Origin of the sequence: Pandoraea morbifera (genome assembly GCF_902459575.1) — a bacterium.
GTDB lineage: Bacteria > Pseudomonadota > Gammaproteobacteria > Burkholderiales > Burkholderiaceae > Pandoraea > Pandoraea morbifera.
Genome location: NZ_CABPSD010000001.1, coordinates 745,314 through 801,628, shown reverse-complemented (window position 1 = coordinate 801,628; position 56,315 = coordinate 745,314). Strand labels below are relative to the sequence as shown.

General features: G+C 63.9%; 52 protein-coding genes, 1 tRNA gene and 1 pseudogene (1 of these 54 only partly in view). 28 read left to right on the top strand and 26 right to left on the bottom strand.

Features of this window, described 5'->3' with window-relative positions; all coding sequences use genetic code 11:
* Positions 1-120: 120 nt before the first annotated feature.
* The 9 genes from gudD to wrbA form a co-directional block, all read right to left on the bottom strand.
* Positions 121-1,449 (bottom strand): glucarate dehydratase, encoded by a 1,329-nt coding sequence (gene gudD, locus PMO31116_RS03455; RefSeq protein WP_150565452.1) that lies wholly within the window; start codon positions 1,447-1,449, stop codon positions 121-123.
* A gap of 278 nt (positions 1,450-1,727) precedes the next feature.
* Positions 1,728-3,077 (bottom strand): MATE family efflux transporter, encoded by a 1,350-nt coding sequence (locus PMO31116_RS03450; protein WP_150565451.1) that lies wholly within the window; start codon positions 3,075-3,077, stop codon positions 1,728-1,730.
* Between the two features lie 21 nt (positions 3,078-3,098).
* Positions 3,099-4,829 carry an ArnT family glycosyltransferase gene (locus PMO31116_RS03445; protein ID WP_150565450.1) on the bottom strand — a complete coding sequence of 577 codons (1,731 nt, stop codon included), beginning with the start codon at positions 4,827-4,829 and terminating at the stop codon, positions 3,099-3,101.
* A 307-nt stretch (positions 4,830-5,136) separates the two neighbouring features.
* Positions 5,137-5,403 (bottom strand): type B 50S ribosomal protein L31, encoded by a 267-nt coding sequence (locus PMO31116_RS03440; protein WP_023595484.1) that lies wholly within the window; start codon positions 5,401-5,403, stop codon positions 5,137-5,139.
* A gap of 158 nt (positions 5,404-5,561) precedes the next feature.
* Complete coding sequence (locus tag PMO31116_RS03435) at positions 5,562-6,413, bottom strand: M90 family metallopeptidase (RefSeq protein ID WP_150565449.1); 852 nt, start codon at positions 6,411-6,413, stop codon at positions 5,562-5,564.
* Positions 6,414-6,604: 191 nt separating this feature from the next.
* Entirely contained in the window at positions 6,605-6,982 is a 378-nt protein-coding gene (locus PMO31116_RS03430) for a hypothetical protein (RefSeq protein ID WP_150565448.1), read from the bottom strand.
* Between the two features lie 647 nt (positions 6,983-7,629).
* On the bottom strand, positions 7,630-9,051 hold the full coding sequence (locus PMO31116_RS03425; RefSeq protein ID WP_150565447.1) for an FAD-binding oxidoreductase: 1,422 nt from the start codon (positions 9,049-9,051) through the stop codon (positions 7,630-7,632).
* A gap of 69 nt (positions 9,052-9,120) precedes the next feature.
* Positions 9,121-9,537, bottom strand: coding sequence for a DUF2069 domain-containing protein (locus PMO31116_RS03420; protein ID WP_150565518.1), 417 nt, complete (start codon positions 9,535-9,537; stop codon positions 9,121-9,123).
* 138 nt (positions 9,538-9,675) lie between these two features.
* Positions 9,676-10,263 (bottom strand): NAD(P)H:quinone oxidoreductase, encoded by a 588-nt coding sequence (gene wrbA, locus PMO31116_RS03415; RefSeq protein WP_150565446.1) that lies wholly within the window; start codon positions 10,261-10,263, stop codon positions 9,676-9,678.
* A 275-nt stretch (positions 10,264-10,538) separates the two neighbouring features.
* On the opposite strand from wrbA, the gene PMO31116_RS03410 reads away from it, so the two are divergent.
* The gene (locus PMO31116_RS03410) at positions 10,539-11,858 is read left to right on the top strand and encodes a YihY family inner membrane protein (protein WP_150565445.1); all 1,320 of its coding nucleotides are present in this window, start codon (positions 10,539-10,541) and stop codon (positions 11,856-11,858) included.
* On the opposite strand, the gene PMO31116_RS03405 is transcribed toward PMO31116_RS03410, so the two are convergent.
* From PMO31116_RS03405 to PMO31116_RS03395, 3 genes are read right to left on the bottom strand one after another with little or no spacing between them, the layout of a single operon-like run.
* Positions 11,855-12,178 carry an Mpo1-like protein gene (locus PMO31116_RS03405; RefSeq protein WP_150565444.1) on the bottom strand — a complete coding sequence of 108 codons (324 nt, stop codon included), beginning with the start codon at positions 12,176-12,178 and terminating at the stop codon, positions 11,855-11,857. The two genes, PMO31116_RS03410 and PMO31116_RS03405, sit on opposite strands and share 4 nt — an antisense overlap.
* A 36-nt stretch (positions 12,179-12,214) precedes the next feature.
* Complete coding sequence (locus tag PMO31116_RS03400; protein WP_150565443.1) at positions 12,215-13,030, bottom strand: alpha/beta fold hydrolase; 816 nt, start codon at positions 13,028-13,030, stop codon at positions 12,215-12,217.
* Positions 13,027-14,334, bottom strand: coding sequence for an O-acetylhomoserine aminocarboxypropyltransferase (locus PMO31116_RS03395; RefSeq protein WP_150565442.1), 1,308 nt, complete (start codon positions 14,332-14,334; stop codon positions 13,027-13,029). Before PMO31116_RS03395 ends, PMO31116_RS03400 begins: the two co-directional genes overlap by 4 nt.
* A 412-nt stretch (positions 14,335-14,746) precedes the next feature.
* Here PMO31116_RS03395 and PMO31116_RS03390 point away from each other — a divergent pair, with 412 nt between their 5' ends.
* From PMO31116_RS03390 to aroC, 3 genes are all read left to right on the top strand, one after another.
* A complete protein-coding gene (locus PMO31116_RS03390; RefSeq protein ID WP_023595494.1) occupies positions 14,747-15,202 on the top strand; it encodes a CBS domain-containing protein in 456 nt (151 codons plus the stop codon).
* On the top strand, positions 15,199-17,118 hold the full coding sequence (locus PMO31116_RS03385; protein WP_150565441.1) for an MFS transporter: 1,920 nt from the start codon (positions 15,199-15,201) through the stop codon (positions 17,116-17,118). The genes PMO31116_RS03390 and PMO31116_RS03385 overlap by 4 nt, the downstream gene beginning before the upstream one ends.
* Before the next feature lie 165 nt (positions 17,119-17,283).
* Positions 17,284-18,387 (top strand): chorismate synthase, encoded by a 1,104-nt coding sequence (aroC, locus tag PMO31116_RS03380; RefSeq protein WP_150565440.1) that lies wholly within the window; start codon positions 17,284-17,286, stop codon positions 18,385-18,387.
* A gap of 117 nt (positions 18,388-18,504) precedes the next feature.
* Here aroC and PMO31116_RS03375 read toward each other — a convergent pair whose 3' ends face one another.
* Complete coding sequence (locus PMO31116_RS03375) at positions 18,505-18,822, bottom strand: MliC family protein (RefSeq protein ID WP_150565439.1); 318 nt, start codon at positions 18,820-18,822, stop codon at positions 18,505-18,507.
* Between the two features lie 164 nt (positions 18,823-18,986).
* Positions 18,987-20,657, bottom strand: a complete 1,671-nt coding sequence (locus PMO31116_RS03370; protein ID WP_150565438.1) for an electron transfer flavoprotein-ubiquinone oxidoreductase — start codon at positions 20,655-20,657, stop codon at positions 18,987-18,989.
* Positions 20,658-20,835: 178 nt separating this feature from the next.
* Between PMO31116_RS03370 and PMO31116_RS03365 the strand changes: the two genes are divergently transcribed.
* The 3 genes from PMO31116_RS03365 (at position 20,836) to PMO31116_RS03355 (ending at position 23,434) form a co-directional block, all read left to right on the top strand.
* Positions 20,836-21,612, top strand: coding sequence for an SDR family oxidoreductase (locus PMO31116_RS03365; RefSeq protein ID WP_150565437.1), 777 nt, complete (start codon positions 20,836-20,838; stop codon positions 21,610-21,612).
* Between the two features lie 178 nt (positions 21,613-21,790).
* A complete protein-coding gene (dctP, locus tag PMO31116_RS03360) occupies positions 21,791-22,840 on the top strand; it encodes a TRAP transporter substrate-binding protein DctP (protein ID WP_150565436.1) in 1,050 nt (349 codons plus the stop codon).
* A 180-nt stretch (positions 22,841-23,020) separates the two neighbouring features.
* Entirely contained in the window at positions 23,021-23,434 is a 414-nt protein-coding gene (locus PMO31116_RS03355; RefSeq protein ID WP_281350082.1) for an acyl-CoA thioesterase, read from the top strand.
* 44 nt (positions 23,435-23,478) lie between these two features.
* On the opposite strand, the gene PMO31116_RS03350 is transcribed toward PMO31116_RS03355, so the two are convergent.
* Entirely contained in the window at positions 23,479-24,024 is a 546-nt protein-coding gene (locus PMO31116_RS03350) for a PAS and helix-turn-helix domain-containing protein (protein ID WP_023595502.1), read from the bottom strand.
* A 212-nt stretch (positions 24,025-24,236) separates the two neighbouring features.
* On the opposite strand from PMO31116_RS03350, the gene PMO31116_RS03345 reads away from it, so the two are divergent.
* Together PMO31116_RS03345 and PMO31116_RS03340 are read left to right on the top strand one after the other, a co-directional pair.
* A complete protein-coding gene (locus PMO31116_RS03345) occupies positions 24,237-24,935 on the top strand; it encodes a CoA transferase subunit A (RefSeq protein ID WP_023595503.1) in 699 nt (232 codons plus the stop codon).
* A gap of 23 nt (positions 24,936-24,958) precedes the next feature.
* Positions 24,959-25,597, top strand: a complete 639-nt coding sequence (locus PMO31116_RS03340) for a CoA transferase subunit B (protein ID WP_023595504.1) — start codon at positions 24,959-24,961, stop codon at positions 25,595-25,597.
* Between the two features lie 185 nt (positions 25,598-25,782).
* On the opposite strand, the gene PMO31116_RS03335 is transcribed toward PMO31116_RS03340, so the two are convergent.
* The gene (locus PMO31116_RS03335) at positions 25,783-26,574 is read right to left on the bottom strand and encodes a 3-hydroxybutyrate dehydrogenase (RefSeq protein WP_150565434.1); all 792 of its coding nucleotides are present in this window, start codon (positions 26,572-26,574) and stop codon (positions 25,783-25,785) included.
* Between the two features lie 160 nt (positions 26,575-26,734).
* Here PMO31116_RS03335 and PMO31116_RS03330 point away from each other — a divergent pair, with 160 nt between their 5' ends.
* From PMO31116_RS03330 to PMO31116_RS03260, 15 genes are all read left to right on the top strand, one after another.
* Positions 26,735-27,613: an alpha/beta fold hydrolase gene (locus tag PMO31116_RS03330; RefSeq protein ID WP_150565433.1), complete on the top strand. Its 879-nt coding sequence runs from the start codon at positions 26,735-26,737 to the stop codon at positions 27,611-27,613.
* Between the two features lie 64 nt (positions 27,614-27,677).
* A complete protein-coding gene (locus tag PMO31116_RS03325; protein ID WP_023595507.1) occupies positions 27,678-28,034 on the top strand; it encodes a RidA family protein in 357 nt (118 codons plus the stop codon).
* Between the two features lie 46 nt (positions 28,035-28,080).
* On the top strand, positions 28,081-30,384 hold the full coding sequence (locus PMO31116_RS03320; protein WP_246185113.1) for a RelA/SpoT family protein: 2,304 nt from the start codon (positions 28,081-28,083) through the stop codon (positions 30,382-30,384).
* A 108-nt stretch (positions 30,385-30,492) separates the two neighbouring features.
* Positions 30,493-30,569, top strand: a tRNA-Val gene (locus tag PMO31116_RS03315).
* 240 nt (positions 30,570-30,809) lie between these two features.
* Positions 30,810-32,717, top strand: coding sequence for a threonine--tRNA ligase (gene thrS / locus PMO31116_RS03310; protein WP_150565432.1), 1,908 nt, complete (start codon positions 30,810-30,812; stop codon positions 32,715-32,717).
* Between the two features lie 52 nt (positions 32,718-32,769).
* Positions 32,770-33,288: a translation initiation factor IF-3 gene (infC, locus tag PMO31116_RS03305; protein WP_072619107.1), complete on the top strand. Its 519-nt coding sequence runs from the start codon at positions 32,770-32,772 to the stop codon at positions 33,286-33,288.
* Between the two features lie 177 nt (positions 33,289-33,465).
* Entirely contained in the window at positions 33,466-33,663 is a 198-nt protein-coding gene (gene rpmI / locus PMO31116_RS03300) for a 50S ribosomal protein L35 (protein WP_010806049.1), read from the top strand.
* A gap of 25 nt (positions 33,664-33,688) precedes the next feature.
* A complete protein-coding gene (gene rplT, locus PMO31116_RS03295; protein ID WP_010806048.1) occupies positions 33,689-34,048 on the top strand; it encodes a 50S ribosomal protein L20 in 360 nt (119 codons plus the stop codon).
* A 158-nt stretch (positions 34,049-34,206) separates the two neighbouring features.
* Positions 34,207-35,220, top strand: a complete 1,014-nt coding sequence (gene pheS, locus PMO31116_RS03290; RefSeq protein ID WP_023595511.1) for a phenylalanine--tRNA ligase subunit alpha — start codon at positions 34,207-34,209, stop codon at positions 35,218-35,220.
* Positions 35,221-35,305: 85 nt separating this feature from the next.
* Positions 35,306-37,744, top strand: a complete 2,439-nt coding sequence (gene pheT, locus PMO31116_RS03285) for a phenylalanine--tRNA ligase subunit beta (RefSeq protein ID WP_150565431.1) — start codon at positions 35,306-35,308, stop codon at positions 37,742-37,744.
* Positions 37,745-37,806: 62 nt separating this feature from the next.
* Entirely contained in the window at positions 37,807-38,199 is a 393-nt protein-coding gene (locus PMO31116_RS03280) for an integration host factor subunit alpha (RefSeq protein ID WP_150565430.1), read from the top strand.
* A gap of 79 nt (positions 38,200-38,278) precedes the next feature.
* On the top strand, positions 38,279-38,680 hold the full coding sequence (locus tag PMO31116_RS03275; RefSeq protein ID WP_150565429.1) for a MerR family transcriptional regulator: 402 nt from the start codon (positions 38,279-38,281) through the stop codon (positions 38,678-38,680).
* Positions 38,681-38,990: 310 nt separating this feature from the next.
* Entirely contained in the window at positions 38,991-41,261 is a 2,271-nt protein-coding gene (locus tag PMO31116_RS03270) for a putative bifunctional diguanylate cyclase/phosphodiesterase (protein WP_246185112.1), read from the top strand.
* A gap of 471 nt (positions 41,262-41,732) precedes the next feature.
* Entirely contained in the window at positions 41,733-43,316 is a 1,584-nt protein-coding gene (locus tag PMO31116_RS03265; protein ID WP_150565428.1) for a sensor domain-containing diguanylate cyclase, read from the top strand.
* Positions 43,317-43,567: 251 nt separating this feature from the next.
* Entirely contained in the window at positions 43,568-43,813 is a 246-nt protein-coding gene (locus PMO31116_RS03260; protein ID WP_150565427.1) for a hypothetical protein, read from the top strand.
* Between the two features lie 82 nt (positions 43,814-43,895).
* Here PMO31116_RS03260 and PMO31116_RS03255 read toward each other — a convergent pair whose 3' ends face one another.
* The 3 genes from PMO31116_RS03255 to PMO31116_RS03245 all read right to left on the bottom strand — a co-directional run bounded on the left by PMO31116_RS03255 (position 43,896) and on the right by PMO31116_RS03245 (position 45,467).
* Complete coding sequence (locus PMO31116_RS03255) at positions 43,896-44,090, bottom strand: rubredoxin (protein ID WP_246185111.1); 195 nt, start codon at positions 44,088-44,090, stop codon at positions 43,896-43,898.
* A 294-nt stretch (positions 44,091-44,384) separates the two neighbouring features.
* Positions 44,385-44,702: a hypothetical protein gene (locus PMO31116_RS03250; protein ID WP_150565426.1), complete on the bottom strand. Its 318-nt coding sequence runs from the start codon at positions 44,700-44,702 to the stop codon at positions 44,385-44,387.
* A 441-nt stretch (positions 44,703-45,143) separates the two neighbouring features.
* Positions 45,144-45,467, bottom strand: a complete 324-nt coding sequence (locus PMO31116_RS03245) for a hypothetical protein (RefSeq protein WP_150565425.1) — start codon at positions 45,465-45,467, stop codon at positions 45,144-45,146.
* Positions 45,468-46,315: 848 nt separating this feature from the next.
* Between PMO31116_RS03245 and PMO31116_RS03240 the strand changes: the two genes are divergently transcribed.
* Complete coding sequence (locus tag PMO31116_RS03240; protein WP_150565424.1) at positions 46,316-46,549, top strand: DUF3717 domain-containing protein; 234 nt, start codon at positions 46,316-46,318, stop codon at positions 46,547-46,549.
* Positions 46,550-46,607: 58 nt separating this feature from the next.
* Here the strand turns inward: PMO31116_RS03240 and PMO31116_RS03235 are convergent, their stop codons facing one another.
* The 5 genes and pseudogenes from PMO31116_RS03235 to PMO31116_RS03215 form a co-directional block, all read right to left on the bottom strand.
* Entirely contained in the window at positions 46,608-49,241 is a 2,634-nt protein-coding gene (locus PMO31116_RS03235; RefSeq protein ID WP_150565423.1) for a sensor domain-containing protein, read from the bottom strand.
* Between the two features lie 278 nt (positions 49,242-49,519).
* Positions 49,520-49,738: an RNA-binding S4 domain-containing protein gene (locus PMO31116_RS03230; protein WP_150565422.1), complete on the bottom strand. Its 219-nt coding sequence runs from the start codon at positions 49,736-49,738 to the stop codon at positions 49,520-49,522.
* Positions 49,739-49,828: 90 nt separating this feature from the next.
* Positions 49,829-50,410 (bottom strand): annotated as a pseudogene (locus PMO31116_RS03225) (TMEM175 family protein).
* Between the two features lie 56 nt (positions 50,411-50,466).
* On the bottom strand, positions 50,467-51,672 hold the full coding sequence (locus PMO31116_RS03220; RefSeq protein ID WP_150565421.1) for a GGDEF domain-containing protein: 1,206 nt from the start codon (positions 51,670-51,672) through the stop codon (positions 50,467-50,469).
* Positions 51,669-52,262 carry a flavin reductase family protein gene (locus PMO31116_RS03215; RefSeq protein WP_150565420.1) on the bottom strand — a complete coding sequence of 198 codons (594 nt, stop codon included), beginning with the start codon at positions 52,260-52,262 and terminating at the stop codon, positions 51,669-51,671. The genes PMO31116_RS03220 and PMO31116_RS03215 overlap by 4 nt, the downstream gene beginning before the upstream one ends.
* Before the next feature lie 350 nt (positions 52,263-52,612).
* Between PMO31116_RS03215 and PMO31116_RS03210 the strand changes: the two genes are divergently transcribed.
* Both PMO31116_RS03210 and PMO31116_RS03205 read left to right on the top strand, forming a co-directional pair.
* Entirely contained in the window at positions 52,613-53,635 is a 1,023-nt protein-coding gene (locus PMO31116_RS03210; RefSeq protein ID WP_425494755.1) for a DUF72 domain-containing protein, read from the top strand.
* A gap of 63 nt (positions 53,636-53,698) precedes the next feature.
* Complete coding sequence (locus PMO31116_RS03205; protein WP_150565419.1) at positions 53,699-54,337, top strand: glutathione S-transferase family protein; 639 nt, start codon at positions 53,699-53,701, stop codon at positions 54,335-54,337.
* Between the two features lie 42 nt (positions 54,338-54,379).
* Here the strand turns inward: PMO31116_RS03205 and PMO31116_RS03200 are convergent, their stop codons facing one another.
* Entirely contained in the window at positions 54,380-54,856 is a 477-nt protein-coding gene (locus tag PMO31116_RS03200) for an OsmC family protein (RefSeq protein ID WP_150565418.1), read from the bottom strand.
* A gap of 219 nt (positions 54,857-55,075) precedes the next feature.
* Entirely contained in the window at positions 55,076-55,936 is an 861-nt protein-coding gene (locus tag PMO31116_RS03195; protein ID WP_150565417.1) for an IclR family transcriptional regulator, read from the bottom strand.
* Between the two features lie 296 nt (positions 55,937-56,232).
* Between PMO31116_RS03195 and PMO31116_RS03190 the strand changes: the two genes are divergently transcribed.
* Positions 56,233-56,315 carry the 5' portion of an ABC transporter ATP-binding protein gene (locus tag PMO31116_RS03190; protein ID WP_150565416.1) on the top strand. It continues 1,027 nt past the right edge of the window, so only the first 83 of its 1,110 coding nucleotides appear in the window; its start codon is at positions 56,233-56,235; the stop codon falls past the right edge of the window.

The following is a 56,315-nucleotide window of genomic DNA, read 5'->3' as shown; positions in this document are numbered from 1 at the left end:
CCAGAGCCTTCGCGGAATTTTCGCGTCAATCTCGCTGAACTCGCAAAACTTGCGCATCGAGGTGCCGCAAGGGGCCTGAGCGGCGAACCCTCGCGTCGCGATCTTTCCCGGCCGCGCGTTTCAGCGGACCAGACACGGTCGTTTCGGGTCGAATTTCCAGTTCGGAATGATCGATTGCATGGCGATGCTGTCGTCCCGAGCCCCCAGCCCGTACTCGAGGTACAGCGCATGCGCCGCCTGCACGGCTTCCATGTCGAGACTGACGCCGAGTCCCGGTGCGGTCGGCACCTTGACGGTGCCGTCGACGATTTGCAGCGGATGCGTGGTGAGGCACTGCCCATCCTGCCAGATCCAGTGCGTGTCGATCGCGGTAATCTTTCCGGGCGCTGCTGCGGCGACGTGCGTGAACATCGCGAGCGAGACGTCGAAGTGGTTGTTCGAGTGCGATCCCCAGGTCAGGCCCCAGTCGTGGCACATTTGCGCGACTCTCACCGAGCCCTGCATCGTCCAGAAATGCGGATCGGCCAACGGGATGTCGACGGATTGCAGCTGAATCGCATGCCCCATCTGACGCCAATCCGTTGCGATCATATTGGTCGCCGTCGGCAGCCCGGTGATGCGACGGAATTCCGCCATCACTTCGCGGCCTGAATAGCCATTCTCCGCACCACACGGATCTTCGGCATAAGCCAGCACGTCGTGCTTGTCGCGACACAGACGCACCGCCTCGGCTAGCGACCATGCGCCATTCGGATCGAGTGTCACGCGCGCCTTCGGGAAGCGTTTGGCAAGCGCGGTCACGGCTTCGATTTCGGCATCTCCTTCGAGTACGCCACCCTTGAGCTTGAAGTCCTGGAACCCGTAACGCGCGTGTGCAGCCTCCGCCAGCCGCACGACGGCATCGGGCGTCATCGCGACTTCCGTGCGGACTCGCTCCCACTCATCGCGCGCGGCGCGATTGTCGGCATAGGGGAGATCGCTGGCATGGCGATCGCCGATGAAGAACAGATAGCCGAGCATCGCGACTTCACTTCGCTGTTGCCCGTCACCCAGCAGCGCGGCGACCGGCACTTCGAGATGTTGTCCAAGCAGGTCGAGAAGGGCGGCTTCCAGCGCCGTGACGGCATGAATCGTCGTGCGCAAGTCAAAGGTCTGCAAGCCTCGGCCTGCGGCGTCGCGGTCGGCGAAAATACGCCGCGTCTGGCCGAGAATGGCCTGAATATTGGCAATCGACTGGCCCACGACATAGGGGCGCGAATCCTCGAGTGTCTGTCGTATCGCTTCGCCGCCAGGGACTTCGCCAACCCCCATATGCCCAGCGCTGTCTTGCAGGATGACGAGATTGCGAGTGAAGAACGGTCCATGGGCGCCGCTCAGGTTCAGCAACATGCTGTCGCGGCCGGCAACGGGAATGACGCGAAGGTCGGTAACGATCGGGGTTCGGCTCATGGTGGGTGTGCGGGTAGGCAGGAAGGTCGATAACGGTGCGAGGCTTGTTGTATGTCGTCAGACAACATTCTAGGGAAAGCCCATTGAAATGCCTTTGGGGGTATACCCCATTTGCCAGGGGTTTTACAAGGCGATGGGATGGTGAGATCGTAACGGCGTACCATCCCGGCATCGGTACGCGTATTCCTGTGTTGTCGTACAACGCGGGAATCGCCGAGATGCGAGCGCGGCGGGGCTGCCGTCCGGCGTGCGAGGCAACGGCGCTGGCGCCTGGGTCGTCAGCCTTTGATGCGTACGACCCAGCGCAGGTAAAGGAGCAGACCGAGGGCGGCGACGCCCAGGCTTGCACTGTTCGCGAACCAGAACCCGGCGGCGCCGTGAAGCCATGCCGGCGACATTCCTCCGACGTCGAAACCCAATGCATAACCGCCCCCCAGGCCAACGCCCCAGAGCGACAGGGCGTAAATGACCGTGGGTACCACGGCGACCTTCCAGGCGCGGAGCACGAAGACTGCTGTCACTTGCAGTGCATCGAACACGTGGTAGAGGGCTACGATCGCGAGCAGCGGGGTCGTGACCGCCGCCACGAGCGGGTCGGCGGTGTAGGCCGCGAGGATCAATGGCCGGCCGATCCACATGAGCGTTGCGAGCAGTACGCCCAACATGCCGGCAAACTCTACGCCACGGCGTCCGACCCGGCGAGCCAGCGTGAAGTCGCGCGAGCCGATCGCCTGCGCGGTGAGCGTCGAGGTCGCGATGCCGATCGACATCGGCAGCATGTACATGAGGGCGCCGAGGTTGGCGGCAATCTGATGTCCGGCGAGCGTAACGTCGCCCAGGCGCGCAATGAAGATCGCCATGAAGGAGAACGCCGTGACCTCGATCAGGTAGCTCAGGCCCATCGGCACACCGAGTTTGAGCAGAGCGCGAATGGCGTGCCAGTTCGGCCAGCAGAATCGCGCGAAGATGCCGAACTCGCGTAACTTGGCGTGACGCGCCATGAGCGTGAGTCCCAGTGCGCATGACACCCAATTGATGGCGGTCGTGGCAATGGCGCAACCGGTACTGCCGAGCGCCGGGATGCCCAGACGCTCGACGCCGTAGATCAGTGCGAGATTCAGCGGGACTTTCAGTGCAAGTCCCGTCACCTGAATTGCCATGACGATGCGCGGCAGACCGACCGCCGTCGACAGGGACGAGTACAGGCGAAAGAGCAGTGCGGCGGGCAGGCCGAAGGCGAGCGTCTGCAGATAGGCGCTCGCTCTCGCCTCGAGTTCGGGGGTAGCTTCGGAGAGCTGCAGGATGAACTGCGGATGCGACAGGACAAGTACGCCCGGCACCGCGAGGAACAGGGCCAGCCAGAAACCCTGACGCACTTCCTCGCCGATGGCGTCGCGCGCGCCGCCGCCGAACAACTGCGCGACGATCGGCGAGAGCGCCACCAGGATGCCCATCAGCCCAACGTACACGGAAATGTAAATGGAGCCGCCGAGTGCCAGCGATGCGAGATCGAATGCAGAGGCGCGGCCGACCATCGCGGTGTCGATCACGCCAAAGGCGATGACCGCCAATTGGCCGATCAGCACCGGCCAGGCCAGCCCGGCAATGCGTTTGATGTCATGCCACATGCTGTTGCGCATCGGCCCCGGTCAGCGTGGCCGCGCGGCACGACGCCACGGACGCTCCTGCAGCACGTAGAGACGGAAGCGCTCGTCGCGGTCGGCCGCGCGACGGCCTTCCCACAACTGGCGCCACTCGTAAGGCGCGAGCGAGAGCGGTTCGCTGTAATCTTGCGAGTCCTGGCGCAGCAGCACGTCGCAGTCGTCTTCGGCCGAGCCGAAGCGCATCTTGCCGAAGTAGGCGAACGACGCCAACTGCGCATCACCCACGCGCGCGGTGCGAATGCAGGTGTAATCGGCGGGAAGATGCGCGGCGATCTGTGCGGCGACGTCGCGATACGTCCGGCCGTAGTTCACGACCGGCAGCCACAGCGTCATGAGCAGCACCCACATGAGCGTGGTGCCTCCCGAGGACAGCACGACGCTGCGCCACAGCACCTTGGGGCTGCGCGACACGCGCCAGGCCACCAGTGCGACCCAGGCGCCAGTCACGATCAGCGCACTTATCAGCGTGATCCAGCTGAACTCGGGCTGAAAGCCCGGCACCAGACGGCGCAGGTTGCGTGCCGTGGACGCCGGAAATCCGGTAATGCCGGCGAGCCACACGATCCAGACGAAGCCGGCCAGCACGGTAAAGGACAACACGGCGAACCAGTCGATGGCGTTGACCGTGCCGCGTTTGAGCGTGGGCAGGCCGAAGGCGGCGATGATCGACAGTGCCGGCAGCGTGAGCATGAAGAGCTGGTTGCCCTGATGCGCCTGAAGCACGATCAGCACCAGGATCACGATGGCGAAGGCCAGCGCGATTGCGATATGCGGTGCGCGTCGCATGCCGCGCCATGAGTACAGGGACCAGGCGGCGAGCGGCCACGCCGGCCAGGCGAATAGTGCGAGGTTTTTTGCGATGTAGCTCAGCGACACGAGCGAAGGGCCACTGAAGGTATCGACGCCGATGTCAGCCCACTCGCCGAGCCATTGGCGCGCGCCATCGGCCAGTTTCAACGCGGCGAGCGGCCATGTGCAGGCGATGAGCAGGGCGATGGGGGTGGACACCAGCAGGAGCATGCGCAGCGGCAGAGGGCGACACACGATCGCGGCTGCGATGCCGGCGATCCACAGCGAGAGCACCATCATCGGCGACGAGGCGAGCGCCATGCCGCCGAGTGCAAGACCGAACCACATGGCGCCCTGGCGCGGCTTGTCGAGACTGCGCACCAGACCGTAGATGGCCATGGAAATCAGCGTGAGCTGGCCGACGGTAGACGTCGTTTCGTGGCCGCGTTCGGCCAGACCGAAACAGGCGAGCAGAATCAGCAGGGCACCGTCGGCGAGGGTGCGTCCGTAGTCGCGCGGCTCGGGTTCTCCGCCGAAGGCATACTTGAACGGCTGGACTTCGGGGCGACGGCCCAGCAAGTAGGTGCCGTACCAGATGAAGGTGCAGGTCGCGTAAAAGCAAAGGCCGGTGACGACGCGGGCGGCGTCGGGCGCGTCGAGCCACGAGAAGGCGCGAATGGCGAGCGCACCGAGCCATGAGACCAGCGGCCCGCTGTCATAAATGGGTTTGCCGGCGATGTTGGGCAACAGCCAGTCCGACAAGTGGCCGTGCGCCATCGTCCACATCACGCCGAAGCCCGCCGCATCCTCGTTCTTCCACGGGTCGCGACCGAACAACCCCGCCAGCACATAGATGACGCAAATGGCAATGAGCAGCGAGCGGGGTAGCGCGCTGGTGGCGGAGGCAGTGATGCGAACTCGTTTCATAGGCGATACGGCAAGCCCGGCGCACCGGCCGGATGGGAAAACTCAGGAGATGAGCCGGAACCGGCCCGGGGGTGAAACCTGGGTGATGCTCAGGGTGCGACCAAGGGAAAACTCGGGTGTATTGCGAAAGCCGACAGTATGACAGTAACCGGCATTTCGGCGCAGGCCAGAACCAAGAAAAAAGGGCAGCCTGAGCTGCCCCTTTCCAGTGCCTTTCATAACGCTGCGGAGGTGTCCCGCAAGCCTCGGCCCGCTGACTGCTGTCGGGCCACAGGCACTACGTCGTCTGGCGCGTCGCCGATGAAACTCAGGCGATCTTGCCGCCGGCGCGATTGCCGAACTTCTGACGGAACTTGTCGACGCGGCCGGCCGTGTCCATGATGCGCTGTTCGCCCGTGTAGAAGTTGTGCGAAGCCGACGACGTATCCATCTTCACGAGCGGATAGGTCTTGCCATCCTTCTCAGCCGTTTCCTTGGTCTGGATCGTCGAGCGGGTGATGAACTCGAAGTCGACGCCGGGCGTCATGTCGCGGAACAGGACTTCGCGGTAAACCGGGTGGATGCCTTCTTTCATGATGTACCTTGGGTTAGATCGGTAGCCAGTCTGCGCGAGCCCCTTGGCCCGCTAACGCCATCACGCCATCGCTGTCCTGCGACTGGGAGGGCGCCAACCACTTTCCGGGTGAGTAAAACGCGCATTATGCCATGAAAACAACGACTTTCGCAAAGTTTTCATGGGGTTGCGCCGGGCCGTGGCGACGGCGTGCCATGCGCCTCGCCGCCATCGTCGGCCGGGGCGGCGGGATCTTGCAGGAAGTAGCGCGAAAACAAGATGTACAGGGCCGGGTATTCGTCGCGAAACGCTTCCGGGGCCACAAAAAACGCCTCGGCGCACACGGCAAAAAACTCCGACTCATGCTCCGTGGCATAGGGGTCGAGGAGCGACGCGGCGCAAAACGCCTCCCAGCGATCGTCCGGCACGTTCGCCACATGGTGGCAAAACGCTTCGTAGGCCGGGTCGAACACGTCGCACCATGCCTGCGTCGTCAGGTCGCCGTGCAAACGGCGCAACATCGGCGGCACACCGTCCGCTTCGCCGCCTTCCATGTCGATCTTGTGGACAAATTCGTGAATCACCACGTTGTACGCGAGCACGTCGCTCGCTTGCACGTCTTGCCATGAGAGCAGCACGGGGCCGCCCTCCCAGGCTTCGCCGCTCGCCTCCTGTTCGATGTCGTGAACCACGCCAGCGTCGTCCTGTACCGTTTTGCGAATCAGGAATTCGCCCGGATAGAGCACGATGCCGGTCCACCCGCGATAAAGCGCGCTTGGCAGATGAAGAATCGGCAGACAGGCCTGGGCGGCTACCGAAACGCACATGGCTTCGGTCAGCACCAGGTCGTGCGCGGTCGAGAAATGCTTGCTGGCGAGGAAGTCGGTCGCCAGATGACGCAACTTGTCGAGGTCGGTGGCGCTGCGGCGCGCCAGGAACGGCAGGGCGGCCACCACTTCCTGCCACACGGCATCGTCGATTTCGGGGCGGCGGGGCGAGCGCCTCAGGCGAGCAAGCAGGGTCTTGAGCATGGCGGGTGGAGCCGAAGTTGCGTTATGACGTTGCGTCGTGCGGAGGGCCGCGAGCCGATGTCACGCCGATGGCGCCTCGATTCTAATTTAGCCGCTTGCGGTTTGCCGCATGGATCGCGTGGCCTCGCGCTGCATCGGCGCGTTTCGTCACGGCGCCGACGTGGGGTCCGAGCGCATGCCACAGTGTGCGCTCAGCGCTGTGCAAGCTCTGGCGCCGTTTCCCAGCGAACCGCGCGAACGCCCGGCGTGTCGCCGAGTCTGGAGACGAGGTGCACGAGTGCCGCGCGACGGCTGCGTTCGCAGCGCAACACGTATTCGAGTTCGAGCAGGTAGCCCCCCGAACGCTCGGTGCGGCTGGCGTGCCCCGGGGGGAGTCTCTCGGCGCGGAGCGCGTGTCGCACCTGGGCATCGATGGCGTGGGCTTTCGTGGCGAGCGCGAGCACCACGACGCGGTATTGCGGCGACGCGTTGCTCGCAGGGCGGGTGGCCGCGGAAGGGGTGGCGCAAGGGGGCGCGAGCCGGGCACGTGCGCGATCGAGCAGCGTGGGGATGAGCATTTGCAGCGTCATGGTGTCCTCCTGATTCAAGGGCCTGAGACGGCGGATGCCGGGGCATGGTGGGGCATGGCGATGCGTGTCGCGCCAACGGTGTCACGGTGCGGCGTGACGAGCCGGCGCGTCGCGCTGTGCGATGCGTGAATTCTGCGCAAGCGTTGGCAAGCTTCGTGCGCTTGCAGACCGGGCCGACAGTGCGATGTCGGGCCGCCGCAGGCGCGCCAAGCGTGTGTCGTGCCGGACATGCGGACATGTCCGTCAAACGCTGAATTGCGGTCAGGGGTGCGGGAAATACGGGATCGCCGGTGCGGCTGCGGCCGACCTCCCGGTCGGTCCATCCATGCGATCGATGCACTACCGCTGCGGCGTCGGGCCCGGCAGCGGCAGTCGGAGACGACTGCGGGTTACCGGGCCAACGCCTCGCCGGTCATTGCCGACGCTTGCGTGCTACTGGAGCAACTGCCCACGGAAAACTCCGTCATGATGAGAAAGATGCAATTTTAGAGGGGTGTCACGCATCTGTAAAGCAATTGAGGGGGTTTTGCGGTCATTTGCCGCAATTTTGATGGTATTTCGGCGAATTTTGAATCGGCGCTTTGGTTTTTCCCTGATAGGCAAGGGGGTACCCGCGACGCGATCGCCCGCTCGGCCCCTGCACGGACTCAATCCGGCAGCACCTTGCCGGGATTCATGAGCCCGTCCGGATCGAAGGCGGCTTTCAGCCGGCGCATCAATGCCATTTCGACGGCAGACTTGTATTGCGCCGATGCGTCGCGCTTGTACTGTCCGAGGCCGTGTTCGGCGCTGATCGTGCCGCGATGCGCGTGCACGCTGTCATGGACGGCGGCGCTCACCGATGCCTGATACTGAGCCAGAAAGCGTGCGGGATCGACCCCGGGAGGTGCCATCACGTTGTAATGCAGATTGCCGTCGCCCAGATGGCCGAAGGTGACCATGCGCGCGCCGGGCGCAATGCGTTGCACGATCGGGTCGGTCGCGTCGAGAAACGCCGGGACCTGAGACACGGGCACGGCGATGTCGTGCTTGATATTGAGCCCGGAGGCGGACTGCGCGAGGGGAATGCTCTCCCGCAGGTGCCAGAGCGCATTCGATTGGGCGAGGTTGTTCGCGACGATGGCGTCGCGCACGATGCCGTCGTCCGAGGCGGCGTTCAGCAAGCGCTCCAACAGGTCACGGGCATGGGCCTCGCTCTCGATGTCGGAGAGTTCGAGCAACACGGCCTGGGGGTGCGATTGCGTGAAAGGATAACGCTGCTGAGGGAAGACCTGCGTCACGAGTCGCAGGCAGAAGTCGGACATCAGCTCGAAGCCGGTGAGCAGTGGGCCGGCCATGCGCTGCGCCAGATCGAGCAAGGCCAGCGCCTGCGCCGGGCTATCGAGCGCGGCGAGCGCCGTCATGCGGGCGGCGGGTTGCGCAAAGAGTTTGAGCGTCGCGGCGGTGATCAGCCCGAGCGTGCCCTCGGCGCCAACGAACAGGTCGCGCAGATCGTAACCGGTATTGTCCTTGCGCAGCCCGCGCAGGCCATCCCACAGTTCGCCTTGCGGCGTGACGACCTCCAGACCGAGACACAGTTCGCGGGCGTTGCCGTAACGCAGTACGGCGGTGCCGCCCGCGTTCGTGGCGAGGTTGCCGCCGATCGTGCAACTGCCTTCGGCGGCCAGGCTCAACGGGAAAAGCCGCTGCACGTCGGCCGCCGCAGCCTGGACGTTGGCGAGCAGACAACCGGCTTCGGCGATCAGTGTCATGTTCGCAGCGTCGACCTCGCGAATGCGGTCGAGGCGGCGCAAGCTGATCACGACCTGGTGGCCACTGCCATCGGGGGTCGCGCCGCCGGCGAGGCCGGTATTGCCCCCCTGCGGCACCATGGGCACGCGATGTGCGTGACACAACCGGACAATGGCGGCGACTTGTTCGGCGTTTGCGGGGCGAACGACTGCCAGTGCACGTCCCGTGTAGCGTTTGCGTTGATCGGTCAGGTAGGCGCTGGTGTCCGTGGCGTCGGTCAGCACGTGGTCGTGGCCGAGCAGGTCTCGACAGGCGATGAGGAAGCGAGCGTGGTTCATGACAGGCGAGGCGCTGCGCAAACGTCACGCGGGGGCGCGGGTGGGCGTGCGGTGAACATCTCGCGACGGCTATCGAGTAACGGCGGCACGCGCCTTTGCCGCGCGCTTGAAGGGGCGCAGGTAGAAGACGGTCGCGAAAAAGAAAATCACGCACAGCGCCGTTTCGATCCACGCGAGCGTGGCGGACGCTCCGGTGTCGGACATGCCGCGCACCACGCCTTCGGCGAGGAAAAGCAGAATGAACATGCTCGACCACTGGAGCGTATACAGGTTGCCTCGCAGCACGCCGCGCAGCGGCAGCAGCAAGAGCAGGGCCTTGAGCACCAGCCACGATCCCCCCGGGCGCAGCGGTGCAAGCCACAGCTCCCATGCGACAGACAATGCGATCAATGCCAGCAGGCTCGCGATGCTGACCCGGCGCAGCAAGGGCGAGGCGCCCGATGACGCGCTCGTCGCTGAGGGGTTTGTGGTCGGGTCGGGCGGCATGACAGTCATCGATGGGTCCCTTGGGCCGGCGCTGCGGTGCGAATGGCGCGTGTTGCGACGGGGCGGCATGTCGGCAATGCCTGGCGCTTGATCGGAAATGCGGCTGCGCGCCTCGACGCAAGCGTCAGGCGCACTGCCTCATTCTGCCAGCTTGCGGGCGGCGCGTGCGAGTCGTGCACCCAACGCCGACGCCAGTTGACGCTCGTCCGCGGACAGCGGGTTGCCATCGTGCGCGAAGTGCGTGGCTCCATAGGGGGACCCGCCGGTGCGCGTGCTCGAGAGCGCCGGTTCGGTGTACGGCAATCCCAGGAGCAGCATGCCGTGATGCAGCAGCGGAATCATCATCGAGAGCAAGGTGCTCTCCTGGCCGCCGTGCAAACTTGCGCTGGAGGTGAACACGCAGGCCGGTTTGCCGGAAAGTGCGCCGGAAAGCCATTGGGGCGTGGTGCCATCGAGGAAATACTTCAGCGCGGCGGCCATGTTGCCGAAGCGCGTGGGCGAGCCGAGGGCGAGCCCGGCGCATTCTTCAAGATCACGCAATTCGACATAGGGCGGACCGCTGTCGGGAATGTCCGGCGCGGTGGCTTCGCAGACGGTCGACACGGCGGGAACGGTACGCACCCGCGCCTGAGCGCCGGGCACGCTGTCGATGCCGGCGGCGATACACTGCGCGAGTTGTGCCGTGGTGCCGTGGCGGCTGTAGTACAGGACGAGGATTTCGGTCATGAAGTCGATTGGGGCTCGCGCAATGGGCAACGCCGTGGCACGCCGCGCGCGCGCGCTCGACGGCGTGCCGGTAAACCGCCCGTAAACCTGGGGCTTGAGTGAAAAGCGGACGAAAAGTGCGGGTATTATAGGGCGTTCCCGGTGTGGTAACGGATCGGGCACAGCGAATGATTTCCGGGCCGGCGTCCCGGCCTGTCCTGCGCCCCCACACCCTCTGTTTGTCGCCCTGTGCTCAGGCCTGTTGTGCGTCGCCGTATTTCTTCGAGGAGCCCGATTTGCCCAAGGTACCCCGCGTCAACTGGAACAACGTTCGACAACTGCTGCGATACGCATTGGCGCGAGCGCAGGACGACCGGATTCCGCAAGTGGCGGGAAGTCTCACGTTCACCTCGATTCTGTCGATCGTGCCGCTGTTTGCCGTGACATTCGCGCTGTTCACGGCCTTTCCGATCTTCAACTCGTTCCGCGACGCGTTGCAGGGGTTCCTGCTCGAGCACCTGATGCCCGAGAGCGTCAACGCGCAGATCTTCAAATACCTGAACCAGTTCGCCTCGAAGGCGACGGGCCTGACGGCGTTCGGTCTGGTCGGTTTACTGGTGACGGCCGTGCTGACGTTGATGACGATCGAGTCGGCGTTCAATGTCATCTGGCGGGTGCCGCGACCGCGCCCGCTTGCGCAACGCCTGATCATCTACTGGAGTCTGCTCACGTTGGGACCGCTGCTGTTCGGCGTGAGTCTGTCGATCAGTTCGTACATCTTCACGCAGTCGATGTCGTTGGTGAGCACCTTGCCTCCCTCGGTGGCTTCGTTGCTCAGCCTGATCCCGCCAGCACTCACGAGTGTGGCGTTCATGCTGATGTACCTGTACATGCCGAATTGCAAGGTGGAGTGGCGCGACGCGCTCGTGGGCGGCATCGTCGCCGCCATTGCGTTCGATCTGACCAAGCGCGGCTTCGGCATGTACATTCGCCGGTTCCCGACCTACACGGCGGTGTACGGCGCATTTGCCGCGGTGCCGATTTTTCTGCTGTGGGTGTATCTGTCGTGGCTGGTGGCGCTGCTTGGCGCCACGATCACGTCGGTGCTGCCGGCGTTGCGTCTGGGGCATTTCCAGTATCCGCGGTTTCCCGGCAGCGACTTGCTTGACGGCCTGACGCTCATCCACTTGCTCAACCAGGACCGTGAAGCGGGCCGCGGCGGGCTGACGACCCAGCAACTTGCGCGCGCGATGCGCACCAGTCTCGAGCACGCCAACGACCTGTTGACGCGTCTCGAGCGAATGAGCTGGGTGGGCCGGCTGTCGATGCAGCCGCCCGCCGAGCGCTGGCTGCTGTTGGCGAACCCTCGCAAAACCACGCTGGCGCCACTTGTCGCGCAGTTGGCGCTCAACGTCGACGAACTGGCGCGGCAACTGGAGCGCCATGCGCTCGATGGCGCGCAGGTCGCCGCGATGCTTCGCGAGGGCAACTGGGATGTGCCGCTCGCCGACGCGCTACCGTGCGACATCGCCTCGGAAGACGACGCCGCGCAATGCGGCGATGCCGGTACCGATACCGCGAACGGGATGCGCGGCGTGGGTAATGCGGGGCGCTAAAGCTTGATTCGCCCGAGACAGATGTCCCGGAACATGACCCAATCGCCCATCAGGCTGTAGATCGGGTGACGAAAGGTGGCGGGGCGGTTCTTCTCGAAGAAGAAGTGCCCGATCCAGGCGAACGCGTAGCCGCACACGATGGCCCCGGCCAGCCACCCCATGTTGCCGGTCACGGCGAACGCCACGACAAAGGCGATCACCCCCCACGAACCGGCGAAGTGCAGCCGGCGGCAGACGGGATTGCGATGCTCGCCGAGATAAAACGGATAGAAGTCCGCGAACCGGGGAAACGCTGGTGCACTGTCGTGGGTATTTCGCATGGCGAACCTCCTCGCTTCCTTGTGAGGACGACGCGTTCAGTGTCGCACGAATTGCCGGAGCGCATCGAGCAGGGCATCGGGCTGTTCGGTCATGATGGCATGCCCCGCGTCGACGACGGTGACGCTCACCGGCGCCCCGGCCGCGCGCAGCGCGTCGAGCAGCCCCTGCGCGGCGCGCGGAGGCGTCATCTGGTCGCGTTTGCCCAGCACGGCAAGTACCGGGCACGTCACGCGCGCGGCGGCGTCGGCGCCTTGATCGTATCGATTGCAAGCCTCAAAGTCGGTGAGGAAGACTTTCGCAGGATTGCGCTGCGCGACGCGCTCCATCAAACGCTGATTGACGCCCCGGGTCCAGAAGCCGGGCCCCGGCGCCGACGGCTTGGCGGCCAGCGTGCCGTGCGACCAGGCGTTGACGAGCGCGATGGCCTCCGGCTCCCGATGCGCGGCGGCGTCCAGCAACGCGTCGGCCACCTTCATCGGATAGGCCGTTCCCACCAGGGCGATGCGCGTCACCCGCGCCGGATGCCGGGCGGCGGCATCGAGCGCGATCAACGATCCCATGCTGTGTCCCACCCAGGTCGCCTCGCGAACGCCGGCGGCATCGAGTACGGCGACGACGTGATCGGCCATCTCGCCGATCGTGCGCAGCGGCGCGCCGTTGCTTCGGTGGTGGCCGGGCAGATCCAGCGCGAGCACGTTCATGCCGTGATTGGCGAGATAGCGGCTCTGTAGCCCCCAGACGCTGTGATCGTGCTGCGCGCCATGCAGGAACACCACGGTGGGTTGCCCGGGCTGGATCGGCTTGCCTGCCGTGTAGGCGTAGACGTTGCTTCCTGCGATCTCGAAGTTCATCGGGCATGCCCCCGGGAAGCGGATTTGACGGCCGCCTTCAGGCCGCGGTTGAGATCCTGAATCAGGTCGTCGGGGTCTTCGAGGCCGATCGACAGCCGTACAGTCCCCTCGCCGATGCCCGCCGCCGCCAACGCCGCAGTGTCCATGCGGAAGTGCGTGGTCGAGGCGGGATGTATCACGAGCGAGCGCGCGTCGCCAACGTTGGCGAGATGCGAGAACAGCTGCAGCGACTCGATGAAACGGCGTCCGGCTTCGCGATCGCCCTTCAGATTGAAGCTGAAGACGGCGCCCGCGCCGCGCGGCAACAATTGCTTGGCGAGCGCGTAATCCGGATGCGATGGCAACTCCGGGTAGGCCACGCTCGCCACCGCGTCGTGGCCGGCAAGGAATTCCACGACACGACGGGCATTCTCGACGTGCCGCGCCATTCGCAACGGTAACGTCTCGATGCCTTGCAGCAGTTGCCAGGCCGCCTGCGGATGCAGGCAGGCGCCGAAATCGCGCAGGCCCTCCCGTCGCGCGCGCAGCAGGAAGGGCGCGACGGAGTTCTCTTCGGCGAAAACCATGCCGTGAAAGCCGTCGTACGGTTGCGTCAGCTCGGGAAATTTGCCGCTTTTGTCGAAATCGAAGGTGCCTGCGTCGATCAGCACGCCGCCGATCGTGGTCCCGTGACCGCCCAGAAACTTGGTGGCGGAATGGTAGACGAGATCGGCGCCATGATCGAACGGTCGGATGAGCCAGGGAGTGGTGAAGGTGCTGTCGACGAGCAGCGGCACGCCGGCGTCGTGCGCGATCTGCGCGACGCGTGGGATATCCAGGACGTCGAGGCCCGGATTGCCGAGGGTCTCGCCGAAAAACAACCGGGTCTGCGCTCGGACGGCGGCGCGCCAGCCATCGATGTCGCCGGGTCGCACGAACGTCGTCTCGATGCCGAAGCGCCGCATCGTGTAGTGCAGCAGGTTGTGCGAGCCGCCATACAGCGCGCTCGACGCCACGATGTGCGATCCCGCACCCATCAGCGTGGCGATGGCGAGATGCAGCGCCGCTTGCCCGCTTGCCGTCGAAATGGCGCCGACCCCATTCTCCAGCGCGGCCATGCGCTCCTCGAACACGGCGTTGGTCGGATTCGAGATGCGCGAATAGACATGGCCGGCGCGCTCCATGTTGAACAGTGCCGCAGCCTGGTCGGCATCCGAGAAGACGAACGAGGTGGTCTGGTAGATCGGCGTGGCGCGCGCCCCCGTGGCGGGGTCGGGCGCGGCCCCGGCGTGCAGGGCGAGCGTGTCGAAGTGCGGTACGGACATGTCGAAGAGGGCCTCGCGGTTGGCTTGACGTTGACCTGACGTTGACGCTTGACGTGGACTTTACGTATACGGCAATCCTAGCATCCCCTTCGTCGGCGGCGGCACGCTTTGCGGCTTGGATCAGGGAAATTGCGGTGTTGTCCGATGCCGCACATGCGGCGATGTCCGAACCATGCCCCGGCACCGGCCGAAAACCCGCGTCGCACGGTCATGTGCGCGCCAATTGCCTTTCCTTTTCAGACGCTTTCCGATAGCATCCATTGAACAGGTTCCAACCATTATTCATACGGAGACAGCGGCGTTCGCGCCGGCGCTCCGTCTCGCAAGCCGAAGTCTGGGCGAAGTCCGGCAATACGTTGCGCGGCAGCGTTTCGCCACGATTGCCCGAGCAACACAATGAGGAGTGTGTGCCATGCGTGTGTCTGACATCCTGAAAGTAAAGGGCAACACCCTGTTCACCGTGACACCGGAGACGCCGCTTGCCGACGCCGTCGACACGATGGCAGAGCACGACATCGGTTCGCTGGTCGTCATGGAGTACGGCGATCTCGTGGGCATGCTCACGTTCCGGGAAATCATCAACACGATCAGCAAGAACGGCGGCACCGTCGGTGGCTCCACGATCCGCAAGGTCATGGACGATCATCCGCTCACGTGCACGCCGGAGACGGATGTGAACGAAGTCCGTCGCATGATGCTCGAGCGCCATGCCCGTTACCTGCCGGTGATGGACAACCGCACGCTCATGGGCGTGATTTCCTTCTACGACGTGGCTCGGGCGGTCGTCGAGGAGCAGTCGTTCGAGAACCGCATGCTCAAGGCGTACATTCGTGACTGGCCTGCCGAGGAAGCGGAAAGCGCCAAGTGAGCGAGGCCAGCCAGCGCGGGGCACGCGGCGAGGGCCACCAATCACGACTGTTGAAACAACGGCGCTTCGCGCCGTTTTTCTGGACGCAGTTCCTGGGTGCAATGAACGACAACGTGTTCAAGATCGCGTTCACGTCGCTCGTCACCTATCACGCATCGCTGTTTCAGGACGTCGACGGAAAGACCGCGGCGTTTCTGATCTCGGCGATCTTCATCGCACCGTTTCTGCTGTTCTCGGCCACGAGCGGTCAGATCGCCGACAAGTGGGACAAGGCGCGCCTGATTCGCTTCGTCAAGACGCTCGAGATCGGCATCATGGCTGTGGGCGCTGCCGGATTTCTCTGGACAAGTGCACCGCTGCTGTACCTTTGCACGTTCCTGATGGGCCTGCATTCCACGCTTTTCGGGCCGGTGAAGTACGCGTATCTTCCCCAGCATCTGGCCAATCATGAGCTGGTCGGTGGCAACGGACTGGTGGAGATGGGCACGTTCGTCGCCATTCTGATCGGCACGATCGTGGGCGGCGAGCTGGCCGGCACGGGGGCGGGGGCGTTGCCGTGGATCGGCGGCGTGTGCCTGATGCTGGCGGTGCTCGGGCGTTTGGTGTCGACCTGGGTGCCGCAAACGCCAGCAGCGCAGCCGGATCTGCGCATCAACTGGAACCCGTTCACGGAAACGTGGCGCAACCTCCGCATTGCGCGTACGGATCGGGCCGTTTTTCAAAGCCTGCTCGGCATCTCCTGGCTCTGGTTCCTCGGTGCCACGTTTCTCGCCTCGTTCTTCAATTTCGCGCACGACGTGCTCGGTGCCGACCCAAGCGTCGTGACGCTGTTGCTCGCGATGTTCTCCGTGGGCATCGGCGTGGGGTCGCTGCTGTGCGAACGACTCTCGGGCGGGAAAGTGGAGATCGGGCTGGTGCCTTTCGGTTCGATCGGCATGACGGTGTTCGCCGTCGATCTGTACTTCGCGAGCCGGGGCGGCACGCCGGGCGGCGCGCTCCAGTCCGTGGGCCAGTTTGTTGCGCAACCAGCGCACTGGCGCATTCTTGCCGATCTGTTCCTGCTCGCGATGTTCGGCGGGTTCTACAGCGTGCCGCTGTACGCATTGATCCAGAGTCGAAGCGCGCCGTCGCATCGCGCACGCATCATTGCCGCGAACAACATTCTCAACGCGCTGTTCATGGTCGTGTCCGCGCTCATGGCAATGGCGCTGACCAAGGCGGGCTTCACCGTCGATCAGTTGTATCTCGTCACGGGCATCCTCAACGCGCTGGTCGCGGTCTATCTCTATACGCTGCTGCCCGAATTCCTGATCCGTTTCGTCATGTGGCTGTTGTTGCACACGGTCTACCGCATCGAGGTCAAGGGGGCGGACAAGATTCCGCACGAAGGCCCGTGCGTGCTGGTGTGCAACCACGTGAGCTTTGCCGATGCGGTGGTCATCGGCGCCTCGATCCGGCGTCCAGTCCGTTTCGTGATGGATCACCGAATCTTCCGCATTCCGGTGTTGTCGTGGTTTTTCCGCACCGTAAAGGCGATTCCGATCGCGCCCGCGCACGAGGATGCCGAGGGGTTGGAACGCGCTTACGAACAGATCGCTGCGGCGCTGGAAGCGGGGGAGGTGGTTTGCATCTTCCCCGAAGGCAAGCTGACTGCCTCGGGGGATCTGCAGGTGTTCCGGCAAGGTGTGCGCCGCATCATCGAGCGCACGCCGGTGCCTGTGGTGCCCATGGCGCTGCGCGGCCTGTGGGGCAGTTTCTTCTCGCGGCACGGTGGGGCCGCCATGACGCGCCCGTTCAAACGCGGCGTGCTCAACCGCCTGGAGCTGGTGATCGGCGAGCCGGTTGAACCGGCCCAGGCGTCTCCCGAGGCGCTGCGCGACAGGGTTCTCGAGCTTCGCGGCCCCTGGCCGGTCTGACCGGCGGGGTACGGCGCACTACGAATGCGCCGGTTCGGCCATCGGATGGTTCTCAATATGCCGTCGTTTGTCCGATTGGCGTCACGTTATGCCGCAAGGGGCGGGGCGATGCGGCGGGATCGCTGGCATAATAGGGCTTTCCCGTCCCACCCGACCTGATTCCGTATGTCTGGCAATACGCTTGGTACCCTGTTTACCGTCACCACTTTCGGCGAATCGCATGGCCCGGCCATCGGCTGTGTGATCGATGGCTGCCCGCCGGGAATGGCGCTTGCGGAAGCCGACATTCAGCACGAACTCGATCGCCGCCGCCCGGGTACGTCGCGTCATGTCACGCAGCGCAATGAGCCGGATGCCGTCGAGATTCTGTCCGGCGTGTTCGAGGGGGTGACGACGGGCACGCCCATCGCGCTGCTGATACGTAATACCGATCAGCGCAGCAAGGACTACGGCAATATCGTCCAGACGTTTCGTCCGGGGCATGCCGACTACACCTACCTGCAAAAGTACGGCGTGCGCGACTATCGCGGCGGCGGGCGCTCCTCGGCGCGCCTCACCGCGCCGGTCGTGGCGGCGGGCGCGGTGGCCAAGAAGTGGCTCGCCGAACGGTTTGGCGTGCAGGTGCATGGCTGTATGACGCAACTGGGCGACATCGAGATTCCGCAGACCGACTGGTCGCAGGTGTCGCAGAATCCGTTTTTTGCCGCGGACGCGAGTGTCGTCCCGCGACTTGAAGCGTATATGGACGACTTGCGCAAAGCGGGCGACTCGGTCGGCGCGCGACTTCGTGTGGTGGCAACGGGGGTGCCGGTTGGGCTGGGCGAGCCGTTGTTCGACCGTCTCGATGCTGACATCGCTCACGCGATGATGGGGTTGAATGCGGTCAAGGGCGTCGAGATCGGCGCGGGCTTTCGCAGCGTGACCCAGAAGGGCTCCGAACACGGCGACGAACTGACACCGCAAGGGTTCGTCGGCAACAACGCGGGCGGTATTCTCGGCGGGATCTCGACGGGGCAGGACATCGATGTTTCCATCGCGATCAAGCCGACCTCGAGCATTCGTTCGCCGCGTCGCTCGATCGATGTGGACGGACAGCCGTCGACGGTGGAGACATTCGGTCGCCACGATCCCTGCGTGGGGATTCGCGCAACGCCGATCGCAGAAGCGCTGCTGGCCCTCGTGCTGATCGATCATGCGCTTCGCCACCGCGCGCAATGCGGCGACGTGCATGTGAACACGCCAGTCATCGCGGCACGAGCGCCAGAGTGATGGTGGTGTGACGCGAGAGCGGGCCGTGCCGAAGGCACGGCTCAAGACCGAGCTCGAGCGTGGCCGTCAGCGCAAAACGCCAGACCGATTGTCTGGCGTTTTTTCATGCAAGCGCGCTTACTCTCGACATTGCGTGATCGGGCGCTCGTTCCCGGCGGTGTACAGGGTGCCCTCGGGACCTTTGCTCCACCACACCAGCGTGCGGCCCACGTGCTTTTCTCCGCTCGCGGCACGCGCCGGCTTGAGCACCTCGCGTTTGCCCATCCAGTACAACGTGACATCGCCACCGAGATGTTGATCGTCGTAGACGACCAACGCGACGTGCTGGTTGTCGCACAGGTAGGACACTGACTTCGCCTGGACCGCACCACAGCTCAGCGCGAGTGCGCCTGCCAAGGCGGTGCCCGAGCGCCATACGGAAGTTCTCGACATCATGCCTCCTCGCCATTGGCGTGGGTTCGGAATCCGTGAGACTGCCGTGCGGGCGCATCGGTTGCAGGCACGATGGCGTGTGCGACGCCAAGCGCGAACCTGTCGCCCCGCCGCGAACCCGATCCGGCAAACGAATACCGCCGGGCGAACCGGCGGCAACTCACGTTTTACATGTTCGGGTAGTTCGGTCCGCCCCCCCCCTCCGGCGTTACCCACACGATGTTCTGTGTCGGGTCCTTGATGTCGCACGTCTTGCAATGCACGCAGTTCTGCGCATTGATCTGCAGACGCTCGGAATCGTCTTCGTTCCTCACGAACTCGTACACGCCAGCCGGGCAATAGCGTTGCTCAGGCCCTGCGAACTCGGCCAGGTTGATACCGACCGGCACGCTCGGATCCTTGAGCGTCAAATGCGCCGGCTGGTTCTCTTCATGGTTGGTGTTCGAGATGAAGACCGACGACAGGCGATCGAACGTGAGCTTGCCATCCGGCTTCGGGTAGACGATCGGTTGGCATTGCGCCGCCGGCAGCAGGCATTCGTGATCCGCCTTCTTGCGGTGGATGGTCCAAGGCATCTTGCCGCCCAACAGCTTCTGCTCGATGCCGGTCATGAGCGTGGCGACCGTGAGGCCCTTCTTGAACCACTGCTTGAAGTTGCGCGCCTTGTTCAGCTCTTCGTGCAGCCACGACTGCTCGAAGGCTGCCGGGTAGGCCGTGAGTTCGTCACGTTGACGCTCCGCGGCCAGGGCGTCGAAGGCGGCGTCGGCCGCCAGCATCCCGCTCTTGATCGCGGCGTGACTGCCCTTGATGCGGCTCACATTGAGGAACCCCGCCTCGCAGCCGACCAGCGCGCCACCCTTGAAAACGAGCTTCGGCAGCGCCAGCAGACCCCCGGCCGTGATCGCGCGCGCGCCATAGGAAACGCGTTTGCCACCTTCCAGGAAATGGCGAATCGACGGGTGCGTCTTGTATCGCTGGAATTCCTCGAACGGCGACAGGTACGGATTGCTGTAGTCGAGGCCGACGATGAAGCCGACCGCAACCTGATGATTCGGCAGGTGATAAAGGAACGAGCCGCCATACGTTTGTGCGTTGAGCGGCCAGCCGGCCGTGTGAATGACCAGACCTTCCTTGTGCTTGGACGGATCGATCTCCCACAATTCCTTGATGCCGAGTCCATAGGCCTGCGGATCGCGTCCTTCGTCGAGGTTGAACTTGCGCATCAACTGACGGCCAAGATTGCCGCGCGCGCCCTCCGAGAAGATCGTGTACTTGGCGTGCAATTCCATGCCGAGCTGGAAGTTTTCCGTCGGCTCGCCGTCCTTGCCCACGCCCATGTTGCCCGTCGCCACACCCATGACGGCGCCGTTCTCGTCGTACAGGATTTCCGCGGCGGGGAAACCCGGGAAGATCTCGACGCCGAGTGCCTCGGCCTGCTGGCCGAGCCAGCGCACAACGTTGCCCAAGCTGATGACATAGTTGCCATGATTCTGGAAGCATGCCGGCAGCAGCCACGACGGGGTGGAGGTCGCGCCCGTCTCGTTGAGGAACAGGAAGCGGTCTTCGACGACGGGTGTGTCGAGCGGTGCGCCAAGCTCCTTCCAGTTGGGGATCAGCTCAGTCAGGGCGCGGGGGTCCATGACGGCGCCAGAGAGGATGTGGGCGCCGATTTCCGAGCCCTTCTCGAGCACGCAAACGGAAATCTCCTTGCCGGCTTCCTGGGCGCGTTGCTTCAAACGGATAGCCGTGGACAGGCCGGCCGGACCGCCGCCGACAACGACGACGTCATATTCCATCGACTCCCTCGGGCCGTACTGCTCAAGCAGCTTCGGATCCATTGATGCTCCTGTTATAAACGTTAGAATTCGTGGGTGCGGCCATTTTCCGGGAATGGGGAACACCTCGCAACCGCATATTAATAGCACGATCGTTCGGTATGGTAGGTAGGAAGCTCTAGCGGCGTGCCTCGCGGCAGCGCCGTCATTCAATGGCGATCCGGGTCCGAGGGAGAAGACGATGGGGCGTTCGCTGAATCTGGAAGGCAAGGTGGCGATGGTCACCGGCGCGTCGAGCGGACTCGGCATGCAGTTTGCCAAGGTCCTCGCGCAGGCCGGTGCGAAGGTCGTGCTGGCCAGTCGCCGCGTGGAGCGGCTCAAGGAACTACGTGCGGAAATCGAGTCGCAAGGCGGCGCTGCGCATGTGGTGCCGCTGGACGTGACCGACTACGACAGCATTCGGGCGGGCGTGGCACACGCCGAGACCGAAGCAGGCGCGATCGACATCCTCATCAACAACTCCGGGGTTTCGACGCAGCAGCGGCTGGTCGACGTCACGCCGCAGGAGTACGACTACGTACTCGATACGAATACGCGCGGCGCATTCTTCGTCGCGCAGGAAGTCGCCAAACGCATGATCCGGCGTGCCAAGGGCGATCCGCTGCGTCAGCATCGGATCATCAATGTGGCGTCGGTCGCGGGACAGCGTGCGATTTCCATGCTCGGCGTGTACTGCGTGAGCAAGGCGGCGGTCATCCACATGACGCGCGCGATGGCGCTCGAGTGGGGGCGTTTCAACATCAACGTGAACGCCCTTTGCCCCGGCTATATCGATACCGAGATCAACCACGAGCACTGGCAGACCGATGCCGGTCGCAAGCTGGTGCAGATGTTGCCGCGCCAGCGCGTCGGTCAGCCCAGCGATCTCGACGGATTGATCCTGCTGCTTGCGTCGGACGATTCCCGATTTATCAATGGCTCGATCATGACGGTCGACGACGGACTGGCGGTCGGCTGAGCGCCGTGGTGGCGCGTTCGGCGCGCGTTTGCCGATTGCGCAGGCTCGCTGCATTGCGGCAATCGGGGATTGTCCGAGGCAGCCAGCCAGATGACCTCGAGCGCATAATTTCACGACGCTCACGGGATCGCAAAGGGCGTCGTGTTGACGTCGGATCCCGAATCATCTCGAGGACACCATGCGTAATCAAGGCTGGCGGGGGCTCGTTGGAGTCGCGCTTGCCCTCGCCGCAATCGCGTTGCCGGTCGGCGCGCAACCTTACAAGTCGGAATATTCGCTTTCCATCGTGCCCGATGCCGGCACGCCCTGGGCCAAAGGCACGCAGCTCTGGGTCGACATGGTGCGCGAGCGCACGCGCGGACGCATCAACATTCGACTGCATCCGGGCGCGGCGCTCGTGGGCGGGGATCAAACGCGCGAGTTCACGGCACTGCGCCAGGGCGTGATCGACATGGCCGTCGGGTCGACGATCAACTGGTCGTCGGCGATTCCGGAGTTCAACGTTTTCTCGCTGCCGTTCCTGCTGCGCGGCTACCGGTCGCTCGACGCCCTCACGCAAGGCGAGGTGGGCCGCGAACTGTTCCGCCGCGTGGAAGAGCAGGGCGTCGTGCCGCTCGCCTGGGGGGAAAACGGATTCCGGCAACTGAGCAATTCGCGTCGCGCCATTCGCACCCCTGAGGACATGCGCGGATTGCGGTTTCGCGTGGTCGGTTCCCTGTTGTTCAACGACATCTTCACGTCGCTGGGGGCGGTGCCCACGCAACTGACCTGGAACGAAGCGCTGCGCGCGCTCAAGTCGCGCAGCATCGACGGCCAGGAGAACCCGATCACGGTCTACAACTATGTACGACTCGACACGCTGGGGCAGCGCTACGTGACCGTCTGGGACTACGTGGCGGACCCGATCCTGTTCGTGGTGAATCGCCAGGTCTGGGACAGCTGGTCGCCGCAGGACCGCGACATCGTGCGCGATGCGGCGATCGAGGCGGCGCGTTTCGAGATCACGCTCGCCCGTGAAGACCTGCTCGGCAACGGGCGCGGCACATGGGACGACCTGGACGCCCGCGGCGTGAAGGTGACCCGGCTCACGCCGGAGCAGCGCCAGCGCTTCGTCGATGCCACGCGTCCCGTCTACGCGAAATGGAAGTCGCTCGTGGGCCGAGATCTGGTCGAGAAAGCCGAGGCAGCGGTCAGGGACGACGGCGTGGCCGTCGGCGCGCGCAAATAGGGTCGGCGTCCCGACTCGGACTTGTCTCGAGCCGGGGTGCCGACATTCCGAAAATGCGGACTTGCGTGGGCTGAGACCGCCGCCTGGCGCACGCCGCCCCATCCGAAGCGCTACACTTCGTTCCCATGGCGCCCTGTCGATTCACGGCAGGGCGTCGATTTTCAACATGGGGAATTTGTTGTGTCGTCAGAATACAAAGAAGTCTTTCGCATGAGCATGCCCATTCGCTGGGGCGATATGGACGCGTTCGGCCACGTGAACAATACGGTCTACTTCCGTTACATGGAGCAGGTGCGGATTTCGTGGCTTGAGTCGCTGGACATCGCCTCGGAGGAGAGCTCGACGGGCGAGGGGCCGGTGATCATCAACGCGAACATGACCTTCCTGCGCCAACTGCGCTATCCCGGCGATATCGATTGCCGCATGTTCATCGGCACGCCGGGGCGCAGCAGCGTCGATACTCGCTTCGAGCTGCGACGCGCCGACACGCCGGACGTGCTCGTGGCGCAGGGCGGGGCGAAGATCGTCTGGGTGAACTACAGGGAAGAGAAGTCGGTGCCGCTGCCCGACGAGGTCCGTGCGCTGATCGGCTGAAACGGCCGGGCAGGGCGTCGCGCGTCCTGCCCCTTCGCTTTCGGTCAGTTGCCGAGCAGGCGCTGCACGAGCTCGGTGGCAGTGCCAGCGCCGTACTTCTGCATGAGGCGCGCGCGATAGATGTCTACCGTGCGCGGGCTGATGTCGAGAATCTTGCCGATTTGCTTGCTGGTCTTTCCCTGAACGAGTTGCGCCGCGATTTCTCGTTCACGGGCGGTGAGGGCGACGGCGACCCGACGTGTCGCGGAAATGTCCTCGAACGTCCAGAGGCCGGCGGCGTGAGGGTCGTTGACGTCGAGCGAGCGTCCGGTGACGTGGCACCAGAACAATTCGCCGCTCGCGCGGCGCATGATGCGCTCGTCCGAATACACGCCCTGAGCGGTCATGATCGGGGGAATGCGCTCGCCGATGCGCTCGAACTCTTTCGGCGAAGGGTACAGGACCTGAAACGACTGGCCGATGAGCGCTTCGGGTTCGTAGCCGAAGATCTTGCCGAGCTGACGATTGCAGTCTTCGATGATGCGCTGGCGCGATATGACCAGGCCGACAGGCGCAATGTGAAAGGCAGTCTGGTAGTCGAACGTCGGCATGGGGGCAATACGGATCCGGTCGGGTCGTGCGCTGCGGCGCGCCGCGCGGGAAGATATGTAATTTGACGTATTGTGCCCCATTTGCGGCCCACAGTAAGCTCTATGATTGCATGAGGGGTGCACTCACGGGGTTTCCACGGGGCGGCACAAGCCTCGCAACGTGCGCGAGCGCGGCATAATTTCAATTCTCAACCGAGGGAAAGGGACAAACGATGAACAAGGTATACGCCAGCGCCAAGGAGGCGCTCGCCGGTGTCGTCGCAGACGGGCAAACGCTCGCCGTCGGTGGCTTCGGCCTGTGTGGCATTCCGGAGGCCCTGATCGCTGCGTTGCGCGACTCGGGCGTCAAGGGGCTCACCTGCATCAGCAACAACGCCGGGGTCGACGGCTTCGGTCTGGGGCTGCTGCTCGAGACGCGCCAGATCAAGAAGATGATTTCCTCGTACGTCGGAGAGAACAAGGAGTTCGAACGCCAGTATCTTGCGGGCGAGCTCGAGCTGGAATTCACGCCGCAGGGCACGCTCGCCGAAAAGCTGCGCGCCGGTGGCGCCGGGATTCCGGCGTTCTTCACCAAGACCGGTGTGGGCACCGTGGTTGCCGAAGGCAAGGAAACGCGCGAGTTCGATGGCGAGACGTACGTCATGGAGCGCTCGCTGCGTGCCGACGTGGCGCTGGTCAAGGCCGCCAAGGCCGATCGCGCCGGTAATCTGGTCTTCAACCGCACGGCCCGCAACTTCAACCCGGTGGCCGCCATGGCCGGCAAGATCACTATCGTCGAAGTCGAGGAATTGGTGGAGACCGGTTCGATCGATCCGGACGATGTGCATCTGCCCGGCATCTTCGTTCAGCGCATCGTGTTGAACGCGCATCCGGAAAAACGCATCGAACAGCGCACGGTACGTGCCAAGTAAGCGCCGAGATCAAGGAGATAACCATGGCATGGAATCGTGATGAAATGGCCGCACGCGCGGCGCGCGAGCTCGAAGACGGCTTCTACGTGAACCTCGGCATCGGTCTGCCCACGCTCGTGGCAAACCATGTGCCCGAAGGCATGGAAGTGTGGTTGCAATCTGAGAACGGCCTGCTCGGTATCGGCCCGTTCCCGACGGAAGACGAAGTCGACGCCGACATGATCAACGCTGGCAAGCAGACTGTGACGACGCTGCCGGGCTCATCGATATTCTCCTCGGCCGATTCGTTCGCGATGATCCGCGGCGGTCACATCAACCTGGCCATCCTCGGGGCGATGCAGGTCAGCGAAAAGGGCGACCTCGCGAACTGGATGATCCCGGGCAAGATGATCAAGGGCATGGGCGGTGCGATGGACCTGGTGGCAGGGGTCGGTCGTGTGGTCGTGCTCATGGAGCACGTCGCCAAGGGCGACGCCCACAAGATCCTCAAGAACTGCGACCTGCCGCTCACCGGCGTGGGCGTGGTCAACCGCATCATTACCGATCTCGGTGTGATCGACGTGACGCCGGACGGCCTGAAGGTGGTGGAATTGGCGCCGGGCGTCACGAAGGAGGAAATTTCGCAGAAGACCGGGGCACCGCTCGACACGAGCGCTGTCTGACACTTTGGCGACGTGTCGGTCGCACCGTGCCATTCCCGGCACGTAGCGCTCGACACACAGCCTTGCTGAGGATCGTCGGGCCGTTGAACCCGGCGATCGGTGGAAGGCGAAGCGGGCGGGGGGATCCCCGCCCGCTTTGTTTTGAGGCGCGTACCCTGCGCGGTGCGCCCGAGGTCCGGCCAGCGTTACTGGGCGGCCCAGCCCCCGTCCATGTTCCAGGCGGCGCCACGCACCTGTGCGCCCGCGTCGCTACACAGAAAGACGGCAAGCGCGCCGAGTTGCTCGGGCGTCACGAATTCGCCGGACGGTTGCTTCTCGCCCAGCAGCGACCGCTTGGCCTCCTCACCCGAGAGATGATCGCGCGCGGCGCGGTCGTCGACTTGCTTCTGCACGAGGGGCGTGAGCACGAAGCCCGGACAGATTGCATTGGCGGTCACACCCGATTGCGCATTCTCGAGCGCGGTGACCTTCGTCAGTCCGACGATGCCATGCTTGGCGGCAACGTACGCCGACTTGCCGACCGAGCCCACCAGGCCATGCACCGACGCAATGTTGATGATGCGCCCCCAGTCGCGCCTGCGCATGCCCGGCAGCGCCAGTCGCGTGGTATGGAAGGCCGACGTGAGGTTGATCGCGATGATCGAATCCCATTTGTCCGTCGGAAAATCCTGAATCTCGGCAACGTACTGAATCCCTGCATTGTTGACCAGGATATCGACGCCGCCGAAGGTCGATTCGGCGTACTGCATCATCGCCTCGATCTCGCTAGCGCGGCTCATATCGGCGCCGTGGTAACCGATCTGGGCGACGGGGTGACCGGCGCGGGCAGCCGCGTCGGCAATGGCCTTGCGCGCCGCATCGGCGTCGCCGAAGCCGTTCGTGATCAGGGTCGCGCCCTGCGCGGCGAGCGCCTGTGCGAGTCCCAGGCCGATGCCGCTGGTGGAGCCGGTCACGAGGGCGATTTTTCCGTTGAGCATGGCGTTGACTCCGATCGATGCGTGGGGATGAGGCAGAGGCAGTCTCGATGCGGCGTGCCTGTCGTCGATCGATGCGGCCCTTGAGTGACCTCATTCTAGCTTACGGTTCGAGACAAGCGCGGTAGAATTCGGATCTGGAAATCCATCCAACGAGTCAGCCATGCCGAGCCAAGTGCCGCGTTTGTCGAGCGTTCAATGCCTGAGTCCGTCCGGATTGCATCGCATGGCGTATACGGAGTGGGGGGATCCCGCGAATCCCCGGGTCCTGGTCTGCGTGCATGGCCTGACGCGTTGCGGGCGCGATTTCGATGCGCTGGCAAAAGCCTTCGCCGACGACTACCGCGTGGTATGTCCTGATGTGGTCGGGCGTGGCCAGTCGTCATGGCTCACCAACCCCGCTGGTTACGTGGTGCCACAGTATGTTGCCGACATGGTCACGCTGATCGCGCGGTTGGGCGTTGCGTCGGTCGACTGGTTCGGCACATCAATGGGCGGGTTGATCGGCATGGGCTTGGCGGGGCTGCCGGACACGCCGATTCGCAACATGCTGCTCAACGACGTCGGGCCGCATATCGATGCGCCGGCGCTCGAGCGCATCGGCAAGTATGTCGGCATTCCGAAGCGTTTCGCGTCGATCGAGGAGGGCGCAGCGTACCTGTGGTCGATCTCGTCGGCGTTCGGTGCCCACACCCGTGAGGAGTGGCGCGCATTGTGCGAACCGCTGCTCAAGGCGGAAGGCGACGGCTACGTGCTTCGCTATGATCCGTCGATCGGCGCAGCCTTCTCGGCGATACCGGCCGAGGCGATCGCCGCAGGCGAAGCCATGCTTTGGGCGTCGCTCGCGGCGTTTCCCGGACGCACGCTGATCGTGCGCGGCGAGACATCGGACCTGCTCTCTCGCGCAACGCTCGAACAGATGTTGGCGCACGCGCAGCACGCGCGCGCCGTGGAAATCGCCGGTGTCGGTCATGCGCCCACGTTCGTGCATGCGGACCAGATCGAGATCGCACGCCGGTTTTTTGAGGGATATGCCGATTGACGCCCGCCCGAGCGGTGGAGCGGCGGCGAATCCGAAGACACAAGAACACGAGGAGTCTTACATCATGGCGGTACAACGTTTCTACGTCGAAAAGCGCTGGTCGGACATGGCCGTGCATAACGGCACCGTTTATCTGGCCGGGCAAACGCCTGACGATCGCTCGCAGGACATGGCCGGGCAGACGCGTCAGGTGCTCGCGCACATCGATCGTCTGCTCGCGGAGGCCAACAGCGACAAGTCGCTGATCCTTTCCTGTCAGATCTTCATCTCCGACATGAAGTACTTCGGTGAAATGAATCAGGTTTGGGACGAGTGGGTGCCGGCAGGCAATGCGCCCCCGCGTGCCACGGTGCAGGCGTTGCTCGCCGACCCTGCCATGCTCGTTGAAATCGTGGTCGTGGCGGCTCAGCGCGAGAGCTGAGCGCGCGACCCGCACCATCGGGGCGCTTGCCGCCCCGCGTTCCGACATGAACCAACATCAAGGACCGGCACCCACCGGACCGAATGCCCCGGCGTCAACGGACACCGTCAATCCGGCCACGGCCTCGGGGGCGGGTGATGCACACCTGCCCGCTACGCTCGACGACGCCCTTGCGTTTGCCGAGGCGCTGTGCGGCGAGCAATTGCTCTCGTCCGGCGAGCCGATCATGGCGCACGCGCGCGGCATGCTCGCGATTCTCGACACGCTGCGTGTGGACGAGGCGACGCATCAGGCGGCCGCCTTGTTCTGTGCCGTCGAGTTTTTACCGGATCCGCAAGCGACGCTGACCCAGAAGTTCGGCGCCGAGGTGGCGGCGCTCGTCATCGACGTGCGCAAGCTCCAGCGGCTCTCGGGCGCTGGCGCGCGTGCCGCGCAGGCCATGCCCAACGACGGGCGCGATCGCGATGCCTCGGCCGAGCGCAAGTCGCAGGTCGAAGGGCTGCGCAAGATGCTGCTCGCATTTGCGCAGGACATCCGCGTGGTGATGATCCGCCTCGCGTCGCGCCTGCAGTCGTTGCGCTGGTATGCCGCGCAGAAGATCGCGCCGCCCGAGGACATGCCCCACGAGGTGCTCGAGATCTACGCACCGCTGGCGAACCGTCTGGGCATCTGGCAACTCAAGTGGGAGCTGGAGGATCTCGCATTCCGGTTTCTCGAGCCTGTCACCTACAAGCAGATCGCCAAGCTCCTCGAGGAGAAGCGCGTCGAGCGCCAGACGTTCATCGAGGGCGCCATCCGGCGGCTTCAGGATGAACTCGCGCGCGCGGGTGTCAAGGCGGAGGTGTCGGGTCGCCCGAAGCATATCTACAGTATCTGGAAGAAGATGCGCGGCAAGGCCGTCGACTTCGCGGAGCTCTACGACGTGCGGGCGTTTCGCGTGATCGTCGACGACATCAAGGATTGCTACACGGTGCTGGGCATCGTCCACAACCTGTGGCAACCGATTCCGAAAGAGTTCGACGACTACATTTCGCGTCCGAAGCCCAATGGTTACAAATCGCTGCACACGGTGGTGATTGGCGACGACGGGCGCGCGTTCGAGGTGCAGATCCGAACGCACGAAATGCATCACTTCGCCGAGTACGGCATCGCGGCGCACTGGCGGTACAAGGAGGCCGGCCAGCGCGGCTACGGCGGCGCGTTTTCGGCCGGCGACGCTTACGACGAGAAGATCGCGTGGCTGCGTCAGTTGCTCGCATGGAAGGACGATGTGTCCGACACGGTTGGTGTTGAGGGTGCCGCGCAGCCATGGGAGCAACTCAAGCGCGCAACGATCGACGATCACATTTACGTGCTCACGCCTCAGGCCCGTGTGATTTCGTTGCCGCAGGGCGCCACTCCGGTCGACTTTGCGTACCATCTGCATTCGGAGTTGGGGCATCGCTGCCGCGGCGCAAGGGTCGACGGGGCGATGGTGCCGCTCAATACGCCGCTGCAGAACGGGCAGACGGTCGAAATCGTGACGGTCAAGCAGGGCGGGCCGTCGCGCGATTGGCTCAACCCGCAGTTGGGGTATTTGCAGAGCCATCGGGCGCGCCAGAAGGTGCGGCAGTGGTTCAACGCCATCGACCTCGAAGAGACGATCGCGCATGGGCGCACGCTCATCGACAAGACGTTGCAGCGCGAGGGCAAGACGTCGGTCAATCTGGAGGAACTGGCTGCGCGCCTGGGATTCCGGACGCCGGATGATCTCTATGCCTCGGTGGCGAAGGACGAGTTCAGTCTGCGCCATGTCGAACAGGCGCTGTCGGGCAATCTGCCTGGGCCGGAGCCGCGCGACGAAGACACGCTGGTAGCGAAGAAGAGTCTCGATACCAGCGTGACGCAGGGGGCCAAGAGCGGTGTGCTGGTCGTGGGGGTTGGCGCACTGCTGACGCAGTTGGCCAAATGCTGCCGCCCGGCGCCGCCCGACCCCATCGTCGGGTTTGTCACGCGAGGCAAGGGGGTGTCGATCCACCGCCAGGACTGCGCCAGCTTTCAGGCCATGAAGGCGCGCGCGCCAGAGCGGGTGATTCAGACCGCCTGGTCGGCGGACGTGCTCGAAGGTCGCGGTGTCGCGGCCTACCCGGTCGACATCCAGATCGAGGCGACGGACCGGCAGGGCCTGTTGCGAGACATCTCGGAAGTTTTTTCCCGGGAAAAGCTCAATGTGACGGGGGTCAGCACGCAGTCGCGAGGGTCCCAGGCGTTCATGCAATTTACCGTCGAGGTTCGCGACGGCGGGCAGTTGCAACGCGCGCTGGCACAACTCACGGGCGTCGCCGGCGTGGTGTCGTCCAAGCGTCGGTGAGGCGGGGGTGCCGCGCCAAAGCCTTGATTGGCGCGGTTTTTCGTCGGCAGGCACAATAATCGCTTGGCGATTGGTCGAAAGATTGCTAGAATCTCGTTCTCTTGCAGTAGGCTCGTAGCTCAGCTGGTTAGAGCACCACCTTGACATGGTGGGGGTCGTTGGTTCGAGTCCAATCGAGCCTACCAACGAATATTTGATGCATGACAGTCCGCGAGACCCCGCAGACACAGGCGCTGGAAAACACTCATGTTGAAGACCGCCCGAACTTTCACAGTGGTGAAGGTGCGACGCTAAGTCGAGGGTGTTTTTCGTCTGGATGCAAGGAATGAAGAGACGGCCTCGACGAACAGTCGAGGCCGTTTTTTTTCGTGGTTTTGCCGCGTGGCGTGGGCTGCGCGTGACGTTTTTGCGCATGGGAGTGCGACATGATTTCGGTACGTTTGCCTGACGGTTCGCAACGCGAGTACGAGGCCCCGCTTACGGTGGCGCAAGTCGCCGGCTCGATCGGTGCGGGCCTGGCCAAGGCTGCCCTGGCCGGCCGCGTCGACGGCAAGCTGGTCGATACGTCCTATCTGATCGATCGCGACGTGAGTCTTGCCATCGTGACCGACAAGGATGCCGACGGTCTCGACATCATCCGCCACTCGACGGCGCACTTGCTGGCCTATGCCGTCAAGGAACTGTTCCCGGAGGCGCAGGTGACCATCGGCCCGGTCATCGAGAACGGTTTTTACTACGACTTTGCCTTCCATCGCGCCTTCACGCCGGAAGATCTCGAGGCAATCGAGAAGAAGATGCACGAGCTCGCGAAGAAGGACGAGCCGGTCACGCGCGAGGTGCTCTCGCGTGACGATGCCGTGCGTCTGTTCATGTCGATGGGCGAAAAGTACAAGGCCGAGATCATCGAATCGATCCCCGCCACGGAACCGATCGGCCTGTACCGCGAAGGCAAGTTTGTCGACCTTTGTCGCGGCCCGCACGTGCCGTCGACGGGCAAGCTCAAGGTCTTCAAGTTGATGAAGGTCGCCGGCGCCTATTGGCGCGGCGACGCCAAGAATGAGCAATTGCAGCGCATTTACGGTACGGCCTGGACGAAGAAGGAAGATCAGGATGCGTATCTGCACATGCTCGAAGAGGCGGAAAAGCGCGATCACCGCAAACTCGGTCGTGCGCTGGACTTCTTCCACATGCAGGAAGAGGCGCCCGGCCTGGTCTTCTGGCACCCCAAGGGCTGGACGCTCTGGCAGCAGGTCGAGCAGTACATGCGCCGCGTCTACCGCAACAACGGTTACCAGGAAGTGAAGGGGCCGCAGATTCTCGACCGCTCGCTCTGGGAAAAGTCGGGGCACTGGGAGAACTACAAGGACAACATGTTCACGACGGAATCGGAGAACCGCGCCTATGCGCTCAAGCCGATGAACTGTCCGGGGCACGTCCTGATCTTCAACTCGTCGCTGCACAGCTACCGCGATCTGCCGCTGCGCTACGGCGAGTTCGGCCAATGCCACCGCAACGAGCCGTCGGGCGGCCTGCATGGGCTGATGCGCGTGCGTGGCTTCACCCAGGACGACGGTCATATTTTCTGTACGGAAGACCAGATTCTCGAGGAGTGCGTGAATTACACGGCGCTGCTGCACGCGGTGTACAAGGACTTCGGCTTCACGGACATGATCTACAAGGTCGCAACGCGTCCCGAGCATCGGGTGGGTTCCGACGAAAACTGGGACAAGGCGGAGTTCGCGTTGATGGAGTCGCTGCGTCGCTCGGGCTGCGAGTTCGTGATCGCCGAGGGGGATGGGGCGTTCTACGGCCCGAAGATCGAGTACACGCTCAAGGATGCGCTCGGTCGCCAGTGGCAGTGCGGCACGATGCAGGTCGATTTCTCGATGCCGGAGCGCCTTGATGCCGAGTACGTGGCCGAAGACAACAGCCGCAAGCGCCCGGTCATGCTTCACCGCGCGATCCTGGGTTCGCTGGAACGCTTTATCGGCATTCTGATCGAGCACCATGCTGGTGCAATGCCGGTCTGGCTGGCGCCGGAGCAGGTGATCGTGATGAATGTGTCGGAAAAAACGGCCGATTATGCCCAGGAAGTGACGAAAAAGTTGAAAGAACAAGGGCTTAGGGCTCGGAGCGATTTGCGCAACGAGAAAATTAGCTATAAAATACGCGAGCACTCGTTGCAGAAAGTTCCCTATCTCGTGGTAGTGGGGGACAAGGAGCAAGAGGGTAATACGGTAGCCGTGCGTGCCCGTGGCGGCGTGGATCTGGGTGTCATGCCCGTTGATGCGCTCATCGAACGTCTTGCGCAAGCGTGCGCAACGTTCCAATAACGCCTGTCGGACAGCGCGGCTAAATTTTTGACTTTTTTCGAGGATAAGCAACATCGCTACCGATAAGTCGCATCGCATCAACGGCGAAATCACCGCGCCCGAAGTGCGTCTAACTGGCGTTGACGGTGAGCAGCTCGGCATCATGAAACTCGCCGAGGCTTTCCGTCTGTCCGAAGAAGCTGACGTCGATCTGGTGGAAATCGCGCCGCAAGCGCAGCCGCCGGTGTGCCGCCTGATGGACTATGGCAAGTTCAAGTATCAGGAACAGAAGAAAGCGCACGAGAACAAGCTGAAGCAGAAGGTTGTTCAGATCAAGGAAGTCAAATTCCGACCTGGCACCGATGACGGTGACTACAACGTCAAGTTGCGCAATCTGAAGCGGTTCCTCGAAGAGGGCGACAAGACCAAGATCACGCTGCGTTTCCGCGGACGTGAGATGGCTCACCAGGAAATCGGCGCTCGTATGCTGGAACGTCTGAAGACCGATCTCGAAGAGTTCGGCCAGCCGGAACAGATGCCGAAGATGGAAGGCCGTCAGATGATCATGGTCATTGCGCCGAAGAAGAAATAAGGTCGTGGCGGTGTCGAGCGACACCGCCGGATCGCAGGAATTGCCGTGACCTCCCGCAAGAGAGGTCGCAGCGATACAGGGTGCTGTCCGACCCTGAAAATAAGTGATCCCGGGTTCTACAAGGGGCGCGAAATTGGCGTCACACCTGTGATCATGTTAAAAACCCCGGAGTTTTTCATGCCCAAGATGAAAACCAAGAGCGGTGCCAAGAAGCGCTTTCGCGTGCGTCCTGGCGGTACCGTCAAGCGTGGTCAGGCCTTCAAGCGTCACATTCTGACGAAGAAGACCACCAAGAATAAGCGTCACCTGCGCGGTGCCGTCGGCGTTCATGAGTCTGATCTGAACTCCGTACGCGCAATGCTGCCCTTCGCTTAAACCCCGACTTAGATAGGAGAGAAACATGCCTCGAGTCAAACGTGGGGTCACCGCACGGGCCCGCCATAAGAAAGTCATCGCTGCAGCCAAGGGTTTCCGCGGCCGTCGCAATAACGTCTTCCGCATCGCCAAGCAAGCGGTCATGCGCGCCGGGCAATACGCCTATCGCGATCGCCGCAACAAGAAGCGCGTTTTCCGTGCCTTGTGGATTGCGCGTATCAATGCAGGTGTGCGTCAGCACGGTATGACCTACAGTGTGTTCATCGCTGGTCTGAAGAAGGCCTCGATCGAACTCGACCGCAAGGTGCTGTCCGACATGGCCATCAACGACAAGCCGGCATTTGCCGCGATTGTCGCTCAGGTGAAAGCCGCCGTCGCAGCCTAAGCTGTAGTTAGCGTATAGCGCGTTTTACCGCGCGCCATTCGCCAGGAGGGGGCTCTCATCGGAGCCCCCTTTTGTTTTTCGCCTGCCGCCTGCCTTTTTCGCACGCTTTTTTGCTTGAACATGCGGCCATTCGACCGCCTAACTTGAGTCTGTAGCATATGGATCTGGAACTTATCGTCAGCGAAGCGCAGCGTGCGTTCGCCGCCGCTCCCGACGCCGCCGCGCTGGAAAACGAGAAAGCTCGCTTTCTTGGCAAGACCGGCCAACTGACCGAGTTGCTCAAGGGCCTCGGCAAGCTCGATCCCGAAGCACGCAAGACCGAAGGTGCGCGGATCAATGCGGCCAAGCAACAGATCGAAGGCGCGCTGCAGGCGCGCCGTCAGGCCATGGCCGATGCGCTGCTCGACGCGCGACTGTCCGCCGAGGCCATCGACGTTACCCTGCCCGGCCGCGGCCTGGGCGCCGGTAGCCTGCACCCCGTGCTCACTACCTGGGAGCGCGTCGAACAGATTTTCCGTTCCATCGGTTTCGACGTGGCCGACGGCCCCGAGATCGAAACCGACTGGTTCAACTTCACTGCACTGAACAGCCCGGAAAACCACCCGGCCCGCTCGATGCAGGACACCTTCTACGTCGAGGGCAACGACGACGCCGGCAAGCCGCTGTTGTTGCGCACGCACACCAGCCCGATGCAGGTGCGCTACGCGCGCATGAACAAGCCCCCCATCAAGGTCATCGCGCCGGGCCGCACGTATCGCGTCGACTCGGATGCCACGCATTCGCCGATGTTCCATCAGGTCGAAGGCCTGTGGATTGCCGAAGACATCAGCTTTGCCGACCTCAAGGGGGTGTACACCGACTTCCTGCGCAAGTTCTTCGAGCGCGACGACATTCAGGTACGTTTCCGCCCGTCTTACTTCCCGTTCACCGAACCGTCCGCCGAGATCGACATGCAGTTCGAGACCGGCAAGAATGCCGGCAAATGGCTGGAGATCTCCGGTTCGGGTCAGGTGCACCCGACCGTGATCCGCAACATGGGCCTCGACCCGGAGCGCTTTATCGGCTTCGCATTCGGCTCGGGCCTGGAGCGTCTGACGATGCTGCGTTACGGCGTGCAGGATTTGCGCCTGTTCTACGAGAACGATCTGCGCTTCCTGCGCCAATTCATGTAATCGATGCCGAAGCCCCGGGCTGGCGCGCCAGATCGCTGCCGCCGGGCTCTCGGAAGTGAAGTCTTAACTGCGAGCGAACTGATCCATGCAATTCTCTGAATCGTGGCTGCGTACCCTGGTCGACCCGGATTTGTCGACGGACGCGTTGGCGCATGCCCTGACGATGTCCGGGCTCGAAGTCGAGGAAACCAATCCCGTCGCCCCGCCGTTTACCGGTGTGGTGGTGGCCAAGGTGCTCGAAGTGGCGCGTCATCCGGATGCCGACCGCCTGAACGTTTGCCAGGTCGATGCCGGTACCGGCGAGACGCTCACCATTGTGTGCGGTGCGCCGAACGTGGCGCCGGGCATCAAGGTGCCGTGCGCCACGGTAGGTGCGGCGCTGCCGCCGGCGCAAGCCGGTGACGCGCCTTTCCAGATCAAGGTCGGCAAGCTGCGCGGCGTGCAGAGCTTCGGCATGCTGTGCTCGGCGCGCGAGCTCAAGCTCTCCGACGACCACGCCGGCCTGATGATCCTGCCGGAAGACGCGCCGGTGGGCATGAACATCCGCGAATACCTCGATCTCGACGACACGGTGTTCGTGGTCAAGCTCACCCCCAACAAGGCGGATTGCCTGTCGCTGCTCGGTGTCGCGCGTGAAGTTGCCGCCATCACGGGGGCGCCGCTCAAGGATCTGCCGGGGCAAGGGGCGGAGCCCGCCACGATCGCCGATACGCTGCCGGTGCGCATCAGCTCGCCGCAGGGCTGCGGACGCTTCGGTGGCCGCATCATCCGCAACGTGAATGCCGCCGCGCCGTCGCCGCGCTGGATGGTCGAGCGTCTCGAGCGCGCGGGTCAACGCAGCATCTCGGCGCTGGTGGACATCACCAACTACGTGATGCTCGAACTGGGCCAGCCGCTGCACGTCTACGATCTGAACCGGCTGCAAGGCGGAATCGACGTGCGCTTCGGGCGTTCGGGCGAAACGCTCAAGCTGCTCAATGAACAGACCGTGACGCTCGACGAGAGCGTGCTTGCCATCACCGACGCCAGCGGCCCGATCGGCCTGGCCGGTATCATGGGGGGCGATTCGACCAAGGCCGGTCTGGAGACCCAGAACATCTTCCTCGAAGGGGCTTTCTTCTTCCCGCACGCCATTCAGGGCCGTGCGCGCAAGTACAACTTCACCAGCGATGCGTCGCACCGCTTCGAGCGCGGCGTAGACTTCGCCGGCAACGTGCGTGCGCTCGAACGTGCCACGCAATTGGTGCTCGAGATCTGCGGTGGCCAGGCCGGTCCGCTGGAAGACCTGGTGGCGCAGTTGCCCGAGCGCGCACCGGTGAAGATGCGCGTCGCACGTGCCGTCAAGATTCTGGGAGTGCCGGTCCCGGAGCAGGAGATGAGCGCCATCTTCACGCGCCTTGGCCTGTCGTTCACGCTGGAAAATGGTGTGTTCGAGGTTACGCCCCCCTCGTATCGTTTCGACATCGAGATCGAGGAAGACCTGATCGAGGAAATCGCGCGCATTTACGGCTTCGACCGTATTCCGGCCAATCCGCCGGTGGCCGCGAGTGAAATGCGCCCGACGAACGAGGGGCGCCGCTCGCAGCATGCCGTGCGCCATGCCGTGGCGGCGCGCGATTATCACGAGACGGTCGGCTTCAGCTTTGTCGACGTGGAGTGGGAGGCTGATTTCGCCGGCAACGACAATCCGATCAAGCTGCTCAACCCGATCGCCAGCCACCTCGCGGTGATGCGCTCCACGCTGATCGGCAGCCTGATCGCGACCGCGCGCTACAACCTGAATCGCAAGGCCTCACGCGTGCGGGTGTTCGAGATCGGTCGTACCTATCATCGCGACAATACGGTGGCGTCGGGCGAACTGAGCGTTGGCGGCTACCGTCAGCCGCTCACCGTCGCCGCGCTCGCGTATGGCCCGGTGCTCGAGGAGCAGTGGGGCGCCCCCTCGCGTCAGGTGGACTTCTTCGACGTGAAGGGCGACCTCGAGGCATTGCTGGCCCCGCGCACGGCGCGTTTCGTGAAGGCCGAACACCCGGCGTTGCACCCGGGACGCAGCGCTGCCATTGAAGTGAACGGTAAGCGCGTCGGCTTCATTGGCGAGCTGCATCCGCGTTGGCAGCAGAAATACGATCTGCCGCATGCGCCGGTGCTGTTCGAGATCGAGGCCGAGGCACTGTTTGCCCGCGACGTCGCGAGCTACGAGGAAATCTCGAAGTTCCCGCCGGTGACCCGCGACATTGCGCTGGTCGTCGACCAGTCGCAGCCGGTGCAGGGATTGCTCGACGCCATGCTCGCGGCACGCCAGGACGATCCGGCATGCGGCATCGTGCAAACGGTGCGGCTGTTCGACGAATTCCGGCCCAAGGCCGGTGCTCCGTCGGGGTCGCTGGGCGCGCAGGACAAAAGCGTGGCGTTTCGTGTTACTCTGCAAGACCCCTCGGGTACGTTGCAGGACGAGACGGTCCAGGGCGCCATTAACGCACTGGTAAAACGGGTAGAAGGGTTCGGCGCGCGCTTGCGCGGCTGAAACTCGGTAGAAATCCGGTTGCGAGTGGGTTATCGCACTGTCATCGCCATCGCGTGGGACGTATGAACGAAATGAATCCTGGTGAATTTGAAGCCATGCTCGCAGCGCAGCGCATCGCGATGGGCCGCAGCGAAGTCAACGAGGTCTCGACCGAAGCGCCGACGCTGACGAAGGCCGAACTGGCGGAGTTGCTGTTCGAACACGTCGGTCTGAACAAGCGTGAAGCGAAGGATATGGTCGAGGCGTTCTTCGAATCGATTCGCGACGCGCTTGAATCGGGGGACAGCGTCAAGCTTTCCGGCTTCGGTAACTTCCAGTTGCGCGACAAGCCGCAACGGCCGGGCCGGAATCCGAAGACCGGCGAGGCCATCCCGATCGCCGCGCGTCGCGTCGTCACCTTTCACGCCAGTCAGAAGCTCAAGTCGATGGTGGAGTCTGGCGTTCTGAGCAAGTAAATCCCGGCCGCCGCATTCTGTGGCGGCCGCCGGTTTTTCGTCCGCAATTTAACCGTCGTCCCATTCTGCTCACGCTGCGATGGATCACGTTGCCTTGCCGCCGATTCCCGCCAAGCGATACTTCACCATTGGTGAGGTGAGCGAACTGTGTGGCGTCAAGCCTCACGTCCTGCGCTATTGGGAGCAGGAGTTCACGCAGCTGCGTCCAGTCAAGCGGCGCGGTAACCGACGGTACTACCAACATCACGAAGTCCTGCTCATCCGGCGTATCCGGGAGTTGCTCTACGAGCAGGGGTTCACCATCAATGGCGCTCGCAACCGGCTGGAGGCCGATTTACCGCGCGGTGCGCGAGCGTCAGGTGTGGCCGGTGCGACGGGGCAGGGGGAGTCGGCCCTCGACACCGCGACGGGCGAGTCCGCTCTCGACGTTGGCGACTTGCGCCGGCGTCTCGAATCGATCATCGATCTGCTCAAGTCCTGAGCCGCCGCCAACCGGTCGGCGGCCTTTCCGTGTCCCGAACCCCGGGATTCTCCCAATGCGGCGCTCGCCGAACCGTCCGTAATCCGAGATATGACACGCCGCGCGGCGGGCTGGCGCTCGTCCGTTCGGATGAGCCCGATGATTCCTTCGCTCGGGAAGTGCGGAGACGACTTCCGGGGGCGCGGCGATTGCCTTACACTTGCCGGAAACAAGGGCACCTGTCAGCGATGCCTTTCCGGATCCTCATGACAACCGGGCCATCACCGACCGCTTTTGCGCGGGGGCGCGAAGGCTGAAAGGATCTCCACCTATGGCGGAACCGAGCACGGCGGAAATGCGACAAGGTCGTTGGGCGACGTCCTATCGCTCGATCGTCGCGATCCTGATTTTCGGTTTGCTGATCCTGATCCTGCTTTGGACGGCGGTGCTTTGGCGTGTCTCCATCGAGTACAAGGCCATTCTTCGCGACGCGGCGGCGTCGGCCTCGACCGTGGCGTCCGCGCTCGAGCAGCAAACGCTGCGCGCGATCCGTCAGGTCGACCAGATCACCCGCTTCGTGAAGTATGAGTACGAGCACCGTCACGGCGAATTCGATCTGCATCGAACGCTCAGCGAGGGCATCGTTGCCGACCGGTTCATGGTGCTCGTGAGTCTGGCGGATGCCAATGGCGATGTGTTCGCCACCACCCTGCCGGATGCGGCACGGGTCAACATCGCCGATCGCGAGCATTTCCGGGTGCATTTGCAGAGCGCGAGCGATGGCCTGTTCATCAGTCATCCCGTGTTCGGTCGCGTATCGCGCAAATGGGTGCTCCAGTTCACCCGGCGACTGAACCTCCCGGACGGCTCGTTCGCGGGTGTGGTCGTCGTGTCGCAGGAACCGAGCTACTTCACCAGCGATTTCTACACCAACGCCGTGCTCGGCCAATACGGGCAGATCGCCGTGATCGCCGACGACGGTGCGTTGCTTGCGCGCAGCACGGGCGCGAGCGTCGCGATCACGAGCACGGGCGAGCTTCCGCCGTTCACGGCGCAGCAGCGGATGTCGGGTGTGCAGCGCGACCCCATCGACGGCATCGAGCGCGTCGTGGCGTACCGTCACCTGCGCGACTATCCGTTGGCCGTACAGGTGGGATTGTCGATGGACGAGGAACTGGCGGAGTACCGTCATGTCGAGCGGGTCTATCTGACGATGGCGACGTTCGTATCGGTCGCGCTCGTGGTTTTCTTCGGGATGATCGCGTATCTCATGCAGCGCCTCATTGGCCGGGATCAACAACTCACCCGACTGATCTCGTACGATGCCCTCACCGGACTGCCGAATCGATATGCGCTGATGGAATCGCTGCGTCGGGCGCTGGCCACGACTGCGCAGGTGGGCAAGGTTGCGCTGCTCCACATCGATCTCGACAACTTCAAGAGCGTGAACGATACGCTCGGTCATGCGCAGGGCGACGACATCATCCGTCAGGTGGCCGAGCGGTTTGCGCCGCGCATGCCTGCCGAGGCCATGCTCGCGCGCTTCGCGGGCGACGAGTTCATGGTGCTGCTCGAGGGCGACGATGCGCCCGCGCAAGCCGAGCCGCTCGGCAATACCTTGCTCGCTTCGCTCAAGACGCCGATGGTCGCCGACGGCACGTCGTTCGCGCTGCACGCGAGTATCGGCGTCGCATTCTGGTCGAAACCCGACGAGACCGAAGCCGACCTCATCAAGAAGGCGGATCTGGCGATGTACTCGGCGAAGGAGGCCGGCAAGAGCGCGGTGCACGTCTACACCCAGCAGATGACGTATCCGGCACACCAACTGGTCGTGTGGGAACGTCAGATGGAACAGGCGCTGGCCAACAACGAGTTCTTCCTCGCGTACCAGCCCATCATCGCGCTTGGCGCCGATTGCGTCTGCGGCATGGAGGCGCTGATCCGCTGGCGCCATCCCGAGCGCGGTGTGCTTGCGGCGGGCGATTTCATCCCGCTGGCCGAGACCACCGGGCAGATCGTGGCGATCGGCGAGTTCGCGCTCACGCAGGCGTGCCGTCAACTGGCGGCCTGGCGCGGCACACCGATGGCGTCGCTGAAGCTGGCGGTCAACGTGTCGTCCGTACAATTCTGGCGGGGTGACATCGGCGAGCTGGTGGAGGGGCTGATCAAGACCTACGAGATCGAGCCGAATCGTCTCGAACTGGAAATTACCGAATCGGTGATGATCAAGAACCCGGCGCTCGTGGAAATGAAGATCCAGCAATTCAAGCGGGCGGGCGTGCGCATCGCACTCGACGATTTCGGCACGGGATATTCATCGTTGTCCTATCTGACGCGCTTCCCTGTCGATACGCTCAAGGTCGATCGCTCGTTCGTGGAGTCGATTCCCGATTCGTCACGCTCGTGTCTCATGATTTCCAATATCGTCAATATTGCGCGATCGCTCGGGATCGAACTGATTGTCGAGGGCGTGGAAAATGACCGCCAATTGGATTGGTTGCGCCATTTCGTTCCGCTCTGTGCACAAGGCTATTTATTCTCCCGGCCGGTGGAAATCGGGCAAATGGATTCGGTAATCGAGCGTTTTGGGATTTGCCAATAAACAGTTGAAATTCAAATACCACATATTCGCCCGGTTAATAGATTAAATAGGGATTCAGAATAAATCGGTTGCTTGCCGGTTTTTCGTGAGGATCGACCGTCGGAGTGCTATAGAATCACGAGGTCATCGCCACGCATGTGCACCCGCGTCAAACCGGACGAAATTGGACGAAGCGGGACGAATCACGGCGAAACCGGGCGTGGCGGGGTGTCAACAGCCTGCAATTGTCGGGGTGGACAATGGCAGGGCAGTCAGGATCCGAAGGCGCGGGGCGCGACAAGCCGGGGATCGGGAACGAGGAAAAGGGTTCGACGCGCAGACCAGAATTGGCAAACATACGCCGGCAACACGAATGCCGGTCGCGACCAGTGATGCCGTCCGGGGAAGATGGCAGAAACGCGACTCGAAAGAGGCGATGGCATTGTCAAAGTAACAACTGAAAAATAATAGAACGAGCGTTTGATTTTCGGAATGAGGATAAGGCATTGGCTTTATGCCGCCTGTCTCTCGGCTGGCGTGCTGGTCGCCTGCTGGGTCGCGGCGGACCGGACCGCCACGTCGCTGGTCGGCGACAAGCTTGCACAGAGTGTCGACGCGGGTCAGATGGTGGCCGATCGGGTTGCCGACGGCATGGTTCACGCGATCAATACGGATCTGGCGATGGTGCGGGCCATTCCCGCGACCTTCGCCGAGGTGGATCTGCTGCGCGACGTCCTGCGTGCATCGCAGGACGGCGTCCCGTCGCCCGATACGGTCGCGCGCGCCAACGAGTTTCTGCGCGGCGCACAGGGCTACTTTGGCGTGGACCGCATCTGGGTGATCGACACGCGTGGCGTTTGCGTGGCGGCCAGTAACTTCCGCGATGCGCCGTCGCCGGTCGGCCGATCGGTAGCGGGAATGCCGTACGTGACCCGCGCATTGCTCGGCGGGCGTTACGAGGGGTACGCCGCGGGTTGGGAGCCCCGGTCGCCCGGTCTCTATTTCAGTGCCCCCGTGTACCGTGACGGCGAGCTGATCGGTGTGGTGATGACGAAGATCGGACTCCTGCGTTTGCGTCACTGGGTCGGCAGCGGCGAATCGTTCATTACCGACGGCAATGGCGTGGTCATCATGAGCCACGAGCCGCGCTTCGAAAATCGCTTCGTGCTTGACGGCAAGCTCGGTTCGCTGACCGAAAGCGAGCGCCTGGCACTGTACCAGCGCCAGGCGTTCGCCGGCATGCCGATTTCACCGTTCCGGCGCGCTCCCGGTCGTGCGAACGCCTGGGTGCCTCAGTCGCTGCTCGAGCGCATGTCGGCGTTCGACGACCAGTCCAGGCCGTTCGTGATCGCATCCCGGCCGAGTTCGAGCAACGACCTGATCGTCTACGCGGTGGAGGGCGTCGATGCCTGGGAGGCGCTTACGCGCCAGCACGCGAAGGACCTGGCGCTGTGTTTCCTGCTGTACCTGGGCGGCGCTGTGATCCTCGCGCTCGGCGGATGGATCTACTGGCGCGAGCGAGTTCAACATCGTCAGGTGCGCCAATCCAACGAAGCGTTGCGTGCCGCGAATCATCAACTGGCATTCGAGGCCAGTTACGACGAACTGACCGGTAGCCTGACGCGCCGTTACTTCTTCCATCGCTTCGAGCAATTGCTGGAGGCGGCGCAGCGCAAAAACGAGCCGATGAGCCTCATCGTGGCCGATCTCGACCACTTCAAATCGATCAACGACACGTACGGTCACTCGATCGGCGACCAGGTGCTGTGTCGGTTCGTGCTGGTGTGTTCGTCGATGCTGCGTGGCGACGATCTGATCGGTCGGATCGGTGGCGAAGAGTTTGCGATCCTGCTGCCCGGGGCGAGCGAGCGCGATGCGTTGCGCGTTGCCGATCGGATTCGCGAGCGCTGCAAACGCGAGTCTGTCGAAGGCAGCGAACCGCCGCTGCGTTTTTCGTCGAGCTTCGGCATCACCGAGTGGCAGGACGAAGACTCGCCAATGAACATGGTCGAGCGCGCCGACATGGCGTTGTATCGCGCCAAACGCGCCGGGCGCGACCGTTGCTGGGTGTTCTGAAGTCTGCGCCTGCCCGGGGCGCGTGCGTTGCACCGGCGCGAGCCGTGTCCGGGTTGCCTCGCTTCCCGGCGCCGCTGCGATCGCGAATTCCGCACGGTTACCAATGTCACGTTTGGTAACCAAAGCGCGGCGCCCTCCCGCGCATTTCAGCGGAACTTCCGTGTCTAATGGGTCAAGCCGCCCGGTGACGATCGACTTGCCGTCGACGGTCGCCGTGCAAGGCTCGACATCAATCCACGGGAGACTTTATCGTGAAACGTTTACTCATGCTGGCGGGCGGGGCCGCCGTCGCCATGACGATGGCCGGCTGCGTGGCCGTGCCTTATGGGGCGCCGGCCTATGGCAATGCCTATTACGACAACTATGGCTATGCGCCGGGCTATGCCGTGGCACCGGCCCCGGTGGTGACATTCGGCGTCTCGGGAAGTTATTACGGTGGCGATTACGACCGTGGCTGGCGGGGACGCGGCGGGCGCGGCTGGGGCTGGCGTCATTGACAGCGGTGACGTACGTCGCCGCGTCGGCAAGAAAATCGTAACAGACGAAGCCGCGGCGCAACGCAAGCGTGCGCCGCCGCGATCAGAACTCCGACAGCACGAAGTCCGCCTTGGAGACGTCGCATTCCGGGCACCGCCAGTCGCCGGGCACGTCGCTCCAGCGGGTGCCGGGCACGAGGCCGTCGTTCGGCGCGCCTTCGGCTTCGTTGTAGATCCAGCCGCAGATCAGGCAGATCCAGCGCTTGAATTCGGTGGGAGTGTCCAGCGTGGTGGTCATGATGTCGGGTCAACGGGGAAAACTTTCGCGACCCGCATTGTAAGGCACGCGCCGCATGACGTCCCGCCCGGCACCCGGCCGGGCACCGGCGAATTTAATCCAGATCAAGGCGTGGCGGTGCGATGGCGCTGGGCGGCGCTGGACGCTACCTGTCGAGGCCGCGTGAAATCGCTGCGGGGGTTGGTGAGGCTAACGAGGTTAATGCGGTCGAGGTAGTCGGGCGGAGCACGGGAAGACAAAGCGGCAGGCTGGCACGCGCCGGACGGCGCCGACGCGCGCATGCGGTGCTGCCGCTCACCAGTGAATCTGATTGAGGAAGATCGGTGCCATTTGGGCAAGTGAATTGAGCAGCGACATGGCGGTGTCGCGATGGGACACTTCCTTCCACAACCGGCTTTCCTTGACGACTCGGTCGCGATCTTCAGCGGTTTTCACGTCGGGCGAACGCAGTTCCTTGATCAGATCGATGACGGACGCGCGGTCAACGGTTTCCGTGACCGAGTGGTGTGCCAGCAGATCGTCGAGATGCAAGCGTTCCGCTTCCGTCCCGGTCGTCGCCGACGACGGATCAGGCGTTGCAGCAGACACGGACGGCTTGTCGGATTGGGTCATACGAGGCGGTCTCCCGAAAGTCACTGGAAAGCGAGACGACGCAGCATGTGAGAGCCGGCGAGGCTCTCGCGTCGCGCATGGCGAGGTATCGCCTGTCTCCATCATAGGCCGAATCCCGTGCGCTGCGAACCCTGCGATTGCGGGGAGCGACACCCCGCCGCACATCGTTGCCTGACCGGTCTGTGTCGTGTCAAAGCCGTGACGCGGCGGCACAGAAGCCGGGTCGTACGTCAAGCGCAAAAAATTTATCCAAGGTTGATGCCGAAACGGGCAATCCTCTTGACAGCCTGTGTCTGTGGGCGTTTCGAGAGCAGGGTGGCGGGTTATCCAGTGGGTTATCCACAGAAGTTGTGGGTAACTCGCCGTCTGCGCGCCAGGCGTCGACCGTGTGGATGCGATGACGTTCGCATGACACGTCATCCTGCCCGACGGGGCGTTACGTCAGCGAAGCAGCGGACGCAACATGAGCAAGGCGAAGAACAACGCGACACCCACCGGCAGCAGGCCGGTAAAGAACGCGGGCCACGGCGCACGACCGCGGCGACGGGCGCCGAATGACGAGATCAGCCCGGCGCAGAGACAGAGTACGCCCACGGCCCAGGTCGGGTTCGGGTGCTTCAGTACCCAGGCGGCGGCAGCCAGCAACCCGACCCACGCCAGCGGCAAAGCGCCCGGTGGCGGCGGAGTGACGGGGGCCGGTTTGGCCTGCGTTCGCAGGGTGGCCGGGTTCGTATTCTCGGGCAAGTCGGGGCGTTTGTCGGGCATCGGGATTCCGGAAAAGCGCGCGTGACGGGGGTGTCTCGCGAAAGCCGCAGCATAGCAAACGTGAGGGCCCCACGCTCAGGAGGCAGGCCCGGGAAAGTCTGGCGGCGACGGGGGACGGAGGGCGGCGGAAGCGACGGCGGCGGAGCGCGTCTCTCTCGCTGGCGCATGGACATGCCAGACCGAGGTGGGATCGCTGATACGGGTCGGTGCGAACGCGGGAGGCGTGGCGCAGCGATTGTCCAGATCGACGTAGTGCCTGAGGTCTCGCGGGTCCCGGGCGTCCCGAAGGTCCGTCGCATTCAGGAGGCGTGGCAAGACGAGCGCCCCGGCGGCGACGCCGGACGGCATGTGCACGGCAACGCAGGGCTGATGAAAGGCGTCGGCCGGGGTCGGGCCGGCGGGTACCGATTGGGCCCGCACACTCGCGGAACCTAGCGCGAGTATCAGGCCTCCGATCATGACGCCGAAGCGCGCGACGCTGGCGCGGTGGGCATCGGCGGCATGACGAACGTGTTGGCACGGGGAATGCTCGGGGTGTCTCGGCGGCATGGCTCGCTCCGTCGGGGGGCGGACGTTGGCAATCGCGACGTCGCGCCTCGCGAGAGAGGACGCCGCGTGTTCGCCCATTCGCAAGCCAATTTCATGCCGGAGTGCCCAGGTGCATGATTTCTCGGGGAATTTTTTGTTGTCCGGCGCGCATTTGCGGATTGGCCCCCGGCAGATGTTGCAGTTCCGAAACGTGCAGCCGAGAATCGACCCAACCGCCATTCGTACGAACTGGCATGCTCCGATTTGTCGGATACTGTATATAATTACAGTATTCCATCCACGGCGAGACAGAACCTCACATGAAAGCCAATTACTCCATCGCCGACATCGAGCAGGCGATCAACTATTGGACGAGCCACCAGGCGGCGGACAGCAACTTGTCCTTGTGCAAGTCGGCCCGCGCGCTCGCCAACGTCTACGGCGAGATGATCTACCGGCGGGCGACGAGCGTTGCGGCCGAATCGCTCAATGCCGAGCAGAGTCAGGCCCTCGAGACGGCCCTGCACCAGATGGAGCTGCGTCTCGCGCCCTGATCAGGGTGAGGCACGGACGCACGAACGCCAGACAGGAGCGTCACGACCGTCCTGGCCGTCATGACGAAAGGGGGTCCGACGCGAGCCGCATGGACCAGCGCTCCAGCCAGCGCTCCAGATCCCCGGCCGACAGGGCCGGCGAGAACAGATACCCCTGTCCGACGCGGTAGCCTTGTTCGACGAGGACATCGCGCTGGGCCTCGTCTTCGACCCCCTCGGCCACCACGGTCAGGTGCAGGCTGTGGCCGATGCCGATGATGGCGCTGGTCAATGCGCGCACCGTTTCGTCGCGCGTGATGTCATGCACGAAGCTGCGGTCGAGCTTGAGTTCCGACACCGGCAGACGTCGCAGATAGCCCAGACTCGAATACCCGGTGCCGAAGTCGTCCATCGACATGCGCACGCCCATCGCGTGGACTTCGTCGATGATACGTAGCGTGCTCGGGTTGTGGTTCATCAGCACGCTTTCCGTGACTTCGATGGCCAGGCACGACGGCGGCAATCCGTGATCGGCCAATGCCTGCGCAATGGTGCGCGGCAGGTCGTGATCGTGGAAGTTGGTGGGCGAGAGATTGACCGACACGTTCGCGATGCCCACGCCGCGCCGGCGCCAATCGGCCAGTTGCCGGCAAGACTCGCGCAGCGTCCACGTACCGAGTTCTCCGATCAGTCCGCACTCCTCGGCCAGCGCGATGAAGCGTGACGGCGGCACGTCGCCGTATTGGGGATGAGCCCAGCGCGTCAGCGCCTCGGCACCATACACCGTCTCGTCGAGCAGGTTGATCTGGGGTTGGTAGAACAGTTGCAGTGTTCCGCGGCGAAGGGCGTCGCGCATGGCGGTTTCCAGTTCGAGCCGCTCCTGCGCGAGAATCTTCATGTCCTCGCTGAAGAACCGGACGCTGCCGGGGCTGGTCATCTTCGCCTGATACATCGCCATGTCCGCGCGCTGCAGCAGGATGTCGAACTCCCTGCCGTGGTTCGGGTACAGGCTGATACCGAAGCTGCCTGACGGTGCCAGCGTCACCCCGTCGACCTGACAGGGCGCGTTGACCGCGCCGCGCATGCGCTCGATGGCGATGTCCAGGCGCTCGGGGTCGCATTCGGTGAGCACGGCCACGAATTCGTCGCCCGACAGGCGCGCCACGATATCCGCGCCGCGCAGCGCGCGACGCAGACGCTGCGCGATCGTGCGCAGCAGAACGTCGCCCGCCTGATGACCCAGCGAGTCGTTGACCTGCTTGAATCGGTCGAGATCGATGAAGATGACGGCCATGCGCGTGCTCAATTCCGTTGCGCTGGCAATGGCCTGCGCCGCGAGCACGCTCAGCATGCTGCGATTGGGCAGGCCGGTGAGGCTGTCGGAAAACGCCAACTGGCGGATGCGCGTGCGCGACTCGTCGCGCTCGAAGGCCAGCTTGCATAGGTGCACGCACACGTCGACGAGGCGCTCGTGCAGCGCGTCGGGACCGCGTGGCGTACGGTAATAGAAGGCGAGTACCCCGAGCACGCGTCCGTCGTTAGCGATGATCGGCATGGACCACGACGCCGCCAGCCCGAACTCGGCGGCCATGTCCCGGAAATCGGCCCAGCGCGGATCGGTCGCGATGTCGGTCACGACGACCGGCCGCGCCTGAAATGCCGCGGTGCCGCAGGTGCCCACGTTCGGGCCAATGGCCAGACCGTCGATCATCTGGTGGTAACGCGCAGGCAAGCTCGGTCCCGCTTGCGGACGCAACCGGCCCTCGGCGTCGACCCGAACGACCGAGGCCATGACTTCCGGGGCGATCTGTTCGAGCTCGCGGCAAACGAGCGTGAGCACTTCCACGAGCGGCGCATCGCGCACCATGGCGGCCAGCGCCTTGTGCTGAAGCACTTCCTGGATCTTCGATTGCGTGATGTCCGTGAACAGCACCACCGAATTCGCGAGTTCGCCGTTCGCATCGAGAATCCGGTTCGTCACCATCGACACCCAAAGCGGCTGATGCTGGGCCGTGCGCACGAGCACTTCGCAATGGCAACTCCGGCCATCGCGGGCAGAGCGCATGCACCCGACCAGCGCCTGCTTGACGTCCATGGCCGCCGCACCGTCGGGCGGCTCGTCAGCCGACATCGCGCCGAACGAACTACCGACCGACTGGCCCACGACGTCGTCGGCCGCGTAGCCGAACATGCGCGTGAAGCCGGCATTGACATAGCAAACGGCGCCTTGCGCGTCTGTGATCAGCACCGCGTTGTCGGTCTCGTCGACCCCGAGCGAGAGCAGATGCATACGCGCGTCATCGGCCGCCTGGCGCGCCACGCGTGCCGTCACGTCGACGGTCAGCTTGATGACGAAGGCAAGCTCGCCGGCGTCGTCGAACACGGGGTTGTAGGTGGCCTCGAGCCAGATGGGCTGGCCATCGCGCCGACGGCGGCGGACCTGACCGGTATGGGAGCGCCCCGTCCGCAGGACTTGCGCGAGGGAGTCGCCGCAGGTCGGGTCGTCCGGTGCGCACAGCAGCGTATGGGGTTGACCGAGGAGTTCGTCGCGGGTGTAGCCGAATTCGCCGAGCAGCTTGTCGTTGACGCCGACGATAATGCCGTCCGGCGTCAACGTGAGCATGCCCAGCGAGTGATCGAGCGCCGCGAGCAATGCCTCGCGCCCGGGCGTCGGATTGACGTCGGCGGTGGACGGTGAACCGCGCACGACCATCGAAAGGACCTCCTCGGACGTCCTGTGGACATTGTCGGATATGACTGGGGCTGACACGCCAAAAAACGCTTTCAAGTATAGCGACCTGCAACGGCAGGCTCACGTGGGAGAAACCGGGAGCGTCACGAAGGTGACACCGCCCCGGGCAGCGGGCGATCGGCGCATGGGAGCGCCGATTTGCACGTTTGGCACGTTTTCAGCGGGTCCGACGGCCTTGAACGGCCATGGACAAACTCGGAAACAATGTCTCGAACGAACGCGGGCGGGTCGGAGCGGCCTCAGGCGCCCTTGACGCGAATGCGCACCCCCTCCACCGAAACGGTCTGGCCGGCGCGGATCTTGCAGGTCTTGCGGGTCTCGATCTGGCCATCGACGCTCACCGCGCCATTGGCCACCATGACCTTGCCCGCACCGCCGGAATCCACGATGCCGGTGAGTTTGAGAAGGTCGTTCAGCGCGACGAATTCGCCGGTCAATTCAAAAGTAACGTTTTGCATGATGGTGCGGATACTTCGTAAAAACCCAATGCGCGTCGACCGCCGCCGCGCACCGTCCGGGCCCCGCTGAAATGGCGCGGGCGGCCGCACCTACCGCTCGAGGACATGCTCGATCCGACGGTCCGGAATCAGCCACACCGCGGCGACCAGCGCATACAGCGCCAGGGAAACTTCCGGTATCACGAACGCCAGTCCAATGGCCGCGGCATAGACGAGTACCGACGTCTTGCCCTTGAAGTCGCGGCCCAGCGCGGCGGCCAGCTTGGTGTTGCCGCCCTCGCCATGCACCGCAAGCAATGCACGCGTGAGGATGAAGTACGCAACGGCCGCCATGAACAGGACCACGCCGTAGAGCGCCGTCGGCCAGGCGGTGAAATGATTCTCGCCCAGCTAGTGGGTGACGAACGGGATCAGCGAGAGCCAGAACAGCAGGTGTAGATTGGCCCAGAGCACGCCACCCGAGACACGCTGCACGACGTGAAAAAGGTGGTGATGGTTGTTCCAGTACAGTCCTACGTAGACGTAACTCAGGATATAGGTGAGAAACGTCGGCGCGATCGGCAGCAGATCGGCCAGCTCGCTGCCATGCGGTGCTTTCATCTCGAGCACCATGATCGTGATGATGATGGCGATTACGCCATCGCTAAAGGCTTCCAGTCGGCTTTTGCCCATGCGTGTCCAGGTTCTTCCAGGTCGATAATCAGGGTTACAGCGTTACAGCGTCAGGGTTACAGCGCGGCCACGCGGTTGCGCCCGGCCTGCTTGGCGGCATAGAGCGCGCGGTCGGCGCGTTGGAGTACAGCGCCGAAGTCGGCGTCGTCGGGCGCGAGGCCACCCACGCCGATGCTCGCGGAGAAGCGTATCGGTGCGTTGGGGCCGGGCACGCTCGCGCCGCCAACGGCCGCGAGCAAGCGCTCGGCTGCCTGCATGGCGCGTTCGGCATCGGCGTCGGGGAGCAGCACCGCGAATTCCTCGCCCCCGAGACGCCCGATCACAGTGTCCTTGCGCAGTGTGGCGCGCAATACCACCGTCAGTTCGACAATGACGAGGTCGCCGACGGCATGCCCCCAGGTGTCGTTGATCGCCTTGAAATGATCGAGGTCGAGCATCAGCACGGCCAGGCGGCGCTGCTGCGCCCGGGCCGCCGCGAACTGGCGCTCGGCCTGCAGGAGAAACGCGCGGCGGTTCAGCGCGCCGGTGAGCGCGTCGCGCATGGCCATGTCGCCGAGCACGTGATTGACCCGGCGCAGCTCCAGCTCGTCGACGACCAGGGCCGACAGGTCGGCAAGCAATGCGCGCTTCTCGTCGTCGAGCGTGCGCGGCTTGCGGTCGATCACGCACAGCGTGCCAAGGCGATGCCCCTCCGGCGTACGCAGCGGGGCACCCGCGTAGAAGCGGATGTTCGGCTCACCCACGACCAGCGGGTTGTCCGCGAAGCGCCGGTCGGCGCGGGCGTCGGGCACCACCAGGACTTCGTCGTCGAGAATCGCGTGGGCGCAAAACGCCATGGAGCGCGGGGTCTGCTCGGCTTCCATGCCCTGACGGGCCTTGAACCACTGGCGCGACTCGTCAATCAGCGAGACGAGCGAGATCGGCGCACCGAGCACGTACGACGCCAGCCGCACGATGCGGTCGAACGCGGGTTCGGGCGGGGTGTCGAGAATCTCGTAACGACGCAAGGCGGCAAGGCGCGCGGCCTCGTCGGGATGGGATTGGAAATTCAGGGGATCTCTCAATGTCGACACTCGATCGGTAGCCTCCGAGACCCCATCAATTCTGCCGCGCCAGCCCTCGCTTGGCAATTGCGGTGCCGCCGGTCGTGCGGCGCCGGGCACATGACTTGTCTGCCACAGCGCCTGAGCGGCCAGCCGCACGTCGCCGGGGAAGCGGTGCACACGCCCGGCGTCGGCCGGGGTACAAAGGGCGAGTGTCATGGTTTGACTTCGAACGCTTCGCCGGTCTCGAAGAAGTTGCCGCCGGCAATGTAGTGCAGGCTTCGCGATCCGCCCGATCCGGCGGATTCACGGGTCTCGGCGGTCCCGAACTGCCAGTGTCCGTCGCGAAAGGCGCGCGGATCGGCCCAGGCCGCCACGACTTCGCCGAGAAACAGGTCGTAGCGCTCCTGATTGTGCGGCTCCGGAATCACGCGGCATTCCAGCCACGCCAGGCAGCCCTCGATGAGTGGTGCCCCTATCTGAGAACCTTCGAACGCCCGCACCCCGGTGCCCGGGGCGAACTTGTCGGTATCGCGCCCGGAAATCGAGCCGACCGCGAGCGTCTCGCGTGCGATGGCGCGTGTCGGCACGTTCAGTGAGAACTCGCCCGAGGCGTCGACCAGCTCACGCGTGAGCGTATTGCGATCGATGACGACGGCGACCTTCGGTGGGGAAAAGTCCACCGGCATCGACCAGGCAGCAGCCATCACGTTTCTGCGCCCGGCGTGGGCGCTGCCCACGAGCACGGTCGGGCCGTGATTGAGCAGTCGGTAGGCTTTGGGGAGTGCGACGGGCAGACGGTCGGTCATGATGGACGCTCGGCAGGCGGAGTAAAGGATCAGGCGGCCCATGATAGCGCGCATCGGCACGCTGCCGGCGGTGCTTGACGCGACGACTGACATCCGAAAAAGGCGGCCCGCAGGGTGAGCTGCGGGCCGTACAAACGGCACGGTGCGGGGAGCGCGTGCCGGATCAGATGTGCTCGCAGTATTTCATGCGTTCGTCCCAGTCCAGTCCCCATGCGCGTGGGAGGTGGCATCGTCCATCTCGTCCCTCTCGTCCCGCGCGTCCTATACTGAGGCGCATGTCCGGAGCACGCGTCTGGCCGCGGCCTCGGGGAACACGCCAACGGTTGTCATTGCCAACGGGAGGGCGGGGTATGCGCCGATCTCAGTCGTCGGGCACGGGGCAGCGCGATTTGCTCACGGGCGACATGCCTGATGACGCAAACGTCGCGCAGCATGCCGGGCCGGCGCGCACGATGGCGCGCGCCGGCGCCAATGTCTACGTCGGCACGGCGTCATGGACCGACAAATCGCTCATTGCCTGCAAGCGCTTCTATCCGCCCGGGCATACGTCGGCCGAGGCGCGTTTGCGCTACTACGCCAGCCGCTTTCCGATGGTCGAGGTCGACAGCAGTTATTACGCCATGCCGTCGGCCGTCAACGCACGGCTCTGGGTGGAGCGAACGCCCGCGCCATTCGTGTTCAACATCAAGGCGTTCCGCCTGCTGACCGGCCATCAGACGCCGCGCATCGCGTTCCCGAAGGACCTGCAGCCCGAACTGCCGCCGGGCACCAGCGTCAACGTCTACTACAAGGACATGCCCGACGCGCTCAGGGACGAGATCTGGCGGCGCTATCTCGAGGCCCTTGCCCCGTTGCGTCTGGCCGGCAAGTTGGGGTTGGTGCACTTCCAGTTTCCGCCCTGGCTCACCGGCGATCGGGCGAGCCGCGCGCACGTGGAGGCATGCGCGCAACGTATGGCCGGCTACGGCGTGGCCGCCGAGTTCCGTTCCCGCGGCTGGTTCGACGGGGCGCGCGCCGGCGAGACGCTGGCCTGGCTGCGCTCGCTCGGTTGGGTCAACACGATCGTGGATGAGCCGCAGGGCTTCGCGAACAGTATTCCCCAGGTCTGGCAGGCCACCACGCCGCTCGCCGCCGTGGTCCGTCTGCATGGCCGCAATCAGGCCACGTGGAACGTACGCGAGAGCGTGGCGGCGTCGGATCGCTTCAACTACGACTATCGCGACGCGGAACTGGCCGCGCTGGTCGACCCGATTCGCGTGATCGCCAGGGAGGTCGCGCGCGTGTACGTCGTGTTCAACAACAACTACGAGGATCAGGGGCAGCGAAATGCGACGACCCTGATGCGTCTGCTGGGCGACAACGCGATGCAGTAAGATGTTTCGCCAGCCGAAGCATGCGTTTTGACGTTTCGACATTGAAATCATGGAGACGACACCATGGCGATCGACCGCCGCGTAACCTTCTTTCATGCGCCCAACACCCGTTCGTCCGGTGTGCTTGTGCTGCTCGAGGAGTTGCAAGCCGATTACGATCTGCATCTGCTGCGCTTTGCCACCGGCGAGCAGCGCGGCTCCGACTATCTGGAGGTCAATCCGATGGGCAAGGTGCCGGCGATTCGCCATGGCGACGCCGTCATCACCGAGCAGGCTGCCGTATATATGTATTTGGCGGAACTGTATCCGGAGAAATCGCTGGCGCCGGCGCCTGGCGATCCCCGGCGGGGGCCGTATCTGCGGTGGATGGTCTACTACGGCTCGTGCGTCGAGCCGGCGGTGGTGGACAAGTCGCTCGGGCGCGAGGGCGCCGAGCGCTCACGTTCGCCGTATGGCGACTACGAGTCGGTGATCTGGACGATCGATCGGCACTGGGCGCAGAACCCGGGGCCGTGGTGGCTTGGCGAATCGTTCACGGCGGCCGACGCGCTGTGGGGCAATGCGATGCACTTCCTCACCCACTTCAAACTGATTCCGCAGACCCCCGCGATCACGGCCTACGTCACCCGCTTTCGTGAGCGCGAAAGCGTGGTTCGCGCGCTCGCGCGCGATGCCGAGTTCGCGCGGCAACTGTCGGGGTGAGCGAGGTGCACGCATGGGCCGCCTTCGTCCGCCGCGCCTGGGTCAACGCTCGATCGTCTCGATGACGGGCTCGCACTCGATCGGGAAATTGACCGAGTTGGCCACGTAGCATTTCTCATGGGCGTCGTGGTGCAGACGCTCGGCCAGCGCAACGTCGCCGCCCGCGCGAATCGTCACGCGCGGGTGGAGCACGATCTTCGTGAAGCAGCCCTGCGTGGCCGTGTCGATCATCGTGCCGACCGCGTGGTCGACGTATGCCTCCACCACAATGCCCGCCTCCGAGCACAGATGCAGATACCAGAGCTTGTGGCAGGCGCTGGCCGACGCCACGAGCAGGTCTTCGGGATTCCAGCGCGCCGGATCGCCACGAAAGGCCGGGTCGGAAGAGCCGGAAATCGTGGGCTTGCCCTCGGCGCGAATCTCGTGATTGCGACCGTAGTCGCGATATCCGGAGGTGCCGCTGCCCTGATTGCCGATCCACTCGATGCTGACTCGATACTGATGTTCGCCTGATGCCATGACGTGTCTCCGCTGCGTGTGTGCGCAGCCGTAGGGGTGGAAAGCGGTCTGGCGCGACGCTTGCACAACCGTGCGCGGGATGCGCGATCTTCCGCAAGCGCGCCAGGAGGCTGCCGGACCGTGCGGCATTCTCGCAGGGAGGCGCGCGCTGCGCTGGCCATTTTCGGCCATCAAATCATCAGAACGTCACGAGGACCGGCGCCGAGCGTCGGGCCGGCGTCATGCCAGCGGCTCGGTCGTCAACGCGCGCGTGAGGCCGTGCATCGGGCGGCGCATGGCCACGTCGAACGGATTGGTCTGCGGTCCGATCAGCTCGGCCTGGCGACGCAGCAATTCCACCACCATCGGCAATCGATCCTGCGACAGCCGTGCGGCGAGTGTGCCCACGCTCAGTGCGGCAACGGCGTGCCCGGTGCGGTCGAACACCGGCACGGCCACGCCGGCCATGCCGTCGAGCACGCCACTGTTGCTGCCGGCGTATCCCAATTGCCGCACGCGTTCGATCTCGGTACGCAGATAGACCTCGTCGAGCACACCATAACCGCGCAGCCGCGGCACGTTGAAGCGAATGATCTCTTCGCGCTCGGCTTCGGGCAGGAACGCCAGAATCGCCAGGCTGCCCTGGCCGACGCCGAGCGCGACCCGTCCGCCAATGTCGCCCGTAAACGACCGGATCGGGAAGGGCCCCTCGCACATGTCGAGACACACGGCGTCAAAGCTGCTGCGCACGAGCAGGAAGATGGTGTCGCCCAGGCTGGCGCACAACCGCAGCAGTGACGGCCGGCATAGCGTGCGCATGCCGCTCGGATTGCCGGCCTGCGCGGCCATCGCGAAGAAGTCGATGCTCAGTCGATACATCTTCGACGTTTCGTCCTGCTCCACCACGTGCTCGGCCATGAGCGCGTGCAGGATCCGGTGCACGGTCGCCTGACTCAGCCCGACGGCCTTGGCGATGTGGGTGACGCGCTCCCCTTCGGGTTTGGCATCGCCCAACGCGCGAATCACGGCAAACGTGCGCTGCAAAATGCCTGTGCCGGCAGCATCCGGCGGCGTCGTGCGAGGTGAATCGGCGGTGGTCATTTGTGCCTCAATTATTCCGTCAAACGAAATACTAGCGTAAGCCTGCGATGCTTGAAAACCATCGCACCACGTCGATTTTCCAAAAAATGGCCAATATTCATCATAACTTAGGGATTATCCCGAGGCGTTGAAGCGAAACGAATTGATCACTGTGTTGGGTAAATATTCCGTCAATCGAAATAATCTGAAAATTTATCTCATTTCGCGGAATCGTTGGCTTGCGGCAAGCAATTTGGCTCGCTACTGTTCGATGCAATTGCATTTCTAGCGGCGCACTGCGCCCGAAGGTGGGGACCATGTCTTTCCTGACTTTGACGGATGTTTCCAAGACGTTCGGCGAGCTCAATGCCGCCTCGAACGTCAATCTCTCGGTGGAGAA

What these genes read in the sequence shown, in the direction of transcription:
- PMO31116_RS03340 (WP_023595504.1), top strand. Translation starts at nt 24,959, where the DNA reads ATGGCATGGAATCGTGATGAAATGGCCGCACGCGCGGCGCGCGAGCTC.
- PMO31116_RS03240 (WP_150565424.1), top strand. Translation starts at nt 46,316, where the DNA reads ATGAAAGCCAATTACTCCATCGCCGACATCGAGCAGGCGATCAACTAT.
- aroC (WP_150565440.1), top strand. Translation starts at nt 17,284, where the DNA reads ATGTCTGGCAATACGCTTGGTACCCTGTTTACCGTCACCACTTTCGGC.
- thrS (WP_150565432.1), top strand. Translation starts at nt 30,810, where the DNA reads ATGATTTCGGTACGTTTGCCTGACGGTTCGCAACGCGAGTACGAGGCC.
- PMO31116_RS03330 (WP_150565433.1), top strand. Translation starts at nt 26,735, where the DNA reads ATGCCGAGCCAAGTGCCGCGTTTGTCGAGCGTTCAATGCCTGAGTCCG.
- PMO31116_RS03390 (WP_023595494.1), top strand. Translation starts at nt 14,747, where the DNA reads ATGCGTGTGTCTGACATCCTGAAAGTAAAGGGCAACACCCTGTTCACC.
- PMO31116_RS03230 (WP_150565422.1), bottom strand. Translation starts at nt 49,738, where the DNA reads ATGCAAAACGTTACTTTTGAATTGACCGGCGAATTCGTCGCGCTGAAC.
- PMO31116_RS03245 (WP_150565425.1), bottom strand. Translation starts at nt 45,467, where the DNA reads ATGCCCGACAAACGCCCCGACTTGCCCGAGAATACGAACCCGGCCACC.
- PMO31116_RS03320 (WP_246185113.1), top strand. Translation starts at nt 28,081, where the DNA reads ATGAACCAACATCAAGGACCGGCACCCACCGGACCGAATGCCCCGGCG.
- PMO31116_RS03365 (WP_150565437.1), top strand. Translation starts at nt 20,836, where the DNA reads ATGGGGCGTTCGCTGAATCTGGAAGGCAAGGTGGCGATGGTCACCGGC.
- wrbA (WP_150565446.1), bottom strand. Translation starts at nt 10,263, where the DNA reads ATGACCGAAATCCTCGTCCTGTACTACAGCCGCCACGGCACCACGGCA.
- PMO31116_RS03275 (WP_150565429.1), top strand. Translation starts at nt 38,279, where the DNA reads ATGGATCACGTTGCCTTGCCGCCGATTCCCGCCAAGCGATACTTCACC.
- PMO31116_RS03425 (WP_150565447.1), bottom strand. Translation starts at nt 9,051, where the DNA reads ATGAACCACGCTCGCTTCCTCATCGCCTGTCGAGACCTGCTCGGCCAC.
- PMO31116_RS03205 (WP_150565419.1), top strand. Translation starts at nt 53,699, where the DNA reads ATGGCGATCGACCGCCGCGTAACCTTCTTTCATGCGCCCAACACCCGT.
- PMO31116_RS03435 (WP_150565449.1), bottom strand. Translation starts at nt 6,413, where the DNA reads ATGCTCAAGACCCTGCTTGCTCGCCTGAGGCGCTCGCCCCGCCGCCCC.
- PMO31116_RS03235 (WP_150565423.1), bottom strand. Translation starts at nt 49,241, where the DNA reads ATGGTCGTGCGCGGTTCACCGTCCACCGCCGACGTCAATCCGACGCCC.
- PMO31116_RS03350 (WP_023595502.1), bottom strand. Translation starts at nt 24,024, where the DNA reads ATGCCGACGTTCGACTACCAGACTGCCTTTCACATTGCGCCTGTCGGC.
- PMO31116_RS03450 (WP_150565451.1), bottom strand. Translation starts at nt 3,077, where the DNA reads ATGTGGCATGACATCAAACGCATTGCCGGGCTGGCCTGGCCGGTGCTG.
- rplT (WP_010806048.1), top strand. Translation starts at nt 33,689, where the DNA reads ATGCCTCGAGTCAAACGTGGGGTCACCGCACGGGCCCGCCATAAGAAA.
- PMO31116_RS03335 (WP_150565434.1), bottom strand. Translation starts at nt 26,574, where the DNA reads ATGCTCAACGGAAAAATCGCCCTCGTGACCGGCTCCACCAGCGGCATC.
- PMO31116_RS03440 (WP_023595484.1), bottom strand. Translation starts at nt 5,403, where the DNA reads ATGAAAGAAGGCATCCACCCGGTTTACCGCGAAGTCCTGTTCCGCGAC.
- PMO31116_RS03265 (WP_150565428.1), top strand. Translation starts at nt 41,733, where the DNA reads ATGAGGATAAGGCATTGGCTTTATGCCGCCTGTCTCTCGGCTGGCGTG.
- gudD (WP_150565452.1), bottom strand. Translation starts at nt 1,449, where the DNA reads ATGAGCCGAACCCCGATCGTTACCGACCTTCGCGTCATTCCCGTTGCC.
- PMO31116_RS03200 (WP_150565418.1), bottom strand. Translation starts at nt 54,856, where the DNA reads ATGGCATCAGGCGAACATCAGTATCGAGTCAGCATCGAGTGGATCGGC.
- PMO31116_RS03325 (WP_023595507.1), top strand. Translation starts at nt 27,678, where the DNA reads ATGGCGGTACAACGTTTCTACGTCGAAAAGCGCTGGTCGGACATGGCC.
- PMO31116_RS03375 (WP_150565439.1), bottom strand. Translation starts at nt 18,822, where the DNA reads ATGATGTCGAGAACTTCCGTATGGCGCTCGGGCACCGCCTTGGCAGGC.
- PMO31116_RS03370 (WP_150565438.1), bottom strand. Translation starts at nt 20,657, where the DNA reads ATGGATCCGAAGCTGCTTGAGCAGTACGGCCCGAGGGAGTCGATGGAA.
- PMO31116_RS03345 (WP_023595503.1), top strand. Translation starts at nt 24,237, where the DNA reads ATGAACAAGGTATACGCCAGCGCCAAGGAGGCGCTCGCCGGTGTCGTC.
- rpmI (WP_010806049.1), top strand. Translation starts at nt 33,466, where the DNA reads ATGCCCAAGATGAAAACCAAGAGCGGTGCCAAGAAGCGCTTTCGCGTG.
- PMO31116_RS03280 (WP_150565430.1), top strand. Translation starts at nt 37,807, where the DNA reads ATGAACGAAATGAATCCTGGTGAATTTGAAGCCATGCTCGCAGCGCAG.
- PMO31116_RS03430 (WP_150565448.1), bottom strand. Translation starts at nt 6,982, where the DNA reads ATGACGCTGCAAATGCTCATCCCCACGCTGCTCGATCGCGCACGTGCC.
- PMO31116_RS03210 (WP_425494755.1), top strand. Translation starts at nt 52,613, where the DNA reads ATGCGCCGATCTCAGTCGTCGGGCACGGGGCAGCGCGATTTGCTCACG.
- dctP (WP_150565436.1), top strand. Translation starts at nt 21,791, where the DNA reads ATGCGTAATCAAGGCTGGCGGGGGCTCGTTGGAGTCGCGCTTGCCCTC.
- PMO31116_RS03395 (WP_150565442.1), bottom strand. Translation starts at nt 14,334, where the DNA reads ATGTCCGTACCGCACTTCGACACGCTCGCCCTGCACGCCGGGGCCGCG.
- PMO31116_RS03445 (WP_150565450.1), bottom strand. Translation starts at nt 4,829, where the DNA reads ATGAAACGAGTTCGCATCACTGCCTCCGCCACCAGCGCGCTACCCCGC.
- PMO31116_RS03405 (WP_150565444.1), bottom strand. Translation starts at nt 12,178, where the DNA reads ATGCGAAATACCCACGACAGTGCACCAGCGTTTCCCCGGTTCGCGGAC.
- PMO31116_RS03195 (WP_150565417.1), bottom strand. Translation starts at nt 55,936, where the DNA reads ATGACCACCGCCGATTCACCTCGCACGACGCCGCCGGATGCTGCCGGC.
- PMO31116_RS03220 (WP_150565421.1), bottom strand. Translation starts at nt 51,672, where the DNA reads ATGACACTCGCCCTTTGTACCCCGGCCGACGCCGGGCGTGTGCACCGC.
- PMO31116_RS03250 (WP_150565426.1), bottom strand. Translation starts at nt 44,702, where the DNA reads ATGACCCAATCCGACAAGCCGTCCGTGTCTGCTGCAACGCCTGATCCG.
- pheS (WP_023595511.1), top strand. Translation starts at nt 34,207, where the DNA reads ATGGATCTGGAACTTATCGTCAGCGAAGCGCAGCGTGCGTTCGCCGCC.
- PMO31116_RS03420 (WP_150565518.1), bottom strand. Translation starts at nt 9,537, where the DNA reads ATGCCGCCCGACCCGACCACAAACCCCTCAGCGACGAGCGCGTCATCG.
- pheT (WP_150565431.1), top strand. Translation starts at nt 35,306, where the DNA reads ATGCAATTCTCTGAATCGTGGCTGCGTACCCTGGTCGACCCGGATTTG.
- PMO31116_RS03215 (WP_150565420.1), bottom strand. Translation starts at nt 52,262, where the DNA reads ATGACCGACCGTCTGCCCGTCGCACTCCCCAAAGCCTACCGACTGCTC.
- PMO31116_RS03270 (WP_246185112.1), top strand. Translation starts at nt 38,991, where the DNA reads ATGGCGGAACCGAGCACGGCGGAAATGCGACAAGGTCGTTGGGCGACG.
- PMO31116_RS03255 (WP_246185111.1), bottom strand. Translation starts at nt 44,090, where the DNA reads ATGACCACCACGCTGGACACTCCCACCGAATTCAAGCGCTGGATCTGC.
- PMO31116_RS03400 (WP_150565443.1), bottom strand. Translation starts at nt 13,030, where the DNA reads ATGAACTTCGAGATCGCAGGAAGCAACGTCTACGCCTACACGGCAGGC.